The sequence below is a fragment of the Sphingomonas hankookensis genome, from assembly GCF_001619955.1.
Classification (GTDB): Bacteria; Pseudomonadota; Alphaproteobacteria; order Sphingomonadales; family Sphingomonadaceae; genus Sphingomonas; species Sphingomonas hankookensis_A.
Genome location: NZ_LQQO01000061.1, coordinates 1 through 56,694 on the forward strand (window position 1 = coordinate 1; position 56,694 = coordinate 56,694).

The 56,694-nt window shown below is 68.2% G+C and carries 51 protein-coding genes, 2 tRNA genes and 3 pseudogenes (1 of these 56 only partly in view); 31 read left to right on the plus strand and 25 right to left on the minus strand.

The features are described 5' to 3' along the window. From AVT10_RS18415 to AVT10_RS18995, 3 pseudogenes are all read right to left on the minus strand, one after another. Positions 1 to 177: pseudogene (locus AVT10_RS18415) on the minus strand (IS110 family transposase); the annotation flags it as partial. Positions 178 to 872: 695 nt separating this feature from the next. Then, positions 873 to 1,172: pseudogene (locus AVT10_RS18990) on the minus strand (flagellin); the annotation flags it as partial. Positions 1,173 to 2,456: 1,284 nt separating this feature from the next. Further along, a pseudogene (locus tag AVT10_RS18995) lies at positions 2,457 to 2,864 on the minus strand (flagellin N-terminal helical domain-containing protein); the annotation flags it as partial. Between the two features lie 245 nt (positions 2,865 to 3,109). Between AVT10_RS18995 and AVT10_RS16005 the strand changes: the two are divergent. The 20 genes from AVT10_RS16005 to AVT10_RS17990 all read left to right on the plus strand — a co-directional run bounded on the left by AVT10_RS16005 (position 3,110) and on the right by AVT10_RS17990 (position 21,264). After that, positions 3,110 to 4,393, plus strand: coding sequence for a sigma 54-interacting transcriptional regulator (locus AVT10_RS16005; RefSeq protein WP_066693967.1), 1,284 nt, complete (start codon positions 3,110 to 3,112; stop codon positions 4,391 to 4,393). Continuing rightward, complete coding sequence (gene fliE / locus AVT10_RS16010; RefSeq protein WP_066693756.1) at positions 4,390 to 4,755, plus strand: flagellar hook-basal body complex protein FliE; 366 nt, start codon at positions 4,390 to 4,392, stop codon at positions 4,753 to 4,755. The genes AVT10_RS16005 and fliE overlap by 4 nt, the downstream gene beginning before the upstream one ends. Before the next feature lies 1 nt (position 4,756). Next, entirely contained in the window at positions 4,757 to 6,457 is a 1,701-nt protein-coding gene (gene fliF, locus AVT10_RS16015; RefSeq protein ID WP_066693758.1) for a flagellar basal-body MS-ring/collar protein FliF, read from the plus strand. Beyond that, on the plus strand, positions 6,454 to 7,461 hold the full coding sequence (fliG, locus tag AVT10_RS16020) for a flagellar motor switch protein FliG (RefSeq protein WP_066693760.1): 1,008 nt from the start codon (positions 6,454 to 6,456) through the stop codon (positions 7,459 to 7,461). Before fliF ends, fliG begins: the two co-directional genes overlap by 4 nt. Beyond that, on the plus strand, positions 7,454 to 8,215 hold the full coding sequence (locus tag AVT10_RS16025) for a FliH/SctL family protein (RefSeq protein ID WP_066693762.1): 762 nt from the start codon (positions 7,454 to 7,456) through the stop codon (positions 8,213 to 8,215). Before fliG ends, AVT10_RS16025 begins: the two co-directional genes overlap by 8 nt. Further along, positions 8,215 to 9,543, plus strand: a complete 1,329-nt coding sequence (locus tag AVT10_RS16030; RefSeq protein WP_066693764.1) for a FliI/YscN family ATPase — start codon at positions 8,215 to 8,217, stop codon at positions 9,541 to 9,543. The genes AVT10_RS16025 and AVT10_RS16030 overlap by 1 nt, the downstream gene beginning before the upstream one ends. Then, a complete protein-coding gene (locus tag AVT10_RS16035) occupies positions 9,536 to 9,964 on the plus strand; it encodes a hypothetical protein (protein ID WP_232308057.1) in 429 nt (142 codons plus the stop codon). The genes AVT10_RS16030 and AVT10_RS16035 overlap by 8 nt, the downstream gene beginning before the upstream one ends. A gap of 31 nt (positions 9,965 to 9,995) precedes the next feature. After that, the gene (locus AVT10_RS16040) at positions 9,996 to 12,575 is read left to right on the plus strand and encodes a flagellar hook-length control protein FliK (RefSeq protein ID WP_198158618.1); all 2,580 of its coding nucleotides are present in this window, start codon (positions 9,996 to 9,998) and stop codon (positions 12,573 to 12,575) included. 11 nt (positions 12,576 to 12,586) lie between these two features. After that, a complete protein-coding gene (locus AVT10_RS16045) occupies positions 12,587 to 13,270 on the plus strand; it encodes a flagellar basal body-associated FliL family protein (RefSeq protein WP_066693771.1) in 684 nt (227 codons plus the stop codon). Between the two features lie 6 nt (positions 13,271 to 13,276). Continuing rightward, positions 13,277 to 14,230, plus strand: coding sequence for a flagellar motor switch protein FliM (locus tag AVT10_RS16050; protein WP_066693773.1), 954 nt, complete (start codon positions 13,277 to 13,279; stop codon positions 14,228 to 14,230). Beyond that, positions 14,227 to 14,523 carry a flagellar motor switch protein FliN gene (gene fliN, locus AVT10_RS16055; RefSeq protein WP_055758402.1) on the plus strand — a complete coding sequence of 99 codons (297 nt, stop codon included), beginning with the start codon at positions 14,227 to 14,229 and terminating at the stop codon, positions 14,521 to 14,523. The genes AVT10_RS16050 and fliN overlap by 4 nt, the downstream gene beginning before the upstream one ends. Beyond that, complete coding sequence (locus AVT10_RS16060) at positions 14,523 to 14,777, plus strand: FliO/MopB family protein (protein WP_066693775.1); 255 nt, start codon at positions 14,523 to 14,525, stop codon at positions 14,775 to 14,777. Before fliN ends, AVT10_RS16060 begins: the two co-directional genes overlap by 1 nt. Before the next feature lie 83 nt (positions 14,778 to 14,860). Continuing rightward, positions 14,861 to 15,712 (plus strand): flagellar type III secretion system pore protein FliP, encoded by an 852-nt coding sequence (gene fliP, locus AVT10_RS16065; RefSeq protein ID WP_084401817.1) that lies wholly within the window; start codon positions 14,861 to 14,863, stop codon positions 15,710 to 15,712. A gap of 4 nt (positions 15,713 to 15,716) precedes the next feature. Next, on the plus strand, positions 15,717 to 15,989 hold the full coding sequence (gene fliQ / locus AVT10_RS16070) for a flagellar biosynthesis protein FliQ (RefSeq protein ID WP_055788675.1): 273 nt from the start codon (positions 15,717 to 15,719) through the stop codon (positions 15,987 to 15,989). A 265-nt stretch (positions 15,990 to 16,254) separates the two neighbouring features. Continuing rightward, a complete protein-coding gene (fliR, locus tag AVT10_RS16075; protein ID WP_066693777.1) occupies positions 16,255 to 17,037 on the plus strand; it encodes a flagellar biosynthetic protein FliR in 783 nt (260 codons plus the stop codon). Further along, on the plus strand, positions 17,034 to 18,161 hold the full coding sequence (locus tag AVT10_RS16080) for an EscU/YscU/HrcU family type III secretion system export apparatus switch protein (protein ID WP_066693779.1): 1,128 nt from the start codon (positions 17,034 to 17,036) through the stop codon (positions 18,159 to 18,161). The genes fliR and AVT10_RS16080 overlap by 4 nt, the downstream gene beginning before the upstream one ends. A gap of 51 nt (positions 18,162 to 18,212) precedes the next feature. Next, positions 18,213 to 19,718: a flagellar filament capping protein FliD gene (fliD, locus tag AVT10_RS16085; protein ID WP_066693782.1), complete on the plus strand. Its 1,506-nt coding sequence runs from the start codon at positions 18,213 to 18,215 to the stop codon at positions 19,716 to 19,718. After that, positions 19,718 to 20,119 (plus strand): flagellar export chaperone FliS, encoded by a 402-nt coding sequence (gene fliS / locus AVT10_RS16090; protein ID WP_066693785.1) that lies wholly within the window; start codon positions 19,718 to 19,720, stop codon positions 20,117 to 20,119. Before fliD ends, fliS begins: the two co-directional genes overlap by 1 nt. A gap of 200 nt (positions 20,120 to 20,319) precedes the next feature. Continuing rightward, positions 20,320 to 20,853, plus strand: coding sequence for an NADPH-dependent FMN reductase (locus AVT10_RS16095; protein ID WP_066693788.1), 534 nt, complete (start codon positions 20,320 to 20,322; stop codon positions 20,851 to 20,853). A 63-nt stretch (positions 20,854 to 20,916) separates the two neighbouring features. After that, a complete protein-coding gene (locus AVT10_RS17990; RefSeq protein WP_084401807.1) occupies positions 20,917 to 21,264 on the plus strand; it encodes a GIY-YIG nuclease family protein in 348 nt (115 codons plus the stop codon). A 25-nt stretch (positions 21,265 to 21,289) separates the two neighbouring features. Here AVT10_RS17990 and AVT10_RS16100 read toward each other — a convergent pair whose 3' ends face one another. The 5 genes from AVT10_RS16100 to argH all read right to left on the minus strand — a co-directional run bounded on the left by AVT10_RS16100 (position 21,290) and on the right by argH (position 26,015). After that, positions 21,290 to 22,243, minus strand: coding sequence for a zinc transporter ZntB (locus tag AVT10_RS16100; protein ID WP_066693790.1), 954 nt, complete (start codon positions 22,241 to 22,243; stop codon positions 21,290 to 21,292). Then, positions 22,240 to 23,001, minus strand: coding sequence for a precorrin-2 dehydrogenase/sirohydrochlorin ferrochelatase family protein (locus AVT10_RS16105; RefSeq protein WP_066693975.1), 762 nt, complete (start codon positions 22,999 to 23,001; stop codon positions 22,240 to 22,242). Before AVT10_RS16105 ends, AVT10_RS16100 begins: the two co-directional genes overlap by 4 nt. Then, complete coding sequence (lysA, locus tag AVT10_RS16110; protein WP_066693801.1) at positions 22,992 to 24,257, minus strand: diaminopimelate decarboxylase; 1,266 nt, start codon at positions 24,255 to 24,257, stop codon at positions 22,992 to 22,994. The genes AVT10_RS16105 and lysA overlap by 10 nt, the downstream gene beginning before the upstream one ends. 157 nt (positions 24,258 to 24,414) lie before the next feature. Further along, positions 24,415 to 24,654, minus strand: coding sequence for a lipoprotein (locus AVT10_RS16115; protein WP_066693803.1), 240 nt, complete (start codon positions 24,652 to 24,654; stop codon positions 24,415 to 24,417). Beyond that, positions 24,651 to 26,015 carry an argininosuccinate lyase gene (gene argH, locus AVT10_RS16120; protein ID WP_066693805.1) on the minus strand — a complete coding sequence of 455 codons (1,365 nt, stop codon included), beginning with the start codon at positions 26,013 to 26,015 and terminating at the stop codon, positions 24,651 to 24,653. Before argH ends, AVT10_RS16115 begins: the two co-directional genes overlap by 4 nt. 121 nt (positions 26,016 to 26,136) lie before the next feature. On the opposite strand from argH, the gene AVT10_RS16125 reads away from it, so the two are divergent. Beyond that, the gene (locus AVT10_RS16125; RefSeq protein WP_332307362.1) at positions 26,137 to 26,622 is read left to right on the plus strand and encodes a TlpA family protein disulfide reductase; all 486 of its coding nucleotides are present in this window, start codon (positions 26,137 to 26,139) and stop codon (positions 26,620 to 26,622) included. 119 nt (positions 26,623 to 26,741) lie between these two features. On the opposite strand, the gene AVT10_RS16130 is transcribed toward AVT10_RS16125, so the two are convergent. From AVT10_RS16130 to AVT10_RS16140, 3 genes are read right to left on the minus strand one after another with little or no spacing between them, the layout of a single operon-like run. Further along, on the minus strand, positions 26,742 to 27,077 hold the full coding sequence (locus AVT10_RS16130) for a hypothetical protein (RefSeq protein WP_066693809.1): 336 nt from the start codon (positions 27,075 to 27,077) through the stop codon (positions 26,742 to 26,744). Between the two features lie 34 nt (positions 27,078 to 27,111). Beyond that, positions 27,112 to 27,447 carry a hypothetical protein gene (locus AVT10_RS16135; RefSeq protein WP_066693811.1) on the minus strand — a complete coding sequence of 112 codons (336 nt, stop codon included), beginning with the start codon at positions 27,445 to 27,447 and terminating at the stop codon, positions 27,112 to 27,114. 43 nt (positions 27,448 to 27,490) lie between these two features. After that, positions 27,491 to 28,639 carry a phospholipase D-like domain-containing protein gene (locus AVT10_RS16140; RefSeq protein ID WP_157092800.1) on the minus strand — a complete coding sequence of 383 codons (1,149 nt, stop codon included), beginning with the start codon at positions 28,637 to 28,639 and terminating at the stop codon, positions 27,491 to 27,493. A 124-nt stretch (positions 28,640 to 28,763) separates the two neighbouring features. Between AVT10_RS16140 and rpoZ the strand changes: the two genes are divergently transcribed. After that, positions 28,764 to 29,108, plus strand: coding sequence for a DNA-directed RNA polymerase subunit omega (gene rpoZ, locus AVT10_RS16145; RefSeq protein WP_066693817.1), 345 nt, complete (start codon positions 28,764 to 28,766; stop codon positions 29,106 to 29,108). A gap of 54 nt (positions 29,109 to 29,162) precedes the next feature. Here the strand turns inward: rpoZ and AVT10_RS16150 are convergent, their stop codons facing one another. From AVT10_RS16150 to AVT10_RS16165, 4 genes are read right to left on the minus strand one after another with little or no spacing between them, the layout of a single operon-like run. Further along, on the minus strand, positions 29,163 to 29,951 hold the full coding sequence (locus AVT10_RS16150) for a hypothetical protein (RefSeq protein ID WP_126012990.1): 789 nt from the start codon (positions 29,949 to 29,951) through the stop codon (positions 29,163 to 29,165). Further along, positions 29,948 to 30,454, minus strand: coding sequence for a hypothetical protein (locus AVT10_RS16155; RefSeq protein ID WP_066693821.1), 507 nt, complete (start codon positions 30,452 to 30,454; stop codon positions 29,948 to 29,950). The genes AVT10_RS16150 and AVT10_RS16155 overlap by 4 nt, the downstream gene beginning before the upstream one ends. A 56-nt stretch (positions 30,455 to 30,510) precedes the next feature. Beyond that, positions 30,511 to 31,212 (minus strand): RlmE family RNA methyltransferase, encoded by a 702-nt coding sequence (locus AVT10_RS16160; RefSeq protein ID WP_066693824.1) that lies wholly within the window; start codon positions 31,210 to 31,212, stop codon positions 30,511 to 30,513. Beyond that, a complete protein-coding gene (locus AVT10_RS16165; RefSeq protein ID WP_066693830.1) occupies positions 31,209 to 32,249 on the minus strand; it encodes a Ppx/GppA phosphatase family protein in 1,041 nt (346 codons plus the stop codon). The genes AVT10_RS16160 and AVT10_RS16165 overlap by 4 nt, the downstream gene beginning before the upstream one ends. A 165-nt stretch (positions 32,250 to 32,414) precedes the next feature. On the opposite strand from AVT10_RS16165, the gene AVT10_RS16170 reads away from it, so the two are divergent. Further along, a tRNA-Gln gene (locus tag AVT10_RS16170) sits at positions 32,415 to 32,488 on the plus strand. Between the two features lie 98 nt (positions 32,489 to 32,586). Then, the gene (locus AVT10_RS16175) at positions 32,587 to 33,138 is read left to right on the plus strand and encodes a phosphoribosyltransferase (RefSeq protein ID WP_066693833.1); all 552 of its coding nucleotides are present in this window, start codon (positions 32,587 to 32,589) and stop codon (positions 33,136 to 33,138) included. Between the two features lie 14 nt (positions 33,139 to 33,152). On the opposite strand, the gene AVT10_RS16180 is transcribed toward AVT10_RS16175, so the two are convergent. The 3 genes from AVT10_RS16180 to AVT10_RS16190 are packed head-to-tail and all read right to left on the minus strand — an operon-like array spanning position 33,153 to position 38,758. Continuing rightward, positions 33,153 to 34,163, minus strand: coding sequence for a DUF2332 domain-containing protein (locus tag AVT10_RS16180; RefSeq protein ID WP_066693835.1), 1,011 nt, complete (start codon positions 34,161 to 34,163; stop codon positions 33,153 to 33,155). A gap of 5 nt (positions 34,164 to 34,168) precedes the next feature. Beyond that, positions 34,169 to 35,986 carry a methyl-accepting chemotaxis protein gene (locus AVT10_RS16185; protein ID WP_066693837.1) on the minus strand — a complete coding sequence of 606 codons (1,818 nt, stop codon included), beginning with the start codon at positions 35,984 to 35,986 and terminating at the stop codon, positions 34,169 to 34,171. Between the two features lie 33 nt (positions 35,987 to 36,019). Beyond that, on the minus strand, positions 36,020 to 38,758 hold the full coding sequence (locus tag AVT10_RS16190) for a TonB-dependent receptor (protein ID WP_066693840.1): 2,739 nt from the start codon (positions 38,756 to 38,758) through the stop codon (positions 36,020 to 36,022). A 149-nt stretch (positions 38,759 to 38,907) separates the two neighbouring features. On the opposite strand from AVT10_RS16190, the gene AVT10_RS16195 reads away from it, so the two are divergent. After that, complete coding sequence (locus tag AVT10_RS16195) at positions 38,908 to 40,614, plus strand: Hsp70 family protein (RefSeq protein WP_066693842.1); 1,707 nt, start codon at positions 38,908 to 38,910, stop codon at positions 40,612 to 40,614. Further along, on the plus strand, positions 40,611 to 42,137 hold the full coding sequence (locus AVT10_RS16200; RefSeq protein ID WP_066693845.1) for a hypothetical protein: 1,527 nt from the start codon (positions 40,611 to 40,613) through the stop codon (positions 42,135 to 42,137). The genes AVT10_RS16195 and AVT10_RS16200 overlap by 4 nt, the downstream gene beginning before the upstream one ends. 46 nt (positions 42,138 to 42,183) lie before the next feature. On the opposite strand, the gene AVT10_RS16205 is transcribed toward AVT10_RS16200, so the two are convergent. The 5 genes from AVT10_RS16205 to AVT10_RS16225 form a co-directional block, all read right to left on the minus strand. Beyond that, positions 42,184 to 42,270, minus strand: a tRNA-Leu gene (locus tag AVT10_RS16205). Positions 42,271 to 42,355: 85 nt separating this feature from the next. After that, positions 42,356 to 43,360: a DNA polymerase III subunit delta gene (holA, locus tag AVT10_RS16210; protein ID WP_066693848.1), complete on the minus strand. Its 1,005-nt coding sequence runs from the start codon at positions 43,358 to 43,360 to the stop codon at positions 42,356 to 42,358. Then, positions 43,357 to 43,842: an LPS assembly lipoprotein LptE gene (gene lptE / locus AVT10_RS16215; RefSeq protein WP_066693850.1), complete on the minus strand. Its 486-nt coding sequence runs from the start codon at positions 43,840 to 43,842 to the stop codon at positions 43,357 to 43,359. Before lptE ends, holA begins: the two co-directional genes overlap by 4 nt. Further along, on the minus strand, positions 43,839 to 46,334 hold the full coding sequence (gene leuS, locus AVT10_RS16220; RefSeq protein ID WP_066693852.1) for a leucine--tRNA ligase: 2,496 nt from the start codon (positions 46,332 to 46,334) through the stop codon (positions 43,839 to 43,841). Before leuS ends, lptE begins: the two co-directional genes overlap by 4 nt. A gap of 10 nt (positions 46,335 to 46,344) precedes the next feature. Next, positions 46,345 to 46,779, minus strand: coding sequence for a DUF3576 domain-containing protein (locus AVT10_RS16225; RefSeq protein WP_066693854.1), 435 nt, complete (start codon positions 46,777 to 46,779; stop codon positions 46,345 to 46,347). A 275-nt stretch (positions 46,780 to 47,054) separates the two neighbouring features. Between AVT10_RS16225 and AVT10_RS16230 the strand changes: the two genes are divergently transcribed. Beyond that, positions 47,055 to 47,756 (plus strand): hypothetical protein, encoded by a 702-nt coding sequence (locus AVT10_RS16230; RefSeq protein WP_126014038.1) that lies wholly within the window; start codon positions 47,055 to 47,057, stop codon positions 47,754 to 47,756. A 451-nt stretch (positions 47,757 to 48,207) separates the two neighbouring features. Here the strand turns inward: AVT10_RS16230 and AVT10_RS16235 are convergent, their stop codons facing one another. Then, a complete protein-coding gene (locus AVT10_RS16235; protein WP_066693858.1) occupies positions 48,208 to 49,203 on the minus strand; it encodes a ligase-associated DNA damage response exonuclease in 996 nt (331 codons plus the stop codon). Positions 49,204 to 49,301: 98 nt separating this feature from the next. On the opposite strand from AVT10_RS16235, the gene AVT10_RS16240 reads away from it, so the two are divergent. The 4 genes from AVT10_RS16240 to AVT10_RS16255 all read left to right on the plus strand — a co-directional run bounded on the left by AVT10_RS16240 (position 49,302) and on the right by AVT10_RS16255 (position 56,236). Continuing rightward, positions 49,302 to 50,558, plus strand: a complete 1,257-nt coding sequence (locus tag AVT10_RS16240) for a DUF5690 family protein (protein ID WP_198158619.1) — start codon at positions 49,302 to 49,304, stop codon at positions 50,556 to 50,558. A 157-nt stretch (positions 50,559 to 50,715) separates the two neighbouring features. Continuing rightward, complete coding sequence (locus tag AVT10_RS16245) at positions 50,716 to 53,094, plus strand: TonB-dependent receptor domain-containing protein (protein WP_066693863.1); 2,379 nt, start codon at positions 50,716 to 50,718, stop codon at positions 53,092 to 53,094. Positions 53,095 to 53,216: 122 nt separating this feature from the next. Beyond that, positions 53,217 to 55,265: a phosphocholine-specific phospholipase C gene (locus AVT10_RS16250; protein WP_066693865.1), complete on the plus strand. Its 2,049-nt coding sequence runs from the start codon at positions 53,217 to 53,219 to the stop codon at positions 55,263 to 55,265. Next, entirely contained in the window at positions 55,265 to 56,236 is a 972-nt protein-coding gene (locus AVT10_RS16255) for a haloacid dehalogenase-like hydrolase (RefSeq protein WP_066693868.1), read from the plus strand. The genes AVT10_RS16250 and AVT10_RS16255 overlap by 1 nt, the downstream gene beginning before the upstream one ends. 2 nt (positions 56,237 to 56,238) lie before the next feature. Here AVT10_RS16255 and AVT10_RS18795 read toward each other — a convergent pair whose 3' ends face one another. Continuing rightward, positions 56,239 to 56,694, minus strand: the 3' portion of a protein-coding gene (locus tag AVT10_RS18795) for a PepSY-associated TM helix domain-containing protein (RefSeq protein ID WP_232308058.1). The gene runs 399 nt beyond the window's last position; the window shows 456 of its 855 coding nt (coding positions 400-855); the start codon falls outside the window, past its right edge; its stop codon occupies positions 56,239 to 56,241.

A 56,694-nucleotide genomic window follows, 5' to 3' on the forward strand; every position in this document is an offset into this window, starting at 1 on the left:
GAACCGCTCCAGGAGTGCCGGCACGTCGCTGCCTTTCACCTGATGCCGCGAGATCCGCTCGCCGCGACCCGGCGACAGCGACGTCACCAGCCAGGTGGAGCGGCTCAGCTCCAGCGACACGAAGATTGCGTTCAGCTGCGTGCTGACGGCGGCATGGCATGAGACGGACACGGGCACGGGCAACCTCCTTCACGACAAAGCGGGAAGGTCAGTCTGCCTCAACCGGCGCCAGCCCGCGCCCATGGGATCTTTTTCGTGGCCAAAGTTCACTAAGTTCACACTCGTGCGCGTTTTGCGTTGGGCGTTGGGTGGTGGGTCGGAGATGGTCGGAGAAGAAGAAGCGGGACCCCGGGTCTGGCCCGGGGTGACGTGGGAGGTTGGCGGATGGGAAGGATCGGGACGTTGAGTTTAGCGTAGCGGGTTGGTTGTAGGAAAGTGGGCTAGCCCGTTGCCGTTGCTCTTGGGACGTACCCCCGCGCAGGCGGGGGGCCAGGGTTTTTGGACGCCGGCGTTGCGTTTGAGGTTCTGGATCCCCGCCTACGCGGGGATACGGACAAGGCTTTTCCGGACGGGCAATGCCTTGCATTCCGGATTTGCGCCTTCGCAGGGATACGAAGGAAGCCGGGGCGTTCGTGGACGCCCCCCTCCACCGTCCTGCGGACGGTCCCCCTCCCGCGGAGCGGGGAGGATCGGGGTTGCGCGACGTGCAGGCCGCGGCGCGTCTGTCGATGCCCCTATATATAGAGTCTGTCGGCCGTGCTCCGGAACGCCGAAACCCCCGGTGACCGTGATGGTCACCGGGGGCTGGCCCGTTGCCGGGAGTCCCGCCGCCGCCGCCTTCATCAAGGGGGAACGGCGGCGGCGGAGCCCGATTAGCCGAGCAGCTTCAGCACGCCCTGCTGCGACTGGTTGGCCTGCGCCAGCATCGCGGTCGAGGCCTGGCCGAGGATCTGCGCCTTGGCGAGCGCCGTCGATTCCGCCGAGAAGTCGGTGTCTTCGATGCGGCTGCGCGCTTCCTGCAGGTTCGACGAGGTGGTCGTCAGGTTGTTGACGGTGACCTGCAGACGGTTCTGCACCGCACCGAGGTCGCCGCGGATCGCCGAGACCTTGTCGAGCGCCTTGTCGATGGCGTTCATCGCCACCGCGGCATTCGCCTGGGTCGAGACGTTCAGCGCGCCGCCGACCGTATCGGCCGAGCCGCCCTGGGCCGACAGGCCGACCTTGGCGAGCGAGCCGGTCGGACCGCCCGAACCTTCGACGCGGATTTCCGCACCGGTGTCCGACTTCAGCTCGACACGACCACGCAGGGTCAGGCCGGTGGCGATCGCGCCGGTCGAGGCACCGCCGTCATCGCCCTTCATGTCGATGACCAAGCCCGCCGAGGTACCGCCGGTGCCGTCCTTCAGCGTGATGTCGTTGCCGGTCGACGAGGTGAGGATCAGGTTGCCCTTCTCGTCACTCGACGCGACCAGGCCGCTGATGCCGGCACCGTTGATGTTCTTCACCACGTCCGACATCGACATACCGCTAACACCGTCCGAGTCGCTAAGCGTCACCGTCGAACCGTTGACAACCAAGGTGTTGGAGGCAACGATCTTCCCGGCTGCCAGTGCAACGGTCGCCTTGGTCGTAGCGGTTGCGGTGACACCCGACTTGTCGCTGACGGCGTTGATCGCGGCGGCCTTCGATGCGGCCGATGCGTCGTTCGAGGCACCCACGGCAACGCCGTTGATCTTCACGTCGTCGGTAACGGAGAGTGCAGTATCGCCGACAGCGGTACCTTTTACGCCTTCATTCGAGGTGGTTTCGTTCAAGCCGAGCGCGGTCAAGCTCGCCGCTGCGCCAGTCGCGCTGCGCTTGATGTCGATCGCTTCGCCGGTCGAGCTCTGCAGGGCGACGAAGCCGCCATAGGTGCCGTTGGTGAAGCCCGCCTTGCCCGCTGCTGAACCGGCGATTTCAATCGTTTTTCCGGTGTCGTTCGACAGGACGATCTTGCCTTCGCTGTCGAGCTGCGCGCTGATGCCGCCCACGTCGCGGTTGATCTTGTCGACCAGTTCCTGGCCGTTGGCGCCGGTGATGTCGACGGCTGCGTTCGCACCGACCTTGATGGTCAGGCTGCCGGTCGCGGTGATGCCGCCCGCCGCGATCGGACCGCCTGACAGAGTGTTATATGCCTTGGCCGACACGCCGGTCTGGCCGGTGTTGCCATTGATGCTGGCAGCGGTCGTTTCGGCGTCAGCCGTGGTCAAGGCAGTGCCGAGCGCGTTCTTGCCGTTGAACTGTACGTCGCCGACCGCGACGGACGCGGCGTTGATGCGGCCGGTGGTCGCCTGGCCTTCGACACGGTAGCCGTTCAGGCCGAGCGCGGTGGCCGAGGTGCTGGTGAGGCTGACCGAAGTGGTCTGGCCGGCCTGCGAACCGGTCTGCAGCGTCACGGCCTTCACCGTGCCGTCGAGCAGGTTGATGCCGTTGAAGTTGGTCTTGTTCGCGATGTCGTTGATCTGCGCGGTCAGCTGACCGACTTCCGATTGGAGCGACTTGCGTTCCGCCGAACCCAGCGTGCCGTTGGCCGCCTGCCCAGCCAGTTCCTTCATGCGCTGCAGCATGTTGGTGACTTCGCCCAGCGCGCCTTCGGCGGTCTGCGCCATCGAGATGCCGTCGTTCGCGTTGCGTGCGGCGACTGCCATGGTCTTGATCTGGCTGGTCATGCGGCTGGCGATGGCGAGGCCGGCGGCGTCGTCCTTGGCCGAGTTGATACGCTTGCCGGTCGACAGGCGCTCCATCGAAGCCTTCAGGGCGTCGTTGGCAGCGGACGAGGCGTTGGCGGCGCGGAGCGATCCGATGTTGGATCCGATAACGGTCATTGGGTGTGTCCTCCAGTCTGACTTCCAGCGCCCCGCGTCCCCCCTTGAAGCGATCGGGATCGAAGCTGCTGCCCGGAGAAACGGCACGCAGCGGACCGGGTTAAGGAAAAAAGTTCCGGCATTTTGCGGCCCCTCGCGCGCGCACGAGGGCGTACGCGGAGTACAGAGCCGAATCGGGGTGGATTTTACCGGCCGTTAACCATTTGCCGGCAAAAGGGTGCCGTTCAGGGGGAATGTCCGAAACGATGCGCTCGATCTATCCATCCGCTGCCGTGCTTGGCGCCAAGTTCACGCTGGTTTCGTCGCTGCGTGCGCAGGGCTTCGCCCTGGCCAATGCCGGACAGAAGCCGGGGCCGAACGACGTGTTCCTGGTCATGGAAGGCGAAGTGCCGCCGATCGCGGCGCGCACGCTGGTGCTGGCCGATGGTCCCGCCGCCGCGACGCCGTTTGCGGACGGCCGCCCGGCCCGCCTGTCCTATTCGCATGCCGATACCGAACTGGCCCATGCCTTTGCCGCAGCCCTGCTGTGCGGCCGGCACGAGGCGGTCGCCGCCGATCCGGAAAGCCTGGCCCTTCAGGCGCTGGCCCGCCGCGTCGCCGGCGCCGACATCACCGTGCTGGTCAACGGCCCGACCGGCACCGGCAAGGAAGTGCTGGCCCGCACCATCCACGCCGAAAGCGCCCGCGCCGACGGCCCGTTCGTCGCGATCAACTGCGCGGCGCTGCCCGAAACCATGCTCGAAGCGATGCTGTTCGGCCATGTGAAGGGCGCGTTCACCGGCGCGGGTGCGGCGGGCGAAGGCTTTTTCCGCGCGGCCCATGGCGGCACGCTGCTGCTCGACGAGATCGCGGAAATGCCGCTGCCGCTGCAGGCGAAGCTGCTGCGCGTGTTGCAGGAACGCGAAGTCGTGCCGATCGGCGCGACCCAGGCCGAGGCGGTCGATGTCCGCGTCGTCGCCTGCGCCAATCGCGACCTGCAGGACGAAGTCGCCGCCGGCCGCTTCCGCGCCGATCTTTACTACCGCCTCAGCGTCTTCCCGCTGACCACCCGCGCGCTGGCCGACCGGCCGGGCGACATCGCTGCGCTCGCTGCCGCGATGGTGGTGCGCCATGCGGGCATGCGTTCGACGCTGCCGTGGATTTCGGACGAGGCGCTGGCGATGCTCGGCCGCCACGACTGGCCGGGCAATGCCCGCGAGCTGGAAAATGTGATCCAGCGCGCGCTGCTGCTGGGCATGGGCGACCGGATCGAGGCGCACGATATCGTGTTCGATCGCGCCAGCACCTCCGCCGCCGCCGCTGCCCCGCGCGCGGTCGAGCCGGTGGCGGCGACGCTGACCAACATCGTCCAGATCCACGAGTTCGCGGCGATCCGCCGCACGCTGGAGGAATGCGGCGGCAACCGGATCGAGACCGCCCGCCGGCTGGGCATTTCGGAGCGTACGCTGCGCTACCGCCTCGCCAAGGCGCGTGAGGCCGGCGAGCTGCTGGCCGCTTCGGCGACCCAGTCGATGGCGGCGTCGGCATGAGCGGCGTCGGCGGTGTCGGCGGCGCGATGGGCGTCGACCGGGTGATGGCGCTGCGCGCGCAGATCCTCGAGCGCAACCAGGCGCTGTCCAAGGCGAATGCGCAGGTCGCGGCCGCCCCGGTGCAGGCCGAACCGGCGAAGCCGACCAGCTTCGTCGAGGCGATGGGCGACGCGCTGAAGGGCGTGAACGCGCAGCAGAACAAGGCGAGCGAATTGTCGGCGATGTACGAACGCGGCGAGACCGTGGACATCGCCAAGGTGATGATGGCGCGCCAGCAGGCATCGGTCGGCTTCGAAGCCACGATGCAGGTCAGGAACAAACTCTTGTCCGCCTACAAGGACATCATGAGCATGCCGGTCTGATATGGAAAACGCTCTCGCCACCACCGGTGCAGGCGGCGTTCCCGCCCCCGCCCCCGCAGCGCCCGCCAAATTCGCTAACCCGCTGACCCAGATCGGCGGGCTGATGAAGCAACCCGCCGTCAAGCGCAGCCTGCCGATGATCTTCGTCGTCGGGCTGGTGCTGTCGGCGGCGCTGGCGTGGATGGCGCTCGCCACTCCGCCGCAGCGCACGTTGTTCCCGTCGCTGCCCGACAGCGACAAGCAGGCGGTCGTCGACGCGCTGGGCGCGGCGAAGATCAGCAGCAGCGTGGACGATTCGGGCGGCATCACCGTCGCCGAGGACGATTATCACCGCGCGCGGATTTTGCTGGCCGGACAGGGCCTGCCCAAGGCGGCGCCGGGCGGCTATGCGATCCTCGACCAGCTGCCGATGGGCGTGTCGCGCGCCGTCGAGGGCGAGCGGCTGCGCCAGGCGCGCGAGACCGAACTGGCCAAGTCGATCGGCGAGATCGAATCGGTGGCGGATGCGCGCGTCCACCTGGCGATGCCCGAAAGCTCGGTGTTCGTGCGCGACAATGCGCAGCCCTCCGCCTCGGTCATCGTCCGCCTCGAACCCGGCCGCAGCCTGACCCAGGCGCAGGTCCGTTCGATCGTCAACCTCGTCGCCTCCTCGATGCCGGGGATGAAGGCCGATCAGGTGACGATCATCGACCAGATGGGCGCGCTGCTGAGCAAGCCGACCGACGGGTCGGAAGGATCGACCCTGTCGGACGAGCGGATCGATTATCAGCGCCGTATCGAGGACAAGTATCGCGCGCAGCTCAACACGCTGCTGACCCCGCTGCTGGGCGCCGGCAATTTCTCGGCCGAGATCCAGGCCGATGTCGATCTGGACCAGAGCCAGGCGACGCGCGAAAGCTATGACAAGCAGGGCGTCGTCCGCGCCGAACAGGGCAACTGGGCCGGCAACACGCCCGGCGAAACCGCCCCCGGCGGCGTGCCCGGCGCGCTGAGCAACACCCCGCCCGCCGCCTCCACGCTGGCGACCGCGACCCCGGGTCCGGCGGGTGCGACGGTGCAGCCCGGCACCGCGCCCGGCGCCACCCCGCCGGTCAAGACCACCGAGAATTTCAGCCGCGCCTATGACCTGGGCAAGGAAGTGTCGGTGACCCGCGCCGCGCCGGGATCGATCCGTCGCCTGTCGGTCGCCGTGCTGCTGCGCGAACCCGAAGGCGCCAAGCCGCGTACCCCGGCCGAAATCCAGCAGATCAACGACCTCGTGAAGGCGGCGGTCGGCTATAACCAGCAGCGCCAGGACACGGTGACGGTCATCAGCCGCAAGTTCTCGCCCGAGGCGGTCGCCGGCGACGTCGCCCGCCCGTGGTACGATGCCGACTGGGTGCCGATGGCGGCGCGCAACGGCACCGCGCTCATCATCGCGCTGCTGGTGCTTTTCATGGGCGTCCGCCCGATGGTCAAGGCGATCAACGAGCGGCGCAAGGCCGATGCCGCCGCCGAGACCGCCCGCGTCGCCGCCGCCGAAGCTGCCGCGCAGGCCGCGCTCAACGCCCCCGCCGGACCAGCGCCGGTCAGCATGGAGATGCTGGAAACCGCGCAGAATTACGACGACCGGGTCGGCCTCGTCCGTGGCTTCACGCGCGACAATCCGACGCGCGCCGCGCTCGCCATTCGTGACATGATCCAGTCGGATACCAAGCAGTGAACGCCCCCGTCCGTATCCAGAGCGGCGTCGAGCGCGCCGCCGTCCTGATGATGCTGGTCGGCGAGGAGGAAGCCGCCGCCATCCTGCAGAAGCTGGAACCCGAAGAGGTGCAGCAGCTGGGCAAGGCGATGTTCAGCGTCGCCGATGTCAGCGAGGACGAGGTGTCGGTGGTGCTCGACGATTTCGTCGAGAAGGCGCGCGAGCGCACCACGGTCGGCTTCGATCCGCGCCCGCACATCGAAACGGTGATGAACAAGGCGCTGGGCCAGGACAAGGCGGAGAGCGTGCTGGCCAAGATCACGCCGGTCGAGACCGCGTGCCAGATCGAGCTGCTCGACTGGATGGATGCGGCCGAGATCGTCAGCCTGATCAAGGACGAGCATCCGCAGATCGCTGCCGTCCTGCTCGCCAACCTCGACCCGAGCGTCGCGGCGCAGGTGCTCGAAGGACTGCCCGAAGCGTCGCAGCCGCAGATTCTGCACCGTATCGCCAAGCTGGGCCCGATCACGCCCGAGGCGATCGATACGCTGAAGTCGATGGTCGCGCGCCGCTCGACCGGTCGCACCAGCGGCACCGGCGTGCAGCTGGGCGGGGCGAAGGATGCCGCGAAAATCCTGTCGTCGGGCCGCAAGGCGACCGAGACGCGGGTCATGCCCAAGCTGGCCAAGATCGACCGCGACATCGCCCGCCAGATCGAGGACCAGCTGTTCGTCTTCGACAATCTGCTGGAGATGGACGACAAGAATCTGGGCGTACTGATCCGCAACGTCGACAGCGACCTGCTGGTCCGGGCGCTCAAGGGCGTGGACGAGAATGCGCGCAACCGCTTCCTCGGCTGCATGTCGGCGCGCGCCGCCGACGGCATTCGCGACGAGATGGAGGCACGCGGCCCGATGAAGCTGGCCGAGGTGCTCGATGCGCAGAAAGGCGTCATCACCGTCGCGCGCAACCTGGCCAAGGACGGGACGATCATGATGGGCGGCGGCGACGACGATTATGTTTGAGAGCGCCGCCTCCCCCGCCCCCGCCAACGGCTTCGTCGCCGGCTTCGCCAGCCGCCATGTCGCGGCGGCGGACATCCTGGCCCGCGCCTTCGGTACGCCCGATCCGTTCGCGGCGACCGGCGTCGTGCCGGTTCGTCCGGCCGATTCCGGCGCGACCGCCGCTGCCCAGCAGCCGGTCGGCCCGAAGCATTTCCGCCCGGCCGATCCCGATGCCAACCCGACCGAGGGATGGGACCCGTTCAGCGCGGTGGTGGACGACAGCGTCCACGCGCTCGATCCGGTCGCAGAGGCGCATGCGGCGGGCTATGCCGAGGGGCTGGCCGCGGCGGCCGCTGCCAGCCAGTCCGACACGGCGCGCGACCATGCGCTGCTGGCGAAGCTGGCCGAAGCGCTGGGCGCCGCGACCCATATCGACCGCGAGGCGATGGCCGCGCGGCTGCGCGAGACGGTGCTGACGCTGGTGCGGCAGATCGTGGGCGAGGTCGGCGTATCGGCCAACCACCTGATCGAACGGATCGACGCCGCCGCCGACCTGCTGGCCGATGGCGCCGAATCCGCGATCCTGCGCATGCACGAAGCGGATGTGCCGCTGGTCGAGGGCAAGCTGCCCAAGGCGGTGTTCCCGGTCGCCGACGCCCATGTCGAGCGCGGCGGCTTCATCCTCGAATCCGCCTCGACCGTGGTCGAGGATGGCCCGTCGCTGTGGCTGGAACAGCTTGGCGCGGAAATCGAAACCGTACCGGTGCCCCGCTGATGCTGAACCGTTTCGCCGAAAACTATCTGGGCGCGCTGGCCCCGACCGACTTCCGTCCGCGCGCGCGGGTGGCGGGCAAGCTCGCCAGCTATGACGGGCTGTTGATGGAAGCGGTCGGGCTGTCGCTACCGGTCGGGACCGTGTGCCAGGTCGGCACCGGCGATGGCGGCATGGTCGAGGCGGAGGCAATCGGTTTCCGCAACGGCCGGACGCTGATGATGAACCTGGGCGGCCCGGCACCGCTGCTGCCCGGTGCGCTGGTGCGGCCGGGCGACAAGCCGGGCGAGGCCGAGGTCGGCGACGCGATGCTCGGCCGGGTGGTCGATGGCGCGGGCAAGCCGATCGACGGCAAGGGGCCGATCCGGGGTGCGGGCCGCTGGCCGCTCGCGGGGCGTATCCAGTCGCCGCTGGACCGGGGCCGCGTGCTGGAGCCGATGGATGTCGGCGTGCGCGCGATCAACGGGCTGCTGACCATCGGTCAGGGCCAGCGCGTCGGCATCATGGCTGGCTCCGGCGTCGGCAAGTCGGTGCTGCTGGGCATGATGGTCCGCGCCGCCAAGGCCGACGTGATCGTCGTCGGGCTGATCGGCGAGCGCAGCCGCGAGGTGTCCGACTTCCTCGAAACCAAGCTGAAGGGCGATGCGCGGGCGCGGTCGGTCGTGGTCGCGGTGCCGGCCAATCATTCGCCCGTGCTGCGCATCCGCGGGGCGCTGCGCGCGACCGCGATTGCCGAGGCGTTTCGCGAACAGGGCAAGAAGGTCCTGCTCATCATCGATTCGCTGACCCGCGTCGCCCATGCCGGCCGTGAGATCGGGCTGGCGCTGGGCGAGCCGGCGTCGGCACGCGGCTATCCGCCCTCGGCCATCGCGATGCTGCCGGGGCTGATCGAGCGGGCGGGCACCTGCGTGCGCACCGGCGGGTCGATCACGGCGATCTATACCGTGCTGGCCGATGGCGACGATAACAGCGATCCGGTGGTCGATTCGGCGCGCTCGATCCTCGATGGGCATATCGTGCTGAGCCGTCAGCTGGCCGAGCGCGGCGTCTATCCGGCGATCGACCTGGGACCCTCGGTCAGCCGGGTGATGACCGACATTGCCGACAAGCCGCATCTGGCCGCCGCGCGGGTGCTGCGCCGGCATCTGGCGACGTATGAGGAAAATCGCGATCTGGTGCTGATGGGCGCCTATCGCCCCGGCACCGATCCGGCGATCGACGGGGCGCTGGCGGCGCATCCGGCGGTCATGGAATATGTGAAGCAGGATTCGGACGAGGTCGTGTCGCTGGACGATGCCGTCGCCGAGCTGGTGGGTGTGTTCGGTGGCTGAAAAGGCCAAGCGCCTCGCCCGCGTGCTGCGCGTGCGCACCATGCAGCTGAACCTGACGCAAGCCGAGGAGGCGCGCGCCGCCGCCCGCGTGGCGGAAGAGATCGCGCTGCGCGACCGTATCCTCAATCTGGCGCAGGCGGTGTCGCCGGTGCCGACGCCGAGCGCCAGCGCACAGACGCTGGGCGCCGCCGCCCATTATCGCGAAAAGCTGCATGCGACCGCGCGGGTGGTCGAGCATCGCGTGGCGCAGGCCGATGACGGCCTGACCCGCGCCCGGTCGGCGACGATGGCCGCCAAGCGCGACCAGAGCGCGGTCGAAAAGCTGCTGGAGCGCGCCCATGCCGCCCGCGCGCTGCGGGAATTGCGCGCGCTGGAAAACGCGCCGCCGGTCCGTCGGCCCAATCGGCACGATCCTTGCTGATCGACCGGTCGAACGCTTGACGGATCGACCTATGCAGCTTCTCTCGGCCCTTTCCAGCACCACCTCCCCGCTTGCGATGCAGGTGATGCCGCTTGTCGGATCGCCGGCGGGCGACTTCGCCGCGTTGATCGCGGACATGGTGCCGGCGGGGGATGCGGCAGTTGCGACCGGCCCGGTCGAGCGGCAGGCGGCTGCCCTGGGCGGCAACGGATTGCCGGTGGCGATTGCCGCCCCGGTCGCCTTGGTCGAGATGCCCGTCGTCGCGGCACCCGCGGTCACGCCGCCCCTGCCGGCCTCGGCGACCGAGGCGGTGCTGATGCTCCCGGTCGAGGCGGACGCGCCCGTCGCCAAGCCGGCGGTCGCGCCGGTGCTGGCGGCGACGGCAGCGATCGGCGTGCTGGCGAGCGTGTTGCCTGAGGAAGAGACGGTCGAAGCCCCGCCGCGTACCGAGGATGTCGCGCTGCGTACCCTGCCGATGCCGGTGCCGACCCGCTTCGCCGCACCCCAGCCGCGTGTGAAGCGGTCTGAAACCCCGCCGCACGACGCAGTGCCGCTTCCCGGCGAGGACGAGGCGGACGAACCGGACCAGCCGGCGGCACAGGGCGAAGTGGCTCTGCCCGCGCCCCAGCCGACGCCCGAGCCGGGGGAGGCAATCCTCCTGCCGCCCGCCCCGCCGATCGCCGAACGGCCAGTGCCGGCGCGGCAGGACGCAACGGCGGCGGTGGTCATCGAACAGGGGCAGGTCGTCGCGGCGGAACCCGCTGCCGCGACTCCACCGATGCGGATGGCGAAACGGGGTGCCGCTGCGGCTCCCGCTATGGCGCAGGTGCCTGCCCCACCGACCGGCACCGCCGATCCGACCGTGGGCGTTGTGACGCCGCTCGACACCGACCGAGTCGTGCCGGTCCATGTCGTCGTGCCGCAAGCAACCGACGACGCCGCACCGATGGCGGCGAAGCCGGTTGCCGGCGATGCCGCACCGCCTGCGCGGCCGGGCGTGTCGGCAGCGCAGATGCCCCTGCAATCCGTCGCATCGCGCGATGCCGTCGATACCCGACCGGTCGCGTCGCCGGTCGTGTCCGCAACATCGGCGCCTGCCGTGTCGCCTGCGCCCTCTGCCGACGCCCAAGCGGTTGCCTCCCCCGTTTCCGACGCGGCGGACATGGTCGCGGTCGCGGTCGAGTCGATGCCGTTGCGCCAGCCGCCGGCCGACCTCGCCGCACCGCGCACGCGTCCGTTGGTCGCGACCGACGGCAGTCGCCCGCCCGAGGCTGCGCGTTCGGCATCGATCCCGGCTCGCCCGGTCGTGCTGCCGAGCGAGGCCGTCGCCATTCCGCAAGCCGTTCCGGGCGACGTGATCCAACCACGGCCGACGCCGTCCCTCGTCGCTGATCCGATCGCGATAGCCGTGCGACCGGCGGGCACTGCGGCGGGCGAGGCGATCGTGGCATCGGTTCCGTTGCCGGATGCCCCGGAGCTTCGTCCGGTGGTCACTGACGCCGTTGTCGCCGATATTGCCGTTGAAGCCCGACGCACTGCCCCAACCCTCCGCCCGTTGGCGGAAACGACGCCCGCGTCCGTGCCGCCGGTCGCACGTGCCGAATCGCAGCCGATCAGGTCCGCTATGCCGGCAACGGCATCGCTGCCGGACGCCACGCCGGTTACGTCGCGCGAAGCCGTGCAGGCCGATCGCGCGCCGATCAACGGCGAAGCCGCCGCCTCGGTCACGCTGGTCGCCGCGCCCGCAGCGCAGCCGGTCCCGAACAGCGCGCCGGTCACCCGCCTCGCGCCCGCCCAGCCGAGCGATACCGCGCCGGTGGTTGGGGTGACGGTCGATGGCACGACCGTCCACGCTGCGATCGATGCGCCGACCGTCGCGCCGGCAACGCCCCCGGTCATGCGCGTCGCGCGGACCCAGCCGAGCGATACCGCTCCGGTGGTCGAGGCGAAGGTCGACGGTACGACCGTCCGCCATGCCGTCGATGCGCCGGCCGCCGCACCCGCGACGACGCCAATCACCCGCCTCGCCCCCGCTCCGGTGCCGGATGCCGTGGCAGCGATCGACGTGGCACCGGTCGATGCCGACACGCTCGCCCCGCGCCCGCGGCGCGACGACGACCTGTCGGTTCCGACGACCGGCGCGCCGCAAGCCGCCGACGCCGCCGTGCTGCGTCCGGTCGCGCCCACGTCGCACGCCGCCCAGCCGACGCTCGACACCCGCCAGCCGCAATGGGTCGAGGGGATGATCGACCGCATCCAGACGCTGCGCGAATCGAGCGCCAGCAATAGCGGCGAAACGCGCATCCGCCTGTCGCCGGACGCTCTGGGCGATGTCGAGGTGGCGGTGCGGATGGGTGATGACGGCAAGCTGCATGTCCACTTCGCCAGCGACAATGCCGATGCCGGACGCCTGCTGGCCGAAGCGCAGCCGCGCCTGGTCCAGATGGCCGAGGCGCGCGGGCTGAAGCTGGGCGGCATGCAGGTCGATGTCGGATCGCAGCAATCGCAGCGCCAGGCGCAGGACCAGGGCAATCCCGCCCCCCGCGCGCCACGCCCCGCCACCACACAAGCAAACACGCAAACCACCCGATCCGATGATCGTATCGCCTGAGGAAGCATGACATGAGCGACAAGGACGCGCCGGAGGAAAAACCGGCCAAGAAGAAGGGCAAGCTCGGCAAGATCATCGTCATGGCGGTGGGCGTCATCGTCCTGCTGGGCGGCGGCGTCGGCGCCGGGCTGTATGCCAGTTCGTCGGGCCTGATCGGCGGCGGGCATGGCAAGGAAGGCGAGCATGAGGAGGTCAAGAAGGACCTGCCCAAGCTGGTCCCCAAGTCCGAGGAAGTGAAGGCGAGCGCCGGCGGCGGCGAGGGTGGCGGCGAAGGCGGCGGCCATGGCGGCGGCGAGGGCGGTGAAGGCGGCGGCGAGGCCGCGGCCAATAACGGCGAAGGCGGCCGCCCGACGCCGGAGATGGAAGGCGGTGACCGCTATGCATCGAGCTATTACGCGATGGAAAAGGAGTTCACCTCCAACCTGGCGGACAGCACGCATTTCATCCAGGTCGGCGTCGCCATCTCGACCTCCTACGATCACAAGGTCCTCGACAATCTGAAGACCCACGAGATCGCGATTCGCTCGGCGATCCTGCTGGCGCTCGGCGAGACGACCGAGGATCAGGTGTTCACTGCCGAGGGCAAGAAACAGCTGTCGCTGCGGATCAAAAAGGCCATCAACGACACACTTGAGCAGAAAGAGGGCTTTGGCGGCATCGGTAACGTTTATTTTACCCAATTTGTCGTTCAGTAAACGCGCATGGTTAACGCGCCATCCACCTCCGCGCCCGAGCGCCGCGAACGGAGCCGCCGGAGTCCGGCGGCGTCGCACGTCCCGACGCTCGGCGCGGCGAACCTCAATCCGTTCGGCGATCTCCACGCGCTGGAGCATCTGTCGGCGCGGATGGCGCGGTCGATGCGGCAGGTGTTCGAACCGCTGCTGCGCCGGGGCGTGCGCAGCTGGGCCGAGCCGGTCGAGGTGGATCGATTCGCGGGCTATATCGCCGCGCGGCGCAAGGACCGGCTGACCGGCTGGGTGCCGCTTACGCTGTCGACCGGGGGAAGCCCGGCGATCATCGTGTTGGACGGCGCGTTCCTGCTCGAAGTGCTCGATATCTTCTTCGGCGGGTTCGGCGAGGCCCCCTCCCCGCTGCCGATCGAGTTTTCCCCGGCGGCCGAGGCGATGCTGCGCCGGCTGGCAGGCGCGATCGCCCAGCCGCTGAGCGAGGCGTGGGGACCGCTGGCGGGCATCAGCTTCGAACCGGGCAACCCCGAATCGAACGCGGCGATGATGGGCGCGATCGATGGCGAGGACGCGGTGATCGCGACCCGGTTCGGCATCGCGGCGGGCGATGCGGAGCCGACCTTCATCGATATCCTCTATCCCGTCGCCGCGCTGAAGCCCCATGCGCCGCAGCTGTCGACCAAGGTCCATGGCAAGAGCGCGCCCGATCCCAAATGGCTGTCGGGCCTGACCCGTGCGGTCATGTCGGTGAAGCTGCCGGTGCGATCGGTGCTGGCCGAACCGGTCGTGTCGCTCGCCATGCTGCTGGAGCTGAAGGAAGGCGACATCATCCCGATCAGCTTCGGCCCGCAGGTGCCGGTATGGGTATCCAACCGGCGGCTGGGCACCGGCACGGTCGGCACCGCCAACGGACAGGCCGCGATCAAGCTCAACACCATCGACCCCGGTTTCGAAGAGGAATTCCAATGAACGAGATGACCGGCGGCTTCCCCGCCGAAGCGTCGCTCGCCGCCAATTTCAAGCTGTTGCAGGATGTCGACGTCCGCCTGACCGTCGAGATCGGGTCGACGCAGCTCACCTTGCGCGAACTGCTGGCGCTGAGCGAATCGAGCGTGATCGAGCTGGACCGCGCCGCCAACGAACTGCTCGACGTGTTCGTCAACGGCACGCTGATCGGGCGCGGCGAGGTGGTGACCGTCGGCGACCGCTTCGGCGTGCGCATGACCGAACTGGTCAGCCCGGACAAGCGGGTCAGCCGCTGATGATGTGGTCGTACATCCTGAAGCTGGTCATCCTGCTGCCGCTGGTCTGCGGGCTGATGATCGGCTGTCTGTATCTGTGGCGTCGGCTGGAAGCCCGGATGCCGGGCAATCAGGGCGAACGGCTGGTCAAGGTACGCGAGACGATGATGGTGTCGACCGGTACCAAGCTGGCCGTGCTGGAATTCGACGACCGGCTGCTGCTGGTATCGGTCGGCCGTAACGGGGTCACGCTGCTGGACCGGGGCGACAAGTGAATTTCGCGGGGGGGAAGATCGCGCCGGTCCTGGCGCGGATGCGGTATCGCCCGTCGCCGATCGCCGCCGCGCGCCGGCGGACGATGGCGACCGTGCCGGCACACACGGTGAAGGTCCGTCGCCCGGCGCGCACGCTGCCGCACTGGCGGTTCGAAGTCGCGCTGGCGGTGGTGGGCATCTTGCTGATGCTGTTCCTCGCCATGCCGGCAATGGCGCAGGGAGCGCCCGCCGCGCCTGCGCCGACGCCGGGGGCGGCCGATGCGCTCGACCGGGCGCTGGGGCAACTGGGCGGGGCGAACGACGCGCCGATGGCGCTGTCGCTGCAGATCCTCATCATCATGGGGCTGTTGTCGGTCCTGCCCGGCATATTGCTGATGATGACCAGCTTCACCCGGATCATCATCGTGCTGGCGGTGCTGCGCCAGGCGCTGGGCCTGCAACAGACGCCGCCCAACCAGGTGCTGATCGGCCTGTCGCTGTTCCTGTCGCTGTTCGTCATGTCGCCGGTGATCGGCCGCATCAACGAGACGGCGATCAAGCCCTATGCCGCCGGGCAGATCACATCGACGCAGATGATCGAGGCGGCCAGCCTGCCGCTCCATTCGTTCATGCTGAAGCAGACCCGGACCAAGGACGTGACGATGTTCGCGCAGATGGCCAAGATCGGCCCGATCGCGACGCCGGCCGACACGCCGTTCACCATCCTGCTGCCCGCCTTCGTCACATCGGAACTCAAGACCGCGTTCCAGATCGCCTTCCTGATCTTCCTGCCGTTCATCGTCATCGATCTGGTGGTCGCGACGGTGCTCATGTCGCTCGGCATGATGATGCTGTCGCCGACGATCATCTCGCTGCCGTTCAAACTGCTGCTGTTCGTGCTGGTCGATGGCTGGGCGCTGACGATGGGCAGCCTTGCCGCCTCTTTCGGGACGTAACGCCATGGTCGACGCAGGCTATTTCATGACCGTCGCGCGCGAGGCGATGTGGGTGCTGGCGCTGGTCGCGGCACCCATCCTGATTCCGGCGCTGTTGTCGGGTCTGATCCTCGGCATGATCCAGGCGGCGACGTCGATCAACGAACAGACGCTTTCGTTCGTGCCGAAGCTGGCGGTGGTCGGCATCAGCCTGGCAGTGTTCGGGGGGATGATCCTCGGGCTGCTCAGCGATTTCACGACGAGCATCTTCGAGCGGATTCCGGATCTGGTTCGGTGACGTTTGCGCGCTCTCCTTCCGTCATTCCGGCGGAGGCCGGAATCCATGGATGCAGGGACGTTTGCGGTCACTCGACGGCGCGGGACACAATGGATTCTGGCCGTCGCCGGAATGACGGGTTTGGTGAGGCGGCTCGCCTGCCCTCAAATAGCCGTACCCCGGCGGAGGCCGGGGTGCGCTTCAAGGGCGATACCTACCGTTGGCGTACCCCCGCCTACGCGGCGACACGGGTGCGCGCTTGGATGGCGTCGGGGGCATCCTCTCCATGCTAGGCTTCGGCCTCGCCGTCGAGCCACAGCTGTGGGCGCTGCTGTTCACCATGGTCCGCATCGGGGCGGCGTTCATCGTCGCGCCGCTGTTCGGCGCGGTGGCGATGCCGGTGCAGGTGCGGGTGCTGCTGTCGGGGGCGATCGCGGTGCTGGTGCTGAAGGCGCAGCCCTTCGCCATCCCGACCGAAGTCTTTTCGCTGACCACCTTCCTCAGCATCGCCGCCGAGGGGCTGGTCGGCCTCGCCATCGGCCTCGTCCTCCAGATCGCGTTCGCCGCACCCGTCATCGCCGCCGAGATCATCGGCATCTCGATGGGCATCGGGTTCGCGGCGATGGTCGATCCGCAGAACGGCGCGCAAAGCCCGGCGCTCGGCACCTTTTTGTCGGTACTGCTGACGCTGCTGTTCCTTTCGCTCGACGGGCATCTGCTGCTGATCGACCTGATCGTGCGCTCCTATGAGCTGTTGCCGCCGGGTGCCGCGTGGCTGTCGCCCGCCAAGCTGGAGAATATCGCGATCTTCGGCGGCTATGCGTTCCTGTCGGGGTTGCTCCTCGCCCTGCCCGTTGGCTTCCTGCTGCTGTGCCTCAACCTCGTCATGGGGATGCTGTCGCGCTCGGCGCCCGCGCTCAACCTGTTCGCGGTCGGCCTGCCCGCCAGCCTGTTCGTCGGGGTCGTCGCCTTGTTCGTCGCCTTGCCGGCGATGACCGACTATATGCTGGTCATCGTGCAGGAGGCGCTGGACGCCGCCAATACGCTGGTGCTGGGAGGCGTGCGGTGAGCGAGGACAAAACCGAAAGCCCAACCCAGAAGCGCCTCGACAAGGCGCGCGAAGACGGCGACATCCTCAAGTCCAAGGAACTGGGCGCGGCGCTCGTCATCCTGGCCGGCTGTGCATGGCTCGCGCTGCTCGGCCCCTCGCTGGTGGGCGCCTGCAAGGCGATCATGACCGCCAGTTTCAGTTTCGGCCGCGCCGATGTGGAGGATTTCCAGCCCTGGCGCCCGCTGGTCGAGGCGGGGTGGAAATTGCTGCCGTCGCTGGGCGGTATCCTCGCGCTCGCCGTCTCGGCCAGCATCCTTGCGCAGGCGGGGCTGACCGGCATCCGCTTCAACGGCGGCGCGCTGGCGCCCAAGAGATCGCGGATCAACCCGGCATCGGGGATGAAGCGCATCTTCGGCACACAGGGCTGGATCGAACTCGGCAAGTCGCTGCTGAAGGTCGTCCTGCTCGGCGCCATCGGCTATGTCATGCTGAAGAAAGCGGCCGTCAGCTCGGTGGGCCTCGTGTCGTCGAATGTCGACCAGGCGGTCGGCGATCTCGGCGGCACGTTCCTGACGCTGCTGTTCGTGATGGCGGGCGGACTGGTGCTGATCGCGGGCCTCGACGTGCCGCTGGCGATCTTCCAGCGGATGCAGCGCCTGCAGATGACCAAGCAGGAAGTGCGCGACGAGCATAAGGAAAGCGATGGCGATCCGCATGTGAAGGCGCAGATCCGCCAACGCCGCCACGAGATCCTGAAGGGCGGCTTCCGGCAGGCGGTGGGCGAGGCGCAGGTCGTTCTGACCAACCCGACGCACTTCGCGGTCGCGCTGCGCTACGACCATGGCCGCGACCAGGTGCCGGTGGTGGTGGCCAAGGGACGCGGGGCGACCGCCCTCGCCATTCGCGAGCTGGCGGCGGAGGCCAAGGTGCCGATGCTTGAATATCCGCAGCTCGCCCGCGCCGTCTATTACACCAGCCGCCAGGGGCAGGAGATCCGCGACGACCTGTACCTTGCGATCGCCACCGTCCTCGCCTTCGTCATGGGGGTCAACCGGCAGGCGGGCGGCATCCAGCCGCCGGTGACCGTGCCGCCCGAGGCGCGCTATGACGAGAACGGCAATCTTGCGGTAAAAAACCCCTAAAGATTCAGGCCACGGTGCCGTTCGATGGGGGAGACGGACCGGGGACCCACGATGGCGATCACGACGAGCAGTGCGACGGCCACCGCCACCACGGCCAAGACGACGACCACGACCAAGGCGACCACCCCCAACCTCGCCAACGCATTGGGCGCGGGATCGGGCGTCGACACCGCCGCGCTGGTCAAGAGCCTGGTCGAGGCGCAGTTCGCCAACAAGAACGCCCGGCTGACCCGGCAGGCCGAAACGCTGACCGCGCAGGTGTCCGCCGTGTCCGAACTGAAATCGGGCATCACCGGATTTGCCAGCGCGCTCACCACCCTGTCCGAAAGCGGCGGGCTGACCACCCAGCTGACCAGCAGCAGCGCGGCGGTGAAGGTGTCGACCGCCAAGGGTGCGACGGTCGCAAGCCTGAACGCCAGCGTCAGCGTCGCCCGGCTCGCCACGCCGCAGGTCGCAGTGACCAAGGAATCGTTCAGCACCACCGGATCGGTCGGCACCGGCACGCTCCAGCTGAAACTGGGCAGCGTGAAGGAGGACGGCACCTTCGCCGCGAACGGCACGACCATCCCGCCGATCACCATCACGTCGAGCGACGCGGCGTCGCTGCAGAAGGTCGCCGACAAGATCACCGCCGCCAAGGCGGGCGTCACCGCCAGCGTCGTGACCGACGCCAATGGCCAGCGGCTCGTGCTGCGCAGCACCGATGGCGCGAACCAGGCATTCACCCTGACCGCGACACCCGACAGCGGCAGCGTCTCGCCGGGCCTCGAACGGCTGAACGTCGATTTCGACAGCAGCACGACCGATGGTGCCGAAGTGGTGACCCGGGCGGGCAACGCGGTGTTCAGCATCGACGGCGTGCCGATGGTCAGCGCGTCCAACAAGATCACCGGCGCGGACGGCGTCACGCTGGAATTGAAGGCGGTGACGACCGATGGCCCGGTGACGCTGAGTTCGTCCAAGCCGACCGAGGCGCTGACCGAAGCGGTGAACAATGTCGTCGCGGCATATAACGAGATGCTGGCGTCGGTGAACAAGGCGACCGATGCGATCACCGGCGACCTGCGCGCCGACCCGGCGGCGCAGGCGATGAAGCGGTCGTTGCAGAAGCTGACCAGCGCCGACCTGACCGGCAAGACCGACGGCACCCCGACCACGCTGGCGGCGATCGGCGTGGCGACGAACAATGACGGGACGCTGCGGGTCGACAAGACGCTGCTCGCCTCCGCCATCGCCAACAATCCCGATGCGGTCGAGGCGATGTTCGCCGCCGCGACCGGCAGCGACGGCACCACCGGCAAGAGCCTGCCCGCCGCGCTCAACCGGATCGCGGCCACCGCCAAGAGCACCACGCTGGGGCTGGGCGCCAGCGACAAGCGCTATGCCGAGGCGCAGGGCGCGCTCGCCAAGGAACAGGCCAAGGTCGCCGAACAGACCGAGGCGACCTCCACCCGCATGACGCAGCAATTCGCGGCGTCGGAAGCGCGGGTCGCCGCGTACAAGGCACAGCAGACCTTCATGGAAAACCAGATCAAGATGTGGACGCGGAGCGAATAATGACCCGCTATGCCACCGCTCTGGCGGGCGATCCCGCCCAGACCTATCGCTCGGTCGACCTGGCCGCCCGCACCGGCGGCGCCGATCCGCATGCTTTGGTGTCGCTGCTGTACGAGGAAGCGATCCGCGCGCTGCGCTCCGCCGCCTGGGCGACCAATAATCGCCAATATGCGATGAAGGGCGAACGGGTGACCCGCGCGACCGCGATCCTGTTCGCGCTCGAAGCCGGCCTGGATTACGAAAAGGGCGGCGACCTGTCGCAGACGCTGTCGCGGCTCTACACCGGCCTGCGCGAGCAGATCGTCAATGCGAGCATCGGGCAGGATGCCCAGCCGTTCCTGAACGCCGCCGCGTCGCTGACCGACATTGCCGAGGCGTGGGAAGCGGTCCGGCCGCGATAGGGCGGACGGCTCGGATCGCAACGTTCTTGGTCACCCCGGACTTGATCCGGGGTCCCGCTATCGGTCACCCGCAGAAGAAGAAGCGGGACCCCGGGTCAAGCCCGGGGTGACGTTTTGGCAGGCGGTGGCACTCGCATCCCTCCCCGACCGCCCCTTCTCAACGGTGGCATCGCGCCCCGTGATCCGCTAGCGGTGCGCGCATGAAGCAACCGCATATCGTCGCGCTGGGGGGCACGCTGCGCCCGACTTCGGGCACCGCCGCCGCGCTGGAACGGGCGCTGACCCATGCCAAGGCGCTGGGCGCGCGCACCACGCTGCTGACCGGGCCGGCGATCGACTTCCCGAACTACGAACCCGAGGCGGCAGGCGGCAATCCGCGCATCCAGTCGTTCCTGCGCGCGCTGCGCGATGCCGACGGGATCATCATCGGGTCGCCGGGCTATCACGGGACGCTGTCGGGGCTGGTGAAGAACGCGCTGGACCATGTCGAACTGCTGCGCCGCGACGACCGCGTCTATTTCGACGGGATGCCGGTCGGCATCGTCGCGACGGCGGCCGGGTGGCAGGCAGCGGTGGCGACGATGACCACCCTGCGCACCGTCGCCCACGCGCTGCGCGGCTGGCCGACGCCGGTCGGGGTGGCGATCAACACCGTCGAGGACGGCGCGATCGACAAGGCCGACGGGCAGCTGCGGCTGATGGTCGAGCAGATGATCGGCTTCGTGGCGCGGTAGGGCGCTTTTTCTTGTTACCCCGGACTTGTTCCGGGGCCCACCGCAAGAATAAGGAAGTCGTTCATGGTCGAACGCCTACCTTGCGTCTATATTCTCGCCAGCGCCCGAAATGGAACGCTCTACACCGAGGTCACGTCCGACTTGGTGCGCCGGATAGCGCAGCATCGCGAAGGCACTTTTGGCGGGTTTACTGCCGAGAAAAACATCAAACGGCTCGTCTATTGGGAAATCGCCGCCACGATGGAAGCTGCCATCTATCGTGAGAAAACTGTCAAACGGTGGCGGCGGGACTGGAAGCGCAACCTGATCGAACGGGACAACCCCGCTTGGAACGACCTTGCGATAGGATTGGGCTTCGAACCCCTGCCATCGCCCAGCCGCCCGGTGGACCCCGGAACAAGTCCGGGGTGACGTAGTGGGTGGCGCAACGGTTGCCCTACCGCCCGATCCAGTGTTTCCGGACGAACCACGCCACGATCCCTGCGCTCATCGCCACGCACAGACCGACGACCCCGGCGAACGCCCAGGGTTCGTCGGCAAAGGGGATCCCCTTCACGTTCATGCCGAGCAGGCCGGTCAGAAAGGTCAGCGGCAGGAACACCATCGCCACGATCGCGATCTGGAGCGAGCGCTGGTCGAGCTGTTCGGCGCGCAGGTCGGTCAGCGTTTCGTGGACCAGCGCGGCGCGTTCGCGGATCGAATCGACCTCCTCTGCCATGCGCGCGGCGCGGTCGGCGGCGGCGGCGAGGTGGAGGCGGTCGTCGGCCTGCAGCCAGTCGCCGGGCAGTTGCCCCAGCTTTTCGAGCGCCGAACGCTGCGGCACGAGGAAGCGGCGATAGCCAATCGCGCGGACGCGGGTATGGGTGACGGCACGGCGCTGTTCGAAGATGCGGGTGGGGTCCAGCGCCTCCTCGCATTCGTCGAGCGTGTCGCCGAGATCGGCGATCAGCGGGTCGAGCTGTTCGGTGATCGCGCTGGCGAAGGCGACGATCAGGTCGCCGGGATCGGCCACCTCGCCACGCTCGACCCGGTCGACGACGGTGTGGAACGCGGTCAGCTTGCGCCGGGTGACCGAATGGACGCGGCCCGCGCTGGCATAGAGGCGGACCGAGGCGAGCGGATCGGCGCTGCTGAGCACATCGTCGGACAGGCCGCGCAGGTTGACGAACGCCCCCTTGCCGATCGCATCGCAGCGCGGGCGGGTCTCGACCGCGGTCAGCGGGTCGATGACGTAATCGGGCAGATGGGCATGGTCGCGCAGCCATTTGGCGACCACCTCCCCCTCGCCATGCAGATGGATCCAGGTGAAGCCGCCGGTCGCATCGACCGCCGCCAGCGGATCGATCGGCGTCGCCCGCCCGCCCTCGATATGCCACGCGCGACAGGTCATGCGAGGTCGATCGTCAGGCCGGGAAGCGGATCGGCGGGCAGCGGCCCCATGATCCGCACCGCATCGGCGCGGGCGCGGTCGAGGATCGCTGCGGGAACGTCCGCAGTGTGGTGGATGCGGTCGGCCTGCCCCAGCCAGCGGGCTTCGCGTAAGCTCAGATCGTCGGGATCGGGCGAGCGCAGGCGAATTGTCTCGACGCGGCCGGCGACCGGGGCGGCGCCGTCGAGCCACCGTTCGACCGCATCGTCGGGATGCGGGATCATCGGGTCGAGCGGACCATTTGCGGCGATGGCAGCACCAATGGCGCGACGGCGGTCGCCTCCGTCGGGGAAGCGCGTGCGCAGGGCGGCGCGGGCGGCGCCCAGCCCTTCGGCCAGTCGCCCGACCCCGGCGGGCAGGATCGCTTCCAGCCGCTGGCGGATCGCCGCCGCCAGCCCCGCCGACACGCCGCCGGTCGATATCGCGATCAGGATCGGCGAACGGTCGACGATCGCCGGCAGGGTGAAGTCGCAATCGGCCAGGCGATCGACCGCGTTGACGAGGATGCCGCGGGCCTTCAGCGCATCGATCGCGGTGCGCGCTTCGCCGTCATCCTCGACGGCGACGACGGCAATGCGGGCGTCGGCGGCATCGGCGACGACGGTCAGGCCGGTGCGTTCGAGCAGGCGGCGCTTGGCATCGGCCGCCTCACCCTCCCCCACCAGGATCACGCTGCGCCCGGCGGTGCGCAGCAGGATCGGCAGCCCGTTCACAACCAGGGCGGCAGGCGGTCGGCCTGGGCCAGCGCCTCGATCGGGGGACGTTCGCGCACCACCGCGAACCGGTCGCCGGCCACCAGTACCTCGGGCACCAAAGCGCGTGAGTTGTAGGTCGAGGCCATGGTCGCGCCGTAAGCGCCGGCGGTCATGAACGCGACCAGATCGTCGGCGGCCACCACGTCCATCTCGCGGCCCAGGGCAAAGGTATCGCCGGTCTCGCACACCGGGCCGACGATGTTGGTCACCGCCCGCTCGCCGGTCGGGGTCACCGCGCGGATGTCGTGATAGGCGTCGTAGAGGCTGGGGCGCAGCAGGTCGTTCATCGCCGCGTCGACGACGACGAACGGCGCGGTCGCGCCCTGCTTCACGCGGATGACGCGCGACACCAGCACGCCGGCATTGGCGACGATCAGCCGGCCGGGTTCGAACATCAGCCGCGCATCCCAGCCGGCGGTCGCGCGGGCGACCATCGCGCCGTATTCGGCCGGGCTGGGCGGCAGCGGCCTGGCGGGGTCGTAGGGGACGCCGAGGCCACCACCGAGATCGGCGTGGGTGATGTCGTGCCCCGCGGCGCGAAGGTCGCGGATCAGCGCACCGACCCGGCCGAACGCGGCTTCGAGCGGCAGCAGGTCGGTCAGCTGGCTGCCGATATGCACCGCGACGCCGCGTACCCTGATCCCCGGCAGCGATGCGGCATGGGCATAGGCGGCGGGGGCGGCGTGATAGTCGATGCCGAACTTGTTCTCCTTGCCGCCGGTCGAGATCTTCGCATGGGTGCCGGCTATCACGTCGGGGTTCACGCGGATGGCGATCTGCGCGACCTTGCCCAGCCGGGTCGCCACCGCCGACAGCATGTCGAGTTCGGGTTCGGATTCGATGTTGAACTGGCCGATGCCGGCGTTCAGCGCCTGCGCCATTTCGTCCGCGGTCTTGCCGACGCCGGAGAATACGACCTTGTTGGGGTCCATGCCGGCGTCGAGCGCGCGGTACAGCTCGCCGCCCGACACCACGTCCGCGCCCATGCCGGCGCGGGCAAGCGTGGCCAGCACCGCCTTGTTCGGATTGGCCTTCACCGCGAAGGCGACCAGCGGTTCGCCCTTGCCGAGGCCCGCGACGGCATCGCGGAACACATGGACATGCCGTTCGAGCGTCGCTGTCGAATAGACATAGACCGGCGTGCCGACCGCATCTGCGATGGCGGGCAGGCTGACATCCTCGGCATGGAGCGTGCCGTCGCGAAGGGTGAAATTATCCATGACTGGCCCTTTAGAACGACGGGGGCGGGTTGAGAATGGGTCCCCGCTCGTCATTCCCGCGAAGGCGGGAATCCATAGACGCAGGCTTTGGCGACTCCATCGCGCGGGTAGCGTGTATGGACCCCCGCCTGCGCGGGGGTGACGATGGAGCGCGTGGTCAGCGTGGCGGCAGAGCGAAGGGATCGTCGCCGCGCGCCTTCGATTCGGTCAGCAATTCGTCGCTGCGCGACGGCCGCTGCTGCGTCGTCGGGTCGAGCAGTTCGGCCGGGGTCGGCGTCGCGGTCGCGCCATAGGGCGCGGGCGGCAGCGACGCATTCTCGCGCGGGCGCAGGTCGCTGCGCTGGCCACAGCCGGCGAGGGCCAGCGTGACGACGGCGAGGGCGAGCGCGCGGCTCACCCCTGCCCCCGCGCGGCGGCGATGGCTTCGCGGACCCGATCGGGCGCGGTGCCGCCGAAGCTCTTGCGGCTGGCGACCGAGGCATCGACGCTCAGCACGTCGAAGATGCCGGCATGGATGCGGTCGTCGATGCCGGTCAGGTCGTCGATGGTCAGGCCGTCCAAGCGACAGCCCTTTTCCTCAGCCAGCTTGACCGCGCGGCCGGTGATGTGATGCGCCTCGCGGAACGGCACGCCCGCTTCGCGCACCAGCCAGTCGGCCAGATCGGTCGCGGTCGAAAAGCCGGTTTCGGCCGCCGCGCGCATGCGATCGGGGCGGAAGGTCGCGCTTTCGACCATGCCGGTCATCGCCGCGATCGACAGCGCCAGCAGATCGGTCGCCTCGAACACCGGCGGCTTGTCGTCCTGCATGTCCTTGGAATAGGCGAGCGGCAGGCCCTTCATCGTCACCATCAGCGACGTCATGCAGCCCATGATCCGCCCGCTATGCCCGCGCACCAGCTCGGCGGCGTCGGGGTTGCGCTTTTGCGGCATGATCGAGCTGCCGGTCGACCATTGGTCGCTCAAGGACACGAAGCCGAACATCTGCGACGCCCAGATCACGAACTCTTCCGCCAGGCGCGACAGGTGCAGGGAGCATTGTACGGCGGCGGTCAGATATTCGATCGCGAAGTCGCGGTCGGACACCGAATCAAGCGAATTAACCGTCGGCCCGGCAAAGCCCAGCGCCTTGGCCGTCGCATGGCGATCGAGCGGGAAGCCGGTCCCGGCCAGCGCCGCCGATCCGAGCGGGTTGTAGTTGAGCCGCGCGCGGCAATCGGCAAAGCGCCCGCGATCGCGCGCGATCATGCTGTGATAGGCCATCAGGTGATGGCCGAGCGTTACCGGCTGCGCGACCTGAAGGTGCGTGAAGCCGGGCATGACGGTGGCGGCATGTTCCTCGGCGCGCACCAGCAGCGCGGCCTGCAACTGGCCCAGCGCCGCATCGACCGCATCGATCGCATCGCGGGTCCACAGGCGGAAATCGGTCGCGACCTGATCGTTGCGCGAGCGCGCGGTATGCAGCCGCCCGGCGACCGGACCGATCTTTTCGGCCAGCCGCGCCTCGGTCAGCATGTGAATATCTTCGAGCGTCAGATCGTCGGGCACGCCCTGTTCGGCATAGTCCGCCGCGACCGCGTCCAGTCCGTCGAGGATCTTCGCGACATCGGCCTGGTCGACGATGCCCTGCGCGCCCAGCATCGTTGCGTGCGCCTTGGACCCGGCGATATCCTGTCGCCACATCCGCTTGTCGAAGGGGATCGAGGCGTTTATCTCACGCATCACCGCCGACGGGCCTTCGGCGAAGCGCCCGCCCCACATGCTGTTGGAGCCTTCCATGCGCCCGGTAATCGCGCTTCTCCTTGGACTGAGCCTGTTCGTCGGCGCTTGCGATAAGCGAGCGGCCGCGCCGGAGCAAGCGGCTGCGGAAGGCGACGGCACCGTGCCCGACGTCGATACGCCCGCCAACGACGCCGCGCCCGAAGCGGCGGGCAAGATCGACCGCAGCCACAAGGGCGAGGCGATGCCGGCGTTCGCCTTTCAGGACGGCGCAGGCAAGCCGGTGACACTGGCCGATTTTCGGGGGAAGCCGGTGCTGATGAACCTGTGGGCGACGTGGTGCGCGCCGTGCGTGCGCGAGATGCCGACGCTGGATGCGCTGGCGGCGCGGGAGAAGGCGTCGCTGCACGTGCTGACCGTGTCGCAGGACATGGAGCCCGGGAAGGTGCAGCCGTTCCTGACCGAGCGAAAGCTGGCGAACCTGGTTGCCTATCGTGATCCGGAGCTGCAATTCTCGACCGGCATGGGCGTCAGCCTGCCGACGACGATCCTGTATGATGCGTCGGGCAAGGAATTGTGGCGGGTCACCGGGGGGATGGACTGGGCCGGGGCGAACGCGGCGAAGCTGATCGGCGAGGCACGAGGGTAAGCTACCGGCCTATCTCGTCACCCCGGACTTGACCCGGGGCCCCGCTTTCTACTGACCGCCGCAACAGAAGAAGCGGGACCCCGGATCAAGTCCGGGGTGACGGTTAGAGGGCGGCTTGCTCACCGATCCGGCGCACGTTCTGCGGGCGGCACCCCTGCCCCCTCGCCCGGTGCGTCGTCGTCGAAATTCTCGCCCTGTGCGCCGCCGCCGGCATTGGCGCCGCTGCCATGGACCTCGCCATCGGGGCCGATCGAGGCGCGGTGGCCGGCCTCGGGCGGGATTTCGCGGCCGTCGTCGGATGGCACGAAGCCGGGAGCACCGGCTTCGGCGGCGGCCTGTCGTGCCTGCCGCTCGCGGTCATATTCCTGGCCCGAATAGCCAATCGGGTTGTCGAAGGCGTTGAGCGGCTCGGTCCGCTTCGGATCGACCTGGGGATGCGCGGGGGTGTCGGCCATGGTGGTTCTCCTTGGCCAATATAACCGCTGCGGGTCAGCCGGCGTTCCCCGGCTCGTCCCGCGGTTCGAACCGGTTGCGCAGGCGCAGGCCGATGAACAGCATCGTCGGCCAGAACATCGTGTTGACGATATCGAGCAGCGTATCGTCCCAGCGCCACGACCCGTAATGCAGCCGGTCGAGCACCTCGTTGGCCAGTTCGGCCAGCGCCACCACCGCCAGCGGCACCGGTGTCGACAGGCGATACCCGGTCAGCACGCGGGTGGTCAGCAGCACCGCCATGCCGGCATGGACGTGCAACAGGCTGTCCGCCATGCCGGTGCCATCGCCGATTTCCTGAATCAGCTGTGCGTATAATGCGGGAATATCCATGCGGCTACGCGATGGACCAGCGTCGCGCGTACCTCAAGCGGCATCAGTCGCGGTTGAGCCAGACGGTGATTTCGGGATCGAGCACCGCCATCACGAAATAGGCCCCGGCCTGCTTCGTCCGCGTCCACCAGCCGGCGCGCGCGCGGTTCAATTCGCGCGTCACCCGCTGCGACTGCGCGACCTCCCGGTCCATATAGGCGCGCAGATGGGCAGCGAAGGCGGCATCCTCGACCCGCAGCATCAGTTCCATGTTCAGGAACATCGAACGCATGTCGAAATTGGCCGATCCGATATGCACCGCATCGTCGGCGACAAACAATTTGGTGTGCAGCTTGGTCGGGCGATATTCATAGAGTTCGGCGCCATGGCGCAGCAGGCTGCGATAGGTGAAGCGCGCCGCCAGCAGCGCGATGGCATGATCGGTCTTGGCCGGCACCACGATGCGCAGCCGCGTCCGCCGCGCCGCCCGGTCCAGCCGGCGGGTCATCAGCGGGCCGGGCGCGAAATAGGCGGCGATCATGTCGATCCGCTCGCTATGGCGGATTTCGTACTTCACCATTCGCGCCCAGGGCGACAGCCGCCGCGACGGCCCGCCGAGCAGCCAGCGGATCGGGCCGCTATCCTCGCTCCATTCGTTCAGCAGGCGCGACAATTTGCGAAGCGGCGCGCCGGGCAGCGCGGTCCATGCCTTCAGCGCATCAAAATAACCGGCCAGCCGCCCGGCGGCGGGACCTTCGACGATCAGCCCCAGGTCGCGCCACGCCTGATCCTCGATAGTGCCGAAATAGGCGTCCTCGATATTGAAACCGCCGACGATCACCCGTGCGTCGTCGGCCAGCGCCAGCTTCTGGTGATTGCGCAGCAGATAGCGCCGGCCGATGCGCGGCACGAACACGCAGACATCGCCGCCCGCCGCGCGCAGCGGTTCGAAGAAACGGCGATTGGCTGCCGCCTCCGCACCCAGCCCGTCGACGATCAGCGACACCTGTACCCCGCGCCTGGCGGCATCGACCAGCGCATCGCGGACGCGGACGCCGGACGCATCCTCTTCCCAGATATAGAACAGGAAGCGCAGCGAATGGCGCGCGCCGTCGATCAGCGCCAGCAGCGCGGACAGCCGCTCCGGCCCTTCCGTCAACAGCGTCAGCCGGTTTCCGGCGACGGTGAAGGTCGGCTCCTGGCCGTCGTGCATGCCCGCTCCCATCCGTTGCCATGGCGTAACGGCCGGGCGGCACCCAAGTTTCATTGACTTTCCGCCCGTCCCCGCGTAGGCAGCGGGCTTTCCGATACCCTCCGTTTTGCAAGGAAGGCGTTTCATGGCGCGCGTCACCGTCGAGGATTGCGTCGACAAGATCCCCAACCGTTTCGACCTGGTGTTGATGGCCGCCCAGCGCGCCCGCCAGATTTCGGGCGGTGCCGAACTCACCCTCGATCGCGACCGCGACAAGAACCCGGTCGTGGCGCTGCGTGAAATCGCCGAGGAAAACATCACGCCGGACCATCTGCGCGAGGCGGTGATCACCTCGATGCAGAAGGTGCAGATCGACGATGAGGAAGCACCGGACGAACTGGGCTCGCTGGCCGCATCGGCAGAGGCGCTCCGCCTCACCGCCGCCGCCCCGCCGCGCAACCAGAATGTCGGTGGGGATTATGACGGCTGAGGCTGTCGGGTCTTTCTGATGCGAAGAGGGCGGTCCTGCGGGGCCGCCCTTTTGCTATGCGGTCGAACGGATGCTGGTGCGATAGGCGTCGGCCAGCGACATGCCCGAGTCACCGGCGCGATAGCCGGCGAGCAACGCGTCGCGCCGTTGTTCGGGCGTGCCGTGAAAACTCGGATTGTTGAAATCATAGCTGCCGAATTCGAACATCGTCGCAGCGGACGATGCCAGATCGACGCTCAACCGCCGCCCCTGTCGCTTGCCCGCTTCGCAGGCGAGCGACCATCCGGCAAGAAAATCGGCTTCCAGTTCGATTTCGGGGCATTTGCCGCCACGACGCTGGCGGAACTGGTAGGCATGGGCATATTCGTGCGCGACGATGACCATGATCGCGGCGAACGCCGCGTTGCCGCGCTGGAGTTGCTGAGCCAGCAGGCGGCGACCGAACACCACCGTCCCGTCGACATCGGCGCGGTTGCCGAACAAGGGAAACGGCGTGGCGAACGCATTGGGGCTTTTGCCGTCGTCGAAGAAGCCGAAGCGCGGCTTCACCCCGAACCAGTCCTCGCCCGCGAACGAGCACTGCGCAAAATATCGCTCCAGCACGAGCGCGGCACGCGATGCCGCCTCGTCATCGGGGTCGGCGTCCAGGTCCTCGCTGATCCGCCATTGTTGAGCGAATTGCCGCGCTTCCGCCAGGTTCATGCCGCAGCCACCGACCGGCACGTCGACCCGCGTCGTGGGTGCCGCACCCGCACCGCTGTTCGGCCATTGCGCATGCACCGCGCATCCCAGTCCCGATCCGCATAGGGCAAGCCCGCCGACGACTGTCCGCCGCGCGATCATCGCCGCCGCTCCACGCGGAACTGCACGCTGGCCGCGCCGGAACGCGGGCTCTGGCGCGCCTCGACGGTGACCTTCGTCATGGTTCGCGACAGCCACAATTCCCACAGAAAGGTCACGCCGCGCGCGGTCGGGGACCGCATGTCGGCCAGCGGACCGGACGGCGAATCCAGACCATGCCAGGCGCACCATCGCAGCTTGTCCGCCATCGTGCGGGCGGTGGCATTGGCGGTCGCGGTGTCGGCAACCGCCCATTTGCAAGCGAATTCCAGATCCTGTTCGGTCCAGGGCCGGATGCTGCATTCATCGGCGCCTGGCAGAGTGATGAGCGAGACCCATTCGTCGTCATCGGTGCGCCACGCGCCCTTGATCGGCGCGAAACCCTGCCCGCTGGCGGCGACGATGCCGAAAATGTCGCGGCAATAGGGATCGGCTCGGACGCGGTCGGCGTCGCTCCCCGCCTGCCCCGCCATGGCGACCATGCCCACAAGCGCCCACCAGCCCATCGAGCAACCTCCCCCGAAGCCGTCGCCATCCTATCGGACGGCTAGGGGATCGTCCATCATTCGTCGGACGGACGTTTTGTCGATTCTTCGCTCTCCCGCCGCCCCTTGAAGTTCGTCGCAATGACGTACCATTCCGACGAATCCTTGCGGCTGGCCGGGGGCTTGGCGTGCTTCACCGTCTGGAAATTGCGCTTCAGCTCCGCGACCAGTTCGTTGTCGGCACCGCCCGCCAGTACCTTCGCCACGAAATCGCCGCCGGGACGCAGCACTTCGCAGGCGAACATCACCGCCGCCTCGACCAGCGCCATGGTGCGCAGGTGATCGGTCTGCGGATGGCCGACCGTATTGGCCGCCATGTCGGAGAGGACGAGGTCCGCCTCGCCGCCCAATTCCTCGCGCAGGCGGTCGGGCGCATGATCGGCGAGGAAGTCCATCTGCAGGATCGTCACGCCATCGATTGGATCGACCGGCAACAGGTCGATGCCGACCACGGTGCATTCCGGCCGCACCTTGCGCACGACCTGGGTCCAGCCGCCCGGCGCGATGCCGAGGTCGACGACGCGCTTGACGCCGCGCAGCAGCTTGAAGCGTTCGTCCAGCTCGATCAGCTTGTACGCCGCGCGGCTGCGATAGCCTTCCGCGCGTGCTTTCTTCACATAGGGGTCGTTGAGCTGACGCTCCAGCCAGCGCGTCGACTGGGCCGAGCGCGAGCGGGCGGTGCGTACACGTTGGCGTCCGGGGGGGCTTCCGCGGGTCATCGGGTTCCTGCCATCAATCGGCGCAGGATTCCTTCGCGAATCCCACGGTCGGCGACCCCTAGCCGCTCGGCGGGCCAGAGCGCCAGAATCGTTTCGAGGATCGCGCAACCCGCGACCACCAGATCGGCGCGTTCGCTGCCGATGCACGGCACCGTGCCGCGTTCGGCCAGGCTCATGCCGGCCAGCCGCTGGCTGACCGCCAGCATCGATTCGGCCGGCACGATCAGCCCGTCGATCTGCGAGCGGTCATAGGATGCGAGGCCGAGATGCACGCTGGCGAGCGTCGTCACCGTCCCGCTGGTGCCGAGCAGCCGGCGCGGCTCGGTCGTCTGCGGCAGCCGCTTGGCGAACGGTGCGAAGCTTTCGGTCACGCAGGCGCGCATCCGGGCATAGGCGCCCGACGCCATCGGTGCTTCCTTGCCCGCGCCCAGGCTCTCGGTCAGCGACACCACGCCCCAGGGTGCGGAATGCCAGTCGAGCACGCGCGGCACCGGGCCCGATGCGTCGAGCAGCACCAGCTCGGTCGATCCACCGCCGATGTCGAACACCAAAGCCGGCCCGTCCCCCGGTTCGAGCAAGGCATGGCAGCCGAGCACCGCGAGGCGCGCCTCCTCCTCCGCCGTGATGATGTCGAGGTGGATGCCGGTTTCCTCCAGCACCCGTTCGACAAAGGCCGGACCGTTGCTGGCGCGGCGGCATGCCTCGGTCGCGACCGATCGGGCGAGCGTCACGTCGCGGCGCTTGAGCTTCTCGGCGCAGATTTTCAGCGCGGCGACGGTCCGATCCATCGCCGCGTCGGACAGGCGGCCGGTAGCGGCCAGCCCCTCGCCCAGCCGGACGATGCGCGAAAACGCATCGACCACGGCAAAGCCGTCGCCCTGCGGCCGGGCGATCAGCAGCCGGCAGTTGTTGGTGCCAAGGTCGAGCGCGGCGTAATGACGCGCACCCGGCCAGCGCGGCCGCGCCGGCGAAGAGGCTGCCTTTCGAGGAGCGCCACGCGCCCCCCGGTGCGGCAACCGGGCGGAGAGATCCCCCATGCCGTCACTCACTTATGTTCTATCCGTCACGGCCGAACGCCGCTCGGTGCTTGGCCATCAACCTAGCGAAGCCCGCCGTCCGCGACAAGGCATTGCGACGAATCGAACGATTCGGCGTTGACATGGCAAAACAGCCGGCCTATCGGACCGCCCTCGCTGCGGTGCTGCCCTGTCGTCTAAAGGTAAGACCACGGACTCTGACTCCGTTAATTGAGGTTCGAATCCTCACGGGGCATCCAGCGACCTTCCCTCCGATCCGATCTTTCCGGTGACGTCCGACCGCCTCCCGGTCGCGTGACGGCCGCGTCCGTTGCCCTTCAGCCATGACGGGAATTGCATGACTACCAAAGTCTATCTGTCGGCCGACCGCCTGCTGGAGGATTCGTTCCGCCTGGCCAATCTGGTCTTCGACGCCGGGTTCCACCCGACCCATATCGTCGGCATCTGGCGCGGCGGTGCGCCGGTCGGGATCGCGGTGCAGGAACTGCTGGAATATCGCGGGGTGCACAGCGACCATATCGCGATCCGTACCGCTTCCTATAGCGGCATCGACCGGCAGGATGCCGAGGTCCGGGTCTATGGTCTCGGTTATCTGGTCGATGTGCTGACGCCCGACGATCGCCTGCTGCTGATCGACGATGTGTTCGATTCAGGCCGGTCGATCCGGGCGGTGCTGGCCGAATTGCGCGAACGTTGCGGCGATGCCCTGCCCGGCGCGGTGAAGGTCGCGACGGTCTATTACAAGCCGGCGCGCAACGTGACCGACCTGGCACCCGACTTCTTCGTGCACCAGACGAACGACTGGCTGATCTTTCCGCATGAGATCAACGGGTTGAGCGAAGACGAGATTCGCGCCTACAAGCATGGGGCGGACATCATCCTGCGCTGAGCGGGCGCCGCCGGTCAGGCGGCGGCGGCTCCATGCCAGTCGATCCAGTGGCCATAGGCGTGGCAAGTCGCCAGATGCCGGGCCCGCGCGTCGGGATAGGTGGTGAGCGTCAGGTGCACGGCGTCGCGCGCGTCGGTCCATTCGAAACCGATGCGGGCGATCGGGATATCGGCATCGGCCAGCGCGGCCGCGACCGTCGCGCGGGTGGCCGCTCCCCAATATTGCTGCGACATGGCGTGGACGACCACGCGGCACACGCCCGGCGGCGCGGACCGGGCCAGTTCGCGCGGCAGCCAGTCGGCGATGTCGCCACGCGAGAGCATCGGCGGATGGGCATGGGCGATGGCCAGCGCGTGATGCAGCCGCTCCGCGCGGTCGGGCTGGTCGGCCCAGACATAGGCCATCAGCCGCTCCTGTGCCGCGGGATCGGTGACCGACAGCGGCCGCAGATCGACGCCGCGCGCGCCGACGATCTCGACCGGACGCGCCGACGGCGGCGGGCCGCGCCACTCGGGCGCGATACGCACCGGCGACATGGGATCGCCGATCTGCACCCCGCCCAAATTGAACTGATAGCGACCGAGATTGAGGTTGAGCCCGGCGCTGGCCCCCAGTTCGAGCAGTTCGACCGGCAGGTCGACCTCGGCCCGCAGGGTCATCAGCGCCGCCATGATCGCCGCGCTGCGGGCGACCTCGTTGGTCTGTGGCGGCTCGCGCATCCAGTCGGCGATGAAGGCGTCCGCATCGGCCAGCACCTCGCCGACCACCGCATCGAACGCGCCGGCCCGATCGGCATAGAGCGTCGACAGCGCCGGACGGTCGCCGCGTCGCGCCAGCGCGTTCAGCGCGCCGTTGAAGCGCATCGCCAAGGCATCGGCGGCCGGATCGCCCGGCCAGCCGTCGATCAGCCGCGCGGTCAGCGGCGCGCGATGCAGCTGGCGCTCGCCTGCCTCGAGGATCGCCGCGACGAAGCCGGAGCCGAGCGCACGCACGACCTCCGCCTGCCGGGCCAAGGGACCTGCCATGACGATCAGAACGCGTCCCAGTCGTCATTGGCGACCTTGAGCGGTGCCGGCTCGGGCGGGGTAACCCAGCGGCGTGGCGAGCGCTTGGGCTGCAGCGGCGTCACGTTCGTCGCCGCGCGCGGCGCGGCGGCGTCGGGCGCATCGATCGCGAAGGTCGCGACTGACGCGGCTAATGCTTCCGCCTCCGCGACCAGCTGCCGCGAGGCGGCGGAGGTCTGTTCGACCATCGCCGCATTCTGCTGCGTCATCGCGTCCATTTCGGCGATGGCGACGTTGATCTGGCCGAGGCTGGTCGCCTGATGGTCAGACTGGCGCGCGATCGCGTCGATCGACCCGCCGACACCGGCCACCCGCTCGATGATCCGCGCCAGCGCCTCGCCGGTCTGTTCGACCAGCTCGACGCCCGCGCCGACATGGGTCGATGCGGCCTTCACCTTTTCCTTCACCTCGGTCGCGGCATCGGCCGAACGCTGCGCCAGCGCGCGGACTTCGGACGCGACGACGGCAAAGCCCTTGCCCGCCTCGCCCGCGCGGGCCGCCTCGATCCCGGCGTTCAGCGCCAGCAAATTGGTCTGGAACGCGATCCCGTCGATCAGGGTGATGATCTGCGCGATCTCGTCGCTTGCCTGTTCGATGCCGTGCATCGCCGCGATCGCCTGTCGCACGACCGCGTCGCCGCGCTCCGCCTCGCCGCGGGTATCGGCCATCGCGCTGCTGGCGTCGATCGCCGCGACCGCCCCTTCGCGGATCGAGCGCGTCACCTCGTCCAGCGCCGAGGACGATTCCTGCAACGCCGCCGCCTCGCGCTCGGTCCGTTCGGCCAGGTCGCTGGCCGCCTGCGCGATCTCGCCGGAGTTGAGCTTGATCGAATCGACGCTGCCGCGCACGTCGCCCAGCACCTGGTTCAGGCTGGCCGTCGCCAGATTGAAATCGTCGGACAGCGCGCGGAACGCCGCCGGCACATCGGCCAGTCGCGCGGTCAGGTCGGCCTGCGACAGGCTGCGCAGGCCGCCGCCGATCGCGGTCATCGCCGCTTCCCGGTCGCGATCGTCGGCGATCTTCGCGACCGCCGCGTCGCGGAACACCAGCACCGCACGCGCCATGTCGCCCAGTTCGTCGGTGCGGCCGGCCGCCCCGACATCGATATCGTGCCGACCGGCGGCGAGGTCGCCCATCGCCTGGGTCAGGACGGTGATCGGCCGGGCGATCTGGCGGCTGAGCAGCATCGCCAGCGCGACGGCGATCGCGATCAGCGCGATGCCGCCGATGACCAGCGCGATCAGCGCCATGCGGATCGCGCCGCTCTGATCGTCGGCATGGGCCGCCATCGCCTCGGTCTCGGTCGCGCGCAGCGCGCGCAGCGGCAGCGCGATCTTGCTGACCAGCACCTTCTGCCCGGCGTCGCGCACTTCCTGCTGCGCGCCCTCGCGGTCGCCGGCCTTGACCTTGGCGATCAGCCGGTCGCCCCAGTTGCGCCGCCACGCCAGCGTCTCGCGCCGTGCTTCGGCCAGCTGGGCCTGTTCCGACGGGACCGTCAGCATGCTCGCCAGCTCGACCGCCGTCGCGTCGAACTCGGTGCGCCCCTCCTCATAGGATTTGAGGTAGCTGGTATCACCAGTGACCAGGAAGCCGCGAAACTGGCTGTTCTGCCTCAGGATCGCGGTCTCCAGCGTCAATGCCTTCGCATAGACGTCCTGGCTGTGGTTGTTCCGCTCGGTCGTGCGCGCGATCATCAGGATGCTGGCGAGGAACACCAGCATCACGACCGCCGCCGACGCATTGATCGCAAGGAACGACAGGCCGAGCTTGCGGGGTATCTTCATCGGGAACGTTCCGTTTGCAGCAGGACGATCATGTCAGAACCGCGACCGCAGCGTGATGCCGTAGGTGCGCGGTTCGGCGAGGTAGGAAGAGGTGATCGCATTGCCGGCCGCAAAGGCCGGCGACCCGAAGCGCGTCACCTGCGACACGCTGCCCGATCCCTGGAACGGGGCGGAGAAGGCGACCTGCTGATAATCGGTGTCGAGGATGTTCTGACCCCAGAACTCGATCGCCCAGCGCTGCTCCGGACCACGCAGGCCGATACGGGCGTTCATCAGGAAGAAGCCGTCCTGTTCCTTTTCGGCGAACAGGTCGGACCCGGTGTTATAGTCGCTCGACAGGCGGCTATCGACATAGAACAGCGCGGTCAGGTTACGGCCGACCGCCGGGGTCCACACCGCCGAATTGGTGATGGTGTGGCGCGGTGCGTTCGACATCTGGTTGCCCGGCAACAGGAACAGCGCGTTGTTCAGCGGCTCGCCCGATTCGCTGCCCACCAGGTTCCGGCGATATTGGGTATGGGCATAGGTATAGCCGATGTTGAAGGCGAGGTCGGGCGCGGGATAGGCACCGGCTTCCAGTTCGAAGCCCTGCGTCACGACACCCGCGCCGACCTTTCCGGTGCAGCGGCCGGTGTTCGGATCATTGTCGCGATCCGCACCGCCCAGCGAGTCCGCGCAGGCGCTGATATTCTGCACGATAAAGTTCGTGCCGTTGAAGGTGTTCAGCTGGAAATTGCGGAACGCCGAATGGAAGGCGGCGAGGTTCGCGGTGAACTTCGCCGAGCTGTATTTCACGCCGACTTCGAACGCCTGCACCGTTTCCGGGTCGAAGCGCAGGTTGGACGCGCTGGCGGCGGTCGGCGTCGCGAACACGGTTGCCGACAGGTCCGACCGGTCGAGATTATAGCCGCCCGCCTTGTAGCCGCGCGCATAGGACGCATAGAGCAGCGTGCTGGGCGCCGGCTTCCACGACAGCACGGTCGTCCCGGTCACCTGCCCCTCGGTCAGCGAATCACGGATCGGCACGCCGGTCAGCGCGGCGGTGGAATTGCCGGTGCAGGTCAGCGTGATGATGCCCACCGCCAGCGACCGCAGCGTCGCGTTGCTGCTGCCGAGCAACGGCCCGAGTGCCGCCTGCTGCGCCGGGCAGACGGTGTTGTTGTTCACGAAGCTGGCGTCCAGCTGCTTGGATTCATGGGTATAGCGCAGACCGCCGGTCAGGCTGAGCGTATCGGTCACCTTGAAGATATTGTGGGTGAAGAACGCATAGTTGCTGCTGGTCTGGTCATACAGGTCGCGGATGCTGCCCAGGTCATTCAACGTCGACAGCCGGTCGATGCCGCCGATGACCGTCGGCCCGACCGCCGGGGTCAGCGCGGCACGTCCGACCGCGCTGAGGCACCCCGATGCCCGCGGCGCGCGCAGGGCAGCGAGCGGGTTGATCGTCGCGACCACCCGGCAGGCGGCAAAGGCACCGAAATCGGCGCCGAAGCGCAGATTGTCGGCGACCTCCAGCTTTTCATGGGCGTAATAGCCGCCGACCATCCAGTCGAGCCGGTTGCCGAACAGCCCGCCGCTCAGCCGCGTTTCCTGGGTAAAGGTGCGGAACTCGCGATAGGCGTTGCCGTCATCGGGGCGATAGGCGATGTCGAGGCTGCCGTAATCGACATCGGCCGCACCGCCCGCCTTATATTCGCGATAGGCGGTGATGGAGATCAGCTGCAGGTTGGAGAAGGTCCAGCCGATGCGGGCCGAGCCGCCATAATCCTTGGTCACGTTCGAATAGGCACGACCGCGCGTATTGGCGATCTGGCGGTTGTACGGATCGCCGTCGCTCGGCAGCACGGCGCCGAGGCTGCGCATGATGGCGACGATGCGGTTCTGCGCGGCGGGAACATAGTCGCCTTCGACGCCCGGCGTCGGATCGAGCTTTTCTTGCGTGTTCAGATAGACCGCGCCGCAGCATTTCTCGTCGCGATAGGTATAGTCGCCGATCAGCCGGACCGAGAAATTGTCGACCGGTTTGAAGAACAGCTGCCCGCGCACGAAATAGCGGTTGCGGTCGTTGTAATCGGTGTCGTTGACGACATCGCGGTAGAAGCCGTCGCGCTTGCCGAACACGCCATCGACGCGGAACGCCAGCTTGTCCTTGACGATCGGGCCGGTCAGCGCGCCCGCCAGGCGGACCGCGTTGAAATTGCCGTACGTCGCCTCGCCATAGCCGCCGAAATCGAACGAGGGATATTTGGTGTAGATGCTGATCGCGCCGGCCGAGGAGTTACGACCCGACAGCGTGCCCTGCGGCCCGCGCAGTACCTCGATCCGCTCGACTTCGCCCAGGTCGTTCAGGCCCGAACCGGTGCGGCTGCGATAGACGCCGTCGATGAACACCGCGACCGAGCTTTCGAGGCCGGGATTGTCGCCGACCGTGCCGATGCCGCGCAGGCGGGCGGTCGCGTTCGCTTCCGATCCGGTCGACGATACGATCAGCGACGGCGACAGCTGCGCCATCTGGCGGATGTCGGTCGCGCCCGAATTTTGCAGCGCGGCGGTGCTGTAGGCGCTGACCGCGATCGGCACGTTGGACAGGCGCTGCGACCGGCGGGTCGCGGTCACCACGATATCGGCGGTGTTGGCGGACTGTTCCTCGGCTGGCTTGCCGTCGGTCTTGTCCCCGGCCGACGGCACGACACCGCGCAGGCCCTGCGCCGACACCGGCATCGCCACGGTCACACATGCGGTCGCCGCCAGCAATATCCCGCTTTTACGCATTTTACGTGTCCCCCCCCCGGACCCATCGTCCTCAGCATGAATCCTTACGGGACAGGAGGATACCAGTTGGTTAACGCCGCGATTCCCATCGGGCGTTGCCACCGGCACACCACACGTTACATCGATCGCGAAACGACAAGAGGCGGGACATGATCGTCGGCATCGACCTTGGCACCACCAACAGCGCCTGTGCCGTGTGGCAGGGCGACCAGCCCGTGATGGTTCCCAATGCGCTGGGCGAGTTTCTGACGCCGTCGGCGGTCAGCATCGGCGACGACGATGCCGTACTGGTCGGGCGCGCCGCGCGCGACCGGATGGCGACGCATCCCGACCGGACCGTCACCAGTTTCAAGCGCCGAATCGGTACCCGTGAAACCGCACGGCTGGCGAAGCGCGACTTCGATTCGGAGGCACTGTCGGCACTGGTCCTCGCCAGCCTGAAGCGCGATGCCGAGGCGTTCACCGGCGAAACGGTGACCGGCGCGGTCGTGACCGTACCCGCCTACTTCAACGATCGCCAGCGCAAGGCGACACGGCGCGCCGGCGATCTGGCCGGGCTGCCGATCAAACGCCTGATCAACGAACCGACCGCCGCCGCGCTCGCCTATGGCATTGCCGACCGCGGCGACCGCGAACCGTTCCTCGTCTTCGACCTGGGCGGGGGCACGTTCGACGTATCCATCGTCGAGATGTTCGACGGGGTGATCGAGGTGCGGGCATCGGCCGGCGACAACCGGCTGGGCGGCGACGATTTCAACGACTGCCTGATCGATCTCGCCCGCCCGGTGCTCGACCCCGATGGCGTGCTGGGCAAGCTGCCGCCCGACCGTTCGGCGGCGCTGCTGGCGCAGGCGGCGGAGCGGTGCCGGCGGGCGCTCAGCGAAGCGGACGAGGCGGAACTGACGGTAACGGTGGACGACACGGCGCTGACCGCCCCGGTCACCGCCGCTGCGTTCGAGGAGCATGCCGCCGGGCTGCTGGCGCGGATTCGCGAACCGGTGCTGCGCTCGCTGCGCGACAGCGGCATCGTCGCCGCCACCTTGTCGGAGGTGGTGCTGGTCGGCGGCGCCACGCGGATGCCGGTCGTGCGCCGGGCCGTCACCCGGATGTTCGGCCGCTTTCCCGCGGCCACGGTGCATCCCGACCATGCCGTCGCGATGGGTGCGGCGGTGCAGGCCGGGCTGCTGGCGCGCGATGCCGGGCTGGACGAAATCCGCCTGACCGATGTCTGTCCGTTCACGCTGGGCGTCGACACCAGCGAGCCGGACGGGCGCGGCGGCTTTCGCAACGGATTGTTCTCGCCGATCATCGAACGCAATTCGGCGGTGCCGATCAGCCGCGTGTCGAGCTTTTCGACCGTCGTCGACCAGCAGCGCAAGGTGAACTTCGGCATCTATCAGGGCGAAGCGCGCGAGGTGTCGGGCAACGTCAAGCTGGGCGAGGTCACCGTCCCTGTGCCGCCCCGCGCCGCCGGCACCGTTTCGATCGAATGCCGCTTCAGCTATGACAGTTCGGGGCTGCTGGAGGTCGATATTGCGGTGCCGGAAACGGGCATGACCCGCAATCTGGTGATCGTCGACGACGAGGACGCGCCCGATCCCGTCGAGCTGGAAAAGCGCCGCGCGGCGCTGGCGGCGCTCAAGGTCCATCCGCGCGACGATGCGGTCAACGCCGCGCTGCTGGCGCGTGCCCGGCGCGCCTATGAGGCGTTTCTGGGCGATACCCGCGCGGCGATCGGCCATATGCTCGGCCAGTTCGAAAGCGCGCTGGCGACACAGGACGAACGGATGATCGCACAGGCGCGGGCGGCGTTCGGCGCGGCGCTCGACCAGATCGAAGGCGAGCGGTTCTTGTGAGGCGCGGCATCTGGGCCACGCTCGACTGCGATCCGACCAGCGATCGCGGCGCAATCCGCCGCGCCTATGCCGCGCGGCTGAAGGCGATGGACGTCGATGCCGACCCCGACGCGTTCGAGGCACTGCGCGACGCTCGCGACGCTGCGCTGGCACAGGTGGCCGACCCAGTGGCGGACATGGACATAGCGGCCGTCGATCTCCCCGACGCTCCGCTCGCCCCCATGACCGAGTTCACGCTGGAGCAAGAGCCGGAGGCGGAAGTCGACGCACTGGCCGAGGCGATGAACGCGCATTTCCACGCGCTCGAGGCCTTGCTCTTCCCCGGCCACGATGCGGCACCCACCGCAGAGGAACTGGCGGAAATCGACCGTCACGGCTGCGCACTGCTGGCCGATCCGCGGCTTGAAAACCTGGATTTCGCGACGGGTGCCGAACGCTGGTTCGCGGAAACGCTGGCGGCCAGCATCCCGCGCTCCGACCCGCTGCTCGAACCGGCGGCGGCGGTGTTCGGCTGGATCGAGCGGCGGAACGACTACGCCCTGTCGGCAGAAGCGCACGCCATCGTCGAACGGATCGGCGCGACGCGATTCGCGCATCTGGTGTCGCAGCCCGACCATCGGTTCCACAAAGCCTGGCAACGCCTGTCGGGTGAGCGGGACGCGTCGTTCAAATGGTTCAATCACGATCCACGGACGGGCGAACTGCTGCAGGTCATTCGCGAACGCTATCCCGCCGCCGAACAGTGGCTGGACCCGGACAGGGTCGCCCAGTGCCGCACGCCGCCGAAGGACAATCCGCGCATTTCGCTGCGGGTGTGGATCGCGCTGATCCTGATCGTCGTCGCGGCGCGGATCGGCATGAGTTGGTGGTCGCAGCCCTCCCGTGAGCCGGATGCAAACTATATCGCGCAGACCTTGACCGGCAGGGACCTGGCCGAGTTGCAGAAGATCAATCCCGGTCTGGCGGTCGATATCGTTTTCGAAGTCGCCAACGCCAAACCGGCGGAAGGTGGCAGTGGCGAGCCGGTCACCAACAGCGCGATCATCGGCAAGCTGACCGACAAGCGGTTGCGAGCGGGCATGAGCCAGCTGCCCGACGACCTGCTGGTGCGGCTCACCCGGTTCGACCTCGCCGCGATGCGCATCCTGCAACAGCGGTCGCCCGCCGCCTGCCCGTCCGCCACTGTCGCGGTCGACCCCGCCCCGCTGCCCGAACCGCTGCGCGAGGAACAGCGCGCGCTGCTGCGCGAGGTGATCCTGCATACCAACAACTATCCGTCGCCGAATGGCGAACAGCGGTTCACCGTACCCGGTGCGATCATCGACGATGTCGCGAAGCGGACCGGATGGCCGGTGTCCCGGGTTCGGGAGGTGTTGCGCGACGACAAGGATATGGCCGCGCGCTGTACGCTGGAGATCGCGCTGCGCGAGGCGGGCCTTGCGGCACAGAACGGCATGGGGATGGAATTGCTACGCAATCTGCAGCCGTTGGTGGTGAAACAGCAGCAAACCCAGTTGCAGTAAAGATACCGATTTCAAGATAGCCCCGTTCCGATCACGGAACGGGAAATGGTGCGGTCGAGAAGACTCGAACTTCCACGGCCTTTCGGCCACAACGACCTCAACGTTGCGCGTCTACCAGTTCCGCCACGACCGCACGTGAACACCTTGGGGTCGCCCCCTTGGCTGGCAGGAGCGTGCCCCTAGCAGCGCGTTTGCGGTCGTGCAAATGCTTTTATGCATTATCGCCCACGCGCCGCCGCGCGGGCGATGGCGATCGCTTCGGCAGCGGTCATCACTTCGCCCAGCCCGCTGCCCGACAGCGCCGCACGCTCCGCATCGCGCACCCGTTCCAGAGCGCGGGCGAGGCGCGGCGCGTCCCAGCGGCGCAGCGCCTGCGCGGTGGCGGCCTGTTCCTTGAAGAACACGCGGTGGCGCTCCATCACGCGGTCGACGCTTTCGCCGTCATCGATTTCGGCGCGCATTTCGGCGAGCGACAACAGCCGCCGGGCGACGCCGCGCAACAGCGGGATCGGTCCGCCGGGCATTTCGGGCAGCGCGGCCGCGGCTGCATCGCCCGCGATCATCGCGCTGACGATGCCGTTCATCTCCGCATCGGCGATCGACGCGCCGATCGCGTCGAACGCCTCACCATCGGCATCGCGCGGCCGTTCGGGCGACGCGTCGAGATAGAGTGCCAGCTTCTCGATCTCGCTGGCCAGCACCGCGCGGTCGCCCGCCGTCACCGCCGCCAGCCGGTCGGGCACGTCACCCAGCAGGCGCAACCCATGGTCGCGCGCCATCGCCACCGCCAGCTTCGCCGCCTGCGCCGCATCGGGCACGTAGCAGGCGACGGCAACCGCGTTGAGCGACGCGGTGACCAGCTTCACCAGTTTCGACGTGCCCTTGATCGTCGGCGCGATGGCGGCGACCGGATTGCCGGCACGTTCGGCGGCGAGCAGCAGCGTCACCGCCTCGACCGATTCCTCGCCCATGCCGGTCACGCGGATAAAGCGGGCATCGCCGAACAGAGACATCGACGCGGATTCGTCGGCGAGCAGGCCGGGGCGCCCTTTCAGCATCGCGCCGTCCATATCGACCCGCTCGGCCCCTTCGCCCACGCCCTTCGCCAGTCGCGCGGCCAGCGCCAGCGCGCCGGCCGTGTCGGGACCGTGGAACAGGTAGAGCCGGATATCGGGGCCGGGCCGGTCGAGCTTGGCCGCGACCTGCTCGGGCCGGAGTTTCACGAGCCGTTCTTGGGCAGGTTCAGCGCGATCCGCGTCACGATCTGGTCCGCGACGATCACCGACAGCCGTTCGAGCGCCGAGCGTTCCGCCGTGATGGTCGCATATTCGGACCGCACCACGTCGATCCCGGCATCCGACCCCGCCGTCGCGTCGAGCGTCACAGCGCCGTTCGACAGGTCGATCAGCTGATAGCGCGCGCGCAGCGTCCGCCGTTCGCGCGTGATCGAATCGTCGCGCCGCACGCCCAGACCGGTGATGTCATCGTCCAGCTTGATCTCCAGCCGGTAGCGCGCCGGCCCTTCGGCGCGCAGCCGGTCGCGCAGCGCATTGGCGACCAGCCAGCCATTCTGCCCGGCGATCGGCGCGACCTCGACGCCTGATAGCGTCTGGCGCACCACCCCGCCCTCGCCCCCGGCATAGAGCGGGCGCAGGCCGCAGCCACCCAATAGGAACGCGGCAGCGAGGACGGCGGCGCGGATCATGCGACGATGTTCACGAGACGGTCGGGCACGACGATGACCTTGCGCGGCGCCTTGCCCTCCAGCGCGCGGACGATCTTCTCGCTCGCAAGGGCAGCGGCCTCGGCGTCTTCCTTGGGCGCACCCTTGGCCAGCACGATGGTGTCGCGCAGCTTGCCGTTGACCTGCACCGCGATGGTCGATTCCGCCTCGACCAGCATCGCCGCATCGACCAGCGGCCAGGCGGCATCGGCGATCAGCCCGGGGCGGCCAAGCTGCGACCAGGCCTCTTCCGCCAGATGCGGGATCATCGGGCTGACCAGCAGCAGCAGCGCGTCCATGTCAGCGTCCGACATGCCCTTCGCCTTCTCCGCCTCGCCCAGCAGCGTATAGAGTTTCGCCACCGCCTTGTTGAACTGGAGCGCAGTGATGTCGTCCGCGACGCCGGCGATCGTGCGATGGACAGCGCGGGTCAGCGCCTCCGGGCTGGTGCCGCCGGCCGTGTGATTCGCGACCAGCTTCCACACGCGCTTGACGAAGCGTTCGGCGCCTTCGATCCCCGCTTCGCTCCACGGCAGGTCGCGTTCGGGCGGGCTGTCGGACAGCATGAACCAGCGCGCGGCATCGGCGCCGTAGCGATCGAGAATCGGTTCGGGATCGACCGTATTCTTCTTCGACTTCGACATTTTTTCGACGCGGCCGATGGTGATCGCATCACCGGTCGCGGTTTCGATACCGTCGGTCACTTCGGACGGCGCAAGCCAGCGGCCGTCCGCCGACTTGTACGTCTCGTGCGTCACCATGCCCTGCGTGAACAGGCCGGCGAACGGCTCCTTCAGGTCGATCAGCCCGACATGGTTGAGCGCGCGGGTCCAGAAGCGTGCGTAGAGCAGGTGGAGGATCGCATGCTCGACCCCGCCGATATACTGGTCGACCGGCAGCCAGCTTTCGGCGACCGCCCGATCGAACGGCTTGTCGTCGGGCTGGCTGGCGAAGCGGATGAAATACCAGGACGAATCGACGAAGGTGTCGAGCGTGTCGGTCTCCCGCCGCGCCGGTGCACCGCACGACGGACAATCGACATGCTTCCAGGTCGGATGGCGGTCGAGCGGGTTGCCGGGGATGTCGAACGACACGTCCTCGGGCAGCTTGACCGGCAGTTGGTCGGTCGGAACCGGCACCACGCCGCATGCGCCGCAATGCACGATCGGGATCGGCGTGCCCCAGTAACGCTGGCGGCTCACCCCCCAGTCGCGCAGGCGCCACACGGTCGTGCCCTTGCCCCAACCGCCGGCTTCGGCGCGGTCGATCACCGCGCGCTTGGCAGCGGCGACGTCCATGTCGTTCAGGAAGTCGGAGTTCACGAGGCGGCCGGGGCCGGTATAGGCTTCGCTGCCATCGAATACCGGATCGGTCAGGTCGCCGTCAGCCACGACGCGACGGACGTCGAGGCCATATTTGCGCGCGAAGTCGAGGTCGCGCTGGTCATGCGCCGGCACGCCCATCACCGCGCCGGTGCCGTAGTCCATCAGCACGAAATTCGCGATATAGACCGGCAGTTCGACGCCCGCAGCGAACGGATGCTGCATCCGGTAGCCGGTGTCGAAGCCCAGCTTTTCCGCGGTTTCCAGCTCGGCCGCGGTGGTCCCACCCTGCTTGCACAGCTCGATGAACGCGGCGGCGTCCGGCTTGGCGTCGGCCAGCGCCCGCGCGATCGGGTGATCGGCGGCGATCGCGACGAAGCTGGCGCCGAAGATCGTGTCGGGACGGGTCGAATAGACCTCGATCCGCTGATCGAACGGCGCGACCGGCGCGAAGGAGAATTGCAGCCCTTCCGACTTGCCGATCCAGTTTTCCTGCATCAGCCGGACCTTGTCGGGCCATTGATCGAGCGTGCCGAGGCCGGCGAGCAGGTCGTCGGCGAAATCGGTGATCTTCAGGAACCACTGGCTGAGCTTGCGCTTCTCGACCAGCGCGCCCGAGCGCCAGCCGCGCCCATCAATCACCTGTTCGTTGGCCAGTACGGTCATGTCGACCGGGTCCCAGTTGACCGCCGACTCCTTGCGATAGACCAGCCCGCCCTTGAGCAGTTCGAGGAACAGCGCCTGTTCGTGGCCGTAATAGTCGGGATCGCAGGTGGCGAACTCACGCAACCAGTCGAAGGCGAGGCCCAGCCGCTTCAGCTGCGCCTTCATCGCCGCGATATTGGCATAGGTCCACTCACCGGGATGGACCTTCTTTTCCATCGCCGCATTTTCGGCGGGCATGCCGAACGCGTCCCACCCCATCGGGTGCAGGACCTCATGGCCGGTCATCCGCAGGAAGCGCGCCAGCACGTCGCCCATCGTATAGTTGCGAACGTGCCCCATATGGATGCGTCCCGAGGGGTACGGGAACATCTCCAGCACATAGCGTTTGGGCTTGGGCGAGTGGTCGTCGGCGACGAAAGTTTGCGCCGAATCCCATGCCGCCTGCCAGCGGGCATCGGCCTCGGCCGGCGAAAAACGCGGAGTCATGGTCGTCGGATCAGCCCGTGATGGCCCCGCGGCGCAGGTCGCGCGCACGGGTCAGGATGATATCTTCCAGCTTCTGCACCGTGGCGGCCGTCACCGGCGCCTCGACCCACTGGCCGCCCTGGTTCACCTGGCGGATCTGCGCCACGCGCAGCGCGTCGGCACGCAGGTCCTGGTCGAGGATCGTGACCGTCACCTTCGTGCGTTCGGTCGGCACCGCCGGATTGACGTACCAATCGGTGACGATGACGCCGCCGTTCGAGTCGGTCTGCGCCATCGGCATGAACGACAGCGTGTCGAGGCTAGCGCGCCACAGATAGCTGTTCACGCCGATCGTCGTGACCTTCGATGCGGCAAGGTCGCCCGCGACGCGGCCCTTGCCGCCACTGCACGCGGCCATCGGCAGGGCAAGCGTTGCCAGCAACGCGATCAGCAGCGGGCGGTTCATCGGCGGTTCCTTGACTACAGGCCAATATGGCAGTTCGGCCCGCTTCTATAGGAGGTGGCGCGGACGCGGCAAGCGGGTTGGTGATCCGCACCGGCAAGGGTGCGCAATCGGCCCGCCGACGCCCCGTTCCGGCCCGCCACCGCTTTGGTCGGACAAATATGTGTGTTCGATGCAACACTAGCCGGGAAAGCGACCGGAGGCGGTGGATACGGGAAACCGAATCATGATATCGCGATTAGCGGGGAGTGAGGTTTGACATGACGGGTGGCAGGATCTTGGCTGGCATTGGACTGGGGGCGATGATCGCCGCCGGGCTTGGTGCGTCGCCTGCCTTGTTCGCGCAGGAACAGCGCGCGCCGCGTGTCCTCAAGAAGCTCGATCTCGACCGCATGCCGCTGGCGGGCTTCGGCTCGTTCACGCCGGCCTCGGCCGACCCGCGACTCGCCGCTGCGCTGTCGCGCACCGCGCTGAACCCGACCGGGTTCCAGTTCACGCCGTCCGAAGGCGCCGTCATCGGCAGCCGTGCGATCAAGGCCGCGGTCCGCAGCGCGACCATGCAGGCGGAACGCCCGACCGACCGTGTCGCCGCCGTCACGCCGACGCTGGCGCTGAACCCCGTCACCTATAATCTGGGCGGATCGGTCGGCGGCAAGCGGCTGGCCGCGATCGGCGACCTGACCCGACTCGATCTCGGCACCCAGCCGGGCAGCCGCGATCCCGTCGGCATGGGCTATTCGGCGCGCAAGTTCGGCACGCGCGCGCCGCTGACGGTCGACCATGCGCTGACCGACCAGCCGAAGATGATCACCGACACCTCGGGCTATTCGCTCGATGGCGGCGGATCGTTGAAGCTGACCCGCAACCTCGACGTGACCGCGGGCATGCGCAGCCGCACCGACCGCGAGCGGATGCTGCGCGTGTCGCCGGATCGCCGCGAGGGGCAGGCGATCTATGTGGGGACGGCGTTCCGGTTCTGAGGCGGGACGGCGTTTCGGGCGTTGCCGGAGCGAGCTTTCCGTAAGTGGTGATCGAAGCGGGCCGTTTTGCGGGTCGGCTGTTCGTAGATGCTGATGCTGGTCGATAGGCGCGGTACGGGCATCGTAGTTAGCCGCGCCCCGGATGTGGGGGCGTGGTTCGGTTGATTTCCGGTCGACCGGCCGTTCTTTCGTAAGATTTCGAAATGGCTGATGGCGCGACATCCGCCTGCCCGGCAGCCCGACCTTGAGCCGGGGGCTCGCCTTCCGTCGACCGGAGAAGAAGAAGCGGGACCCCGGATCAAGTCCGGGGTGACGGTGGGGTGACCGGTCTAAGTCCCATCAGGCGCGTAAGGGCGTCATCGTGGCTGCCGCACGCTGATCCATCCTGTCCGAACGTCTGAGGCGATCCGCCGGGAACCTAAGCGACGGCCCCAACCGCTGCCCCGCCCCCTCAATCATCCTCGTCCTCGAAGCCGACTAGGTCGAGCGCGCGGGCCTTGATCTGGCGGGTCATGCACCAATGGACCAGCGCGTCCTCGCGGCCGTGGGTTACCCACACCTCCTTCGGCGCGATTTCGGTCAGGGTCTCCGTCAGTTCGTCCCAGTCGGCATGGTCGGACAGGATCAGCGGCAGTTCGACGCCGCGCTGCCGGGCGCGTTGGCGAACCCGCATCCAGCCGCTGGCCATCGCGGTGATCGGGTCGGGCAGCCGCCGCGACCAGCGGTCGCCCAAAGCGGAAGGCGGTGCGACGATGATGCGGCCCTGCAACTCCGCCTTGGAAGCGCTCGCGACCGGACGAAGTTCGCCCAGATCGACGCCCAGTTCGACATAGAGGTCGCAAAGCCGCTGCATTGCACCGTGGAGGTAGATCGGGTCGTCGAACCCCATCGCCCGTGCCTCGGCGATCACCCGCTGCGCCTTGCCCAGCGCATAGGCGCCGACCAGCACGCAACGCTCCGGCTCCATGCGGAGCGCCGCCAGCAGCTTGTCGATCTCGTCGCGGGTTTCGGAATGGCGGAAGACCGGCAGGCCGAAGGTCGCCTCGGTCACGAAGACGTCGCACGGCACCGGCTGGAACGGCGCACAGGTCGGATCGGGCCGGCGCTTGTAATCGCCCGACACGACGACGCGTTCGCCACCATGGTCGAGCACGATCTGCGCCGATCCCAGCACATGACCGGCGGGCACGAAGGATATGTCGTAGTCGCCCATGCGGATGCTCTCGCCATAGGCGATCGGCACCCCGTTTTGCGGGCCATAGCGCGTCGCCATGATCGCCAGCGTCTCCGGCGTCGCCCAGACCTGTCCATGCCCGCCACGCGCATGATCGGCATGGCCATGGGTGACGAGCGCACGTTCGACCGGTTCCGACGGATCGATCCAGACGTCGATCGCGGGCAGGTGAATGCCGCTGGGATGCGGGGTGATCCATCGGGCAAGGGCCATGGGGTCGACATGGGGCGTGGGGACGCCAGTGCCAAGGTCATCGAACCGACATATCCGTGCCCTAGGAGCGCAGCTGTTTCGTAGCGATTGTCAGCAGCTTGTCGACGCCAGCCCCTTCCCGTGTGCCCCTGTTCGCGGCGGGGCTGGCCGCGTTCTGCGTCTATTTCGCGATGTACGCCTTTCGCAAACCGGTCATGGCGGTCGCCTTCGCCGATCAGGCGCCGCTGTGGCAGTTGCTGGATTACAAGGCGACGCTGATCCTGGCGCAGGCGGTCGGCTATGCCCTGTCGAAGATGGTCGGGGTGAAGGTGGTCGCCGAGCACCGCGCCGACCGGCGGGCGCGGCTGATCCTGTCGCTGATCGGTGCGGCGTGGCTCGCGCTGCTGGGCTTTGCGCTGCTACCCGCCTGGGCCGGGCCGCTATGCCTGTTCCTCAACGGCCTGCCGCTCGGCATGATCTGGGGCCTCGTCTTTCGCTATCTGGAGGGGCGGCGCGTGTCGGAAATGCTGGCGGCGATGCTGACCGCCAGCTTCATCCTGTCGTCGGGCGCGACCCGGACGGCGGGAGCGCTGCTCGTCCAGCACGGGCTGTCACCCTTCTGGATGCCGGCAGTGACGGGGCTGGTGTTCGCGCCGGTCCTCGTCGCCGCGCTGGCGGTGCTGGCGCGGACCCCGCCGCCCGATGCCGCCGATCGTGCGGCGCGCGGGACGCGCGTGGCGATGGATGGCCCGGCACGCCGCGCCTATGTCCGCGCGCACGCCCTGCCGCTTGCGCTGCTGATCCTCGGCTATACGCTGCTGACCGGCCTGCGCGACTTTCGCGACAATTTCGCCGCCGAAATCTGGGGCGATCTCGGCAACGGCGCGCCGGCGGCGATGTTTTCGATCACCGAAGTGCCGGTAACGATCGTGGTGCTGATCGGCATGGCGATGCTGGCGACGATCCGCAGCAATCTGCGCGCGCTGCTGGCGATCCATGGCGCGATCCTGTTCGGCGCGCTGGCACTGGGCGGCGCGACGCTCCTGTTCCGGCTCGGCTGGATCGGGCCGGTCGCGTGGACGGTGTGGATCGGCATCGGCATCTACAGCGCCTATGCCCCGTTCAGCGCGGTGCTGTTCGACCGGATGATGGCGCTGGGCAAGTCGCCGGGCAATGCCGGCTTCCTGATCTATCTCGCCGATTCGTTCGGCTATGCCGGCAGCGTCGCGCTGATGCTGTTGCGTGAGTTGGCCGACAATCGCGCGCCGTGGCTCGGTTTCTTCACCAGCGCGACGCTGACGACCGCCCTGATGCTGGGCGGCGGGGCGACCGTGTCGGGTCTGTGGTTCTGGCGACGATTTTCGCTGCACAAATGATGATATTGCGTTGATGTGACAGATCACTCCGCCAATTATTCACGTTACTCCGCAAATATCATCAAATGTCACACACGCGTCATCAATTCCCGCCAAAGGCGCGTCCGGGGTCGGACAACGGCCGGGACAAGGCGGCACGCCCGCCAAGGGAGACATCATGAAGTTCATCACGGGTGCGGCGATCCTGGCGATCGCGGCGGGGACGACGCACGCCCATGCGCAGACGGCTCCGGCCGATGCGGCGACGGCCGAAGTGTCGGGGGGCACGCAGGACGAGGCACGCAGCGGCGGCGAGATCGTCGTGACCGGCCGCGCGACGACCTTCGCCAACACGCAGGTGACCGAGCCGATGCTCGACCGCCAGTCGGCCCTGACCAGCGTCAACGACGTCATCAAGGAACTGCCCGGCGTGTTCGTGGCGGAAGGCGACGCGTTCGGTTCGTCCGACTGGGCGACCTCGATCAGCATCCGCGGCTTCAGCTCGGGCGGCGGCGGCGGCCAGCAGATCGGCTCGACCATCGACGGCCTGCCCAATGGCGGTTCGGGCTATGGTGGCGGATCGCGGGCCAACCGCTATCTCGACGTGCTGAACCTGAAGACGGTGACCGTGTCGCAGGGCACCGCCGACATCTCGTCGCGCTCGAACGAGGCGCTGGGCGCCACGCTCGACTATGTCACCACCGACCCGACGCGCGACACCCGCTATCGCTTCACGCTGGCCGGCGGCGATTTCGGCGCGCGCAAGATTTATGGCCGGGTCGATACCGGCCAGTTCGCCGGCGACACCCGCGCCTTTGTCAGCGCCTCGACCAGCCGGGTGAAGGACTGGATCGGCGGATCGGGCGAGACGCGCCGCGATCATGTCGATGCGAAGATCGTGAGCCATATCGACCGGGTGAAGCTGACCGGCTGGGTCAGCTATGACGATGCCGACGAAGCGGAATTCGGGTCGGTCAGCCCCGAAATGTTCGCCAACGATCCGAACCACGATGCCTATACCGACAACTGGACCGGCATTCCGTACATCGACCAGGGCTATCGCTCGACCTCGCGCGCGCTGCGCCGCAATTTCTTCACCTATCTGCGTGGCGAGACCGATCTGGGCGAAGTGAAGCTGTCGGGTGCGGGCTATTATCACCGCATGCGCGGGCGCGGCGATTTCGCACCGCCCTATCTGGTCGATGTCCGCAACGACGGCGCCGGCAACCCGGAAAGCGAGTTCACCGGCAGCCAGCCGACCGTGATCGGCGGCGGCAATCTCGGCCGCTATTATTTCGTGGACCCGACCGGTGCGAAGGCGACCTTCCTCACCGGCTGCACCGGCACGGCGGCGATCCCGGCGGTCTATGCGCCCCGCTGCTACGCGGTAGGGTCGACCCCGGTCATGTCGTACCGCCACACCCATTATGAAAACGACCGTGGCGGCCTGACCGCCGATGCGGCGTGGACGCATGATTTCGGCGCGTTCCAGAACACGCTGCGCGGCGGCCTGTGGTGGGAACGCGGCCGTGCCAACCAGCTGCGCGACTGGCACAAGATCACCAACGCGCTGGTCGGCCCGGCGTTCGACGGCAAGCCCTATTACCAGCAGTTCAGCACCGACTACGACCTCGACGAGATCATGTATTATGTCGAGGACGCGGTGACCTATGGCCCGCTCACCGCGCGGTTCGGGGTGAAGCAGTTCTTCCTCGACCAGCGGCGCGCCGAATTGCTGAACGGCCGTGCCGTGACCGAGCTGAATTCGAACAGCCGCCCGCTGATCTCGACCGGCATCGTCTATCATGCGCCGATCGACGGGCTGGAGGCGTTCGCCGGCTATTCGCAGAACTTCGCCGCGATCGGCAACGGGCCGCTCGGCGAACCGCGCGAGGTGATCGCCCGCATCAAGCCCGAAACCGCGAACAACATCGAAATCGGCGCGCGCTATTCGACGCCGCGGGTCAAGGCGTCGTTGACCGCCTATGACATCAAGTTCAACAACCGCATCCAGTCGATCTCGGCGAACCTCGTCACCGGCATCGATTATCTGGAGGAGCAGGACAGCGTCTATCTGAACGTCGGCGGGATCAAGAGCCGCGGGATCGAGGCGGCGCTTGCGTACCGGGTGACGCAGGGGCTGACCCTGTCGGGCAACTATACCTACAACCACGCGACCTATATCGGCACCGGCAATGCCGCGCAGGACGCCGATATCGGCGTGACGCCGGGGCGGCAGGTCATCAATAGCCCCCGCAACATGTGGGTCGCGGCGGCCGACTATGCCCGCGGCGTGTTCAAGGTCGGCGCAGCCGCCAAGTTCGTCGGCGACCGCTTCATCGGCAGCGACGGCGATGCGACCGCGCCCAGCTTCACCACGGTCGACGCCTATGCCGGCATCGACCTGGGCGAGGTCAATGCGGTGATGAAGGGCATGTCGCTGACGGTGCAGGCGACCAACCTTGCCGACCGGCGCTACCTGGCCGGCGCGGACGGCGGGTCGGCGTTCCTCGGCACGCCGCGCACGGTCACGGCGGCGCTGACGTTCGACTTCTGACCTACCGGTCATCCCCGCGCAGGCGGGGATCCGTTGCCGCCGACGTTTCGCATTGCGCCGCTACGTCAGCGTCCATGGGTCCCCGCCTGCACGGGGACGACGACAAGCTATCGAGTACCCTTATGGTCGACCTGTCACGCCGCACCCTCCTGTCCACCGGTGCCGCTCTTGTCGGGGCGGCGGCGTTGCCCGCGTCGATCGCCCGTGCCGCCGCGATCGCGCCCGACCGGCGCACGGGCACCATCGCCGACGTCCAGCATGTCGTGATCTTGTGCCAGGAAAATCGCGGCTTCGACCATTATTTCGGCACGTTGCGCGGGGTGCGCGGGTTCGGCGACCGCTTCCCGATCCCGACGCCCGGCGGCACTGTCTGGCAACAGAGCGACCGCACCGCGCCGGGCGGTCCGCGCGTCACCAGCCCCTTCCATCTCGATACCCGCCGTCAGTTCGAACTGATGCGGATGGAGGGCACGCCGCACGCCTGGCCCGATGCACAGCGGGCATGGGACCAAGGCCGCATGGCGCATTGGCCCGAGGCCAAGCACCCGCGCGCGATGGGGCATTACGCCCGCGCCGACATCCCCTTCCAGTTCGCGCTGGCCGAGGCGTTCACGATCTGCGACGCCTATCATTGCGCGACGCAGACCGGGACCAACACCAACCGGCTGGTGCTGTGGACCGGCACCAACGACCCCGCCGGCACCCATGGCGGCCCGGCGATCGGCAATTCGCACGACAATTTCGTCGATCAGGGCGGCGCCCCCGATCCCTATCGCTGGACCACCACGGTCGAGCGGATGCAGGCGGCCGGCATCGACTGGCGCATCTATCAGGACATGGCGGATAACTTCACCGACAATCCGCTGGCCGGCTTCGCGGCGTTTCGCGAGGCGCATGCCGGGCGCGGCGATGCTGAGCTGAAGGACCGGGCGCTGACCACGCGTGGCCCCGAGCAGTTGAAGGCCGACGTGCTCGCCGGCCACCTGCCACAAGTGTCCTATGTCATCGCCACCGCCGCCGGGTCCGAACATCCCGGCCCCTCCAGCCCGGCACAGGGCGCGGACTATGTCGCAAGCATCCTCGACGCGCTGACCGCCGACCCGAAGGTCTGGGCGCGCACCGTGCTGCTGGTGATGTTCGACGAGAATGACGGCTTTTTCGACCACGTTCCGCCCCCCGCCCCGCCGTCGCGCGGGACGGACGGCAAGCTGCTCGGCGGATCGACCGTCGATCTGGCCGGCGCCTATCACGACATGCCGAGCATCGGCGACAAGGACATCGACCTGCCGGAGTATCGCAGTCGCCCCTATGGCCTCGGCCCGCGCGTGCCGCTCTATGTCGTATCGCCGTGGAGCCGGGGCGGCTGGGTTAATTCGCAGACCTTCGACCACACCTCGGTCATCCGCTTCCTCGAAACGCGCTTCGGGTTTCACGAACCCAATATCGCGCCGTGGCGGCGGGCGATCTGCGGCGACCTGACCAGCGCGTTCGACTTTGCGGCAAGCGACACCGCCGCGCCGCGCCTGCCCGATCCGGGCGCGGACGCGCGGCGCGCCGCCGCACTGAAAGGACAGGTCGATCCCCCCGCCCCGCCCGCCGCCGCGCCATGGCAGGAACCGGGCGTCCGCCGCTCGCGCGCGCTGCCCTATCGCCTGGAGGCGACCGAGCGCGTCGCCGATACCGGCCTGACCCTGCGCTTCGCCGCCGATGGCGCGGGCGCCGTGTTCCACGTCTACGACCGGCACGCGCTTGACCACCCGCCGCGTCGCTACGTCGTGGGGGCAGGCAGCCGGATCGAGGGGCATTGGCCGTTCGACGCGGACGGTCGGTACGACCTGTGGGTGCTGGGGCCGAACGGCTTCCACCGCCATTTCGTCGGCACGCGGGGCGACACGGTGCCGCCGGTCGCCTGGACGGTCGGCGACGCCGGCCTTGCCGTCATCACGCCGGGCACCGGGTTGCGCCTGCGTCGCCTCACCCCCGGCGGCGGCGCGACCGAGGAAGCGCTTGGCACGGGCCGCCACCGCTGGTCGCTCGAACAGGCGCTCGGCTGGTATGACCTGACGCTGACCCATGCGGACCATCCCGCGTGGCGCCGCCGCATCACCGGGCGCCACGACCGTGCGGGAAAAGCGAGCGTCAGCGATCCCTTTGTCGAAAGCCTGTCGTAATGCTCCTGTTCGCGCTGATGTTCGCCGCCGCAACGCCATGGCCCGCCCCGGTCCAGGCCGAACTCGACCGCGCCGTCGCCGCCGCCCGGCCCGGCGACTATGCCGTGTTCGACGCCGACGGGACGCTGTGGAGCAGCGATATCGAGGAAGCGGGCATCGCCTTCTTCGAACAGCAGGGCTGGCTGTCGGTCGACCGCCTGCCGCCGGAGTTGCGCCCCATGCCCCTCGATCCGGGCGAAAGCCTCTACGGTTATTATCGGCGGCTGTGCGATTTCGATGCGAAGCTGTGCCTGCCGTGGAGCGCGCAGGTCTTTGCCGGGCAACCGCTGGGCGTTCTGAAACAGCGCTTCGATGCTCTCCTCGCCCATCGTGGCGGCATTCCGGTCCGCTATGTCCGCGACGGGCGACAGGTGGACGAGACGATCGAAGCCCCCCGCATCTATGCCGCACAACGCGCGCTGATCGCGGCGCTGAAGGCACGTGGCGTCGCGGTCTATATCGTCAGCGCGTCGCAGGAAGAGGTCGTGCGCATGGTCGCGTCCGACCCGCGCTACGGCCTGTCGATCCCGCCCGAACGGGTGATCGGCACGACCATGCTGCTGCGCGATGCCGCCGGCCAGATCTCGACCGCGCGGCGCGACATTGCGCAGGGGACGGCGGCCCGCCCCGGCTATTGGTCCGCCCGCGCCGCGCTCACGCCGATGACGACGCTCTGGACCCCGCTCCCGTGGCAGGAGGGCAAGGTCGCCGCGATCATGGCCTGTATCGACCCGGTCCGCCGCCCGATGCTGGTCGCCGGCGACAGCGGCAGCGACTGGGCGATGCTGTTTCATTCGGGTGGCGTGCGGCTGTGGATGGACCATGACGCGCCGACCACCCGGCGGTTGCGCGCCATGCGCGACGCACGCGGCGGCGAGGGCAAGGACCGCTGGATCGATGTCGACCGGCGCGCGCTGGCGCCGGTCGACTGACCTCACGCGACCGCGGGTCGGCGCAGCGTCGCCACGATCCGGTCGACGACCGCCAGCACCAGCAGCGACGCCCCGAACAGCGGCAGGAACACGCCCGCCACGGCCAGCAGCGTGATCGCCCCGCGCAGCCGTGCCCCGCTGACCGGCGGTGGCGTGGCCAGCCTGCCCCTGGGGCGCCGGCGCCACCACATCGTCACGCCGCTGACCACCAGCAGGATGATGGCGATGCATGGCAGCAGCATCAGCAGCTGGTTGGGCAGCCCGAAATAACGGCCCATATGGATCTGCGCGCCCAGCTCGACCGCCTTCGCCCCGATGCCGTAGCGGTTCCAGCCATTCTCCCACAACAATCGCCCCGACCAGCGGTCATATTGCAGCGTGCGCTGTCCCTCGGGATGCCGGGGGGTGACCATCACGGTGTAGATGCCGGTCGGGCCGGACGGCAGGTACAGGCGATA

Bases quoted from the DNA above. Each gene is read 5' to 3' on its own strand.
- AVT10_RS16005 (WP_066693967.1), top strand. From the start codon at position 3,110: ATGCGCTCGATCTATCCATCCGCTGCCGTGCTTGGCGCCAAGTTCACG.
- fliE (WP_066693756.1), top strand. From the start codon at position 4,390: ATGAGCGGCGTCGGCGGTGTCGGCGGCGCGATGGGCGTCGACCGGGTG.
- fliF (WP_066693758.1), top strand. From the start codon at position 4,757: ATGGAAAACGCTCTCGCCACCACCGGTGCAGGCGGCGTTCCCGCCCCC.
- AVT10_RS16025 (WP_066693762.1), top strand. From the start codon at position 7,454: ATGTTTGAGAGCGCCGCCTCCCCCGCCCCCGCCAACGGCTTCGTCGCC.
- AVT10_RS16030 (WP_066693764.1), top strand. From the start codon at position 8,215: ATGCTGAACCGTTTCGCCGAAAACTATCTGGGCGCGCTGGCCCCGACC.
- AVT10_RS16040 (WP_198158618.1), top strand. From the start codon at position 9,996: ATGCAGCTTCTCTCGGCCCTTTCCAGCACCACCTCCCCGCTTGCGATG.
- AVT10_RS16045 (WP_066693771.1), top strand. From the start codon at position 12,587: ATGAGCGACAAGGACGCGCCGGAGGAAAAACCGGCCAAGAAGAAGGGC.
- AVT10_RS16050 (WP_066693773.1), top strand. From the start codon at position 13,277: ATGGTTAACGCGCCATCCACCTCCGCGCCCGAGCGCCGCGAACGGAGC.
- fliN (WP_055758402.1), top strand. From the start codon at position 14,227: ATGAACGAGATGACCGGCGGCTTCCCCGCCGAAGCGTCGCTCGCCGCC.
- AVT10_RS16060 (WP_066693775.1), top strand. From the start codon at position 14,523: ATGATGTGGTCGTACATCCTGAAGCTGGTCATCCTGCTGCCGCTGGTC.
- fliP (WP_084401817.1), top strand. From the start codon at position 14,861: ATGGCGACCGTGCCGGCACACACGGTGAAGGTCCGTCGCCCGGCGCGC.
- fliQ (WP_055788675.1), top strand. From the start codon at position 15,717: ATGGTCGACGCAGGCTATTTCATGACCGTCGCGCGCGAGGCGATGTGG.
- fliR (WP_066693777.1), top strand. From the start codon at position 16,255: ATGCTAGGCTTCGGCCTCGCCGTCGAGCCACAGCTGTGGGCGCTGCTG.
- fliD (WP_066693782.1), top strand. From the start codon at position 18,213: ATGGCGATCACGACGAGCAGTGCGACGGCCACCGCCACCACGGCCAAG.
- fliS (WP_066693785.1), top strand. From the start codon at position 19,718: ATGACCCGCTATGCCACCGCTCTGGCGGGCGATCCCGCCCAGACCTAT.
- AVT10_RS16095 (WP_066693788.1), top strand. From the start codon at position 20,320: ATGAAGCAACCGCATATCGTCGCGCTGGGGGGCACGCTGCGCCCGACT.
- AVT10_RS17990 (WP_084401807.1), top strand. From the start codon at position 20,917: ATGGTCGAACGCCTACCTTGCGTCTATATTCTCGCCAGCGCCCGAAAT.
- AVT10_RS16100 (WP_066693790.1), bottom strand. From the start codon at position 22,243: ATGACCTGTCGCGCGTGGCATATCGAGGGCGGGCGGGCGACGCCGATC.
- lysA (WP_066693801.1), bottom strand. From the start codon at position 24,257: ATGGATAATTTCACCCTTCGCGACGGCACGCTCCATGCCGAGGATGTC.
- argH (WP_066693805.1), bottom strand. From the start codon at position 26,015: ATGTGGGGCGGGCGCTTCGCCGAAGGCCCGTCGGCGGTGATGCGTGAG.
- AVT10_RS16130 (WP_066693809.1), bottom strand. From the start codon at position 27,077: ATGGCCGACACCCCCGCGCATCCCCAGGTCGATCCGAAGCGGACCGAG.
- AVT10_RS16135 (WP_066693811.1), bottom strand. From the start codon at position 27,447: ATGGATATTCCCGCATTATACGCACAGCTGATTCAGGAAATCGGCGAT.
- AVT10_RS16140 (WP_157092800.1), bottom strand. From the start codon at position 28,639: ATGCACGACGGCCAGGAGCCGACCTTCACCGTCGCCGGAAACCGGCTG.
- rpoZ (WP_066693817.1), top strand. From the start codon at position 28,764: ATGGCGCGCGTCACCGTCGAGGATTGCGTCGACAAGATCCCCAACCGT.
- AVT10_RS16150 (WP_126012990.1), bottom strand. From the start codon at position 29,951: ATGATCGCGCGGCGGACAGTCGTCGGCGGGCTTGCCCTATGCGGATCG.
- AVT10_RS16155 (WP_066693821.1), bottom strand. From the start codon at position 30,454: ATGGGCTGGTGGGCGCTTGTGGGCATGGTCGCCATGGCGGGGCAGGCG.
- AVT10_RS16160 (WP_066693824.1), bottom strand. From the start codon at position 31,212: ATGACCCGCGGAAGCCCCCCCGGACGCCAACGTGTACGCACCGCCCGC.
- AVT10_RS16165 (WP_066693830.1), bottom strand. From the start codon at position 32,249: ATGGGGGATCTCTCCGCCCGGTTGCCGCACCGGGGGGCGCGTGGCGCT.
- AVT10_RS16175 (WP_066693833.1), top strand. From the start codon at position 32,587: ATGACTACCAAAGTCTATCTGTCGGCCGACCGCCTGCTGGAGGATTCG.
- AVT10_RS16180 (WP_066693835.1), bottom strand. From the start codon at position 34,163: ATGGCAGGTCCCTTGGCCCGGCAGGCGGAGGTCGTGCGTGCGCTCGGC.
- AVT10_RS16185 (WP_066693837.1), bottom strand. From the start codon at position 35,986: ATGAAGATACCCCGCAAGCTCGGCCTGTCGTTCCTTGCGATCAATGCG.
- AVT10_RS16190 (WP_066693840.1), bottom strand. From the start codon at position 38,758: ATGCGTAAAAGCGGGATATTGCTGGCGGCGACCGCATGTGTGACCGTG.
- AVT10_RS16195 (WP_066693842.1), top strand. From the start codon at position 38,908: ATGATCGTCGGCATCGACCTTGGCACCACCAACAGCGCCTGTGCCGTG.
- lptE (WP_066693850.1), bottom strand. From the start codon at position 43,842: ATGATCCGCGCCGCCGTCCTCGCTGCCGCGTTCCTATTGGGTGGCTGC.
- leuS (WP_066693852.1), bottom strand. From the start codon at position 46,334: ATGACTCCGCGTTTTTCGCCGGCCGAGGCCGATGCCCGCTGGCAGGCG.
- AVT10_RS16225 (WP_066693854.1), bottom strand. From the start codon at position 46,779: ATGAACCGCCCGCTGCTGATCGCGTTGCTGGCAACGCTTGCCCTGCCG.
- AVT10_RS16235 (WP_066693858.1), bottom strand. From the start codon at position 49,203: ATGGCCCTTGCCCGATGGATCACCCCGCATCCCAGCGGCATTCACCTG.
- AVT10_RS16245 (WP_066693863.1), top strand. From the start codon at position 50,716: ATGAAGTTCATCACGGGTGCGGCGATCCTGGCGATCGCGGCGGGGACG.
- AVT10_RS16250 (WP_066693865.1), top strand. From the start codon at position 53,217: ATGGTCGACCTGTCACGCCGCACCCTCCTGTCCACCGGTGCCGCTCTT.
- AVT10_RS16255 (WP_066693868.1), top strand. From the start codon at position 55,265: ATGCTCCTGTTCGCGCTGATGTTCGCCGCCGCAACGCCATGGCCCGCC.